The organism is Caulobacter sp. AVps18, assembly GCF_058681425.1.
The window spans coordinates 1,123,981-1,177,873 of sequence record NZ_CM178737.1; the positions used below are offsets into that span (position 1 = coordinate 1,123,981).

Genomic DNA, 53,893 nt, shown 5'->3' on the forward strand with positions numbered 1-53,893 from the left:
CTTTCCGGCCGTGGCGAGATCGAGGTCGACTATCGCGGCGAGACCTCGCTGCCCGGCGTGTTCGCGGCCGGCGACGCCACCACCACGCCCTACAAGCAGATCATCATCGCCATGGGCGAGGGCTCGAAAGCTTCGCTTTCGGCCTTCGATTACCTGATCCGGCTGGAGCCGGCGCTGCCTGCCGCGCAAGCCGCAGCCTAAGTCGTTCTGTAGACTGGAAAAGCCGTCGTGTTCGCCTCACCGGGGCCTGCGCGGCGGCTTTTGGCTGCCGCCACTGCGGCAATGCGCCCTCGCCGATCACGCGATCTTCGCCTCGACAGCAATCTTCGGCACACGCTATTCTATTAACGAATGGTAAATTGATTCTGCGTGGCCGCGAGGCCGAAACGGCGCGCCGGGCGCCGCGTGCGCGGATCAACAAAGGGTGGGCGAGATGAGGCTGCTGTCCAAGAACGTCCGTGACGACAAGTCCAAGGCCCCCAAGCCGGCCATGCTGGTCGAAGGCGTAGGTCGCTCCGAAAGCGCCGAGCGTCTGATCGAATCCACCCAGGCGATCGGCGTTCGCTACGAAACCATCCATGGCGGCCTCGACAGCATCGCCCGCGTCGTCGAGCACCTGCGCGCCATCGAACCGCTGCTGTCGGAAATCCGCCAGCCGGTCGCCGAAGAGTTTGAAGCCCGCCGCGCCGAGCACGCCGAGCTGATCGCCCTGCGGGCCAATTGCGAGCAGGCCCTGCGCCAGGCCGCCGCGGCCCAGGCCGAAGAACGCGAACTGGCCGCCCGTCTGGGCCAGACCGAAACCGCCCTGGGCGAGGCCGAGGCCCGCAACCAGGCCCAGGACACGGCCCTGGAAGACAACGCTCTCGAGATCGACCGCCTGCGCAACGGCCTGCTGCAATCGGACCTCAAGGTGGGCAGCCTTGACGCCTCGCTGCGCGACGCCACGGCCCGCATCGAGCATCTGGTCCAGGACGTCGACACCCTGCGCACCCAGAGCCAGGACATCGACTCGCGTCGCGGTGAGGCCGAGGCCTCGCTGGCCCGCGTGCAGCAGCAGAACGCCCTGCTGTCCGAAGAGGTCGCCACCCTGAAGAAGCGCCTGGACCAGTCCGGCCTCGACGTGGCCCGCCTGTCGCGGGTCGAGACCGACCTGGAAGCCCAGGTTGCCGCCGAACGCGCCCGTATCCAGGCCGCCGAAAACGCCCTGGCCGTCCACCAGACCGACAGCGCCCGCACCATTCGCGGCCTGGAAAGCCAGGTCGAGACCAGCCGCGCCGAGATCTCGGCCCTGCAGACCCGTCTGGAAACCGCCAGCGGCCGCGCCGACAAGCTGGAAGAGATGAACGGCCAGATCGCCGCGCGTCTCGCCGACTCCAGCGCCCAGCAACAGGCCGTCGAGCGCCGCGCCGGCGACCTGAACGTGGCTCTGGAACGTGCCCTGGAACGCATCCGCAGCCTGGAGGACGAGGCCGAGGGCCTGCGTCAGCGCCATGCCGGCGTCGACACCGCCCGCGCCGCCGCCATCGAACGGGCCGACCAGCTGGCCAAGGCTGCCGTGGCCCACGAAAAGACCCTCAAGCGTTCCGAAGAGCGCGCCACCCAGTTGCGCACCCGCCTGGACGCCGCCCAGGAAGTCCAGGACGATGCCCGTCGCCAGCACGAGGACAAGGTTGCCGAGCTCCAGGCCCAGATCGATCGCCTGACCTCGGAAGCCGCCCTGGCCGAAGGCGCCCTGGAAGCCGCCCGCCGCGACCGCTCGCGCCTACAAATGGCCCTGCTCGGCGCGACCGAGGACGATCTGGCCCAGGCGGGCTGATCTCGCCGGGCCAGAACCTGATGGAAAAGGCGATCCTTACGGGTCGCCTTTTTTGTATCTAACCCGCCTTCCCCGTCTCCACCTGCGCCTTCAGCCGCGCGACCTGCTGGCCCAGCACGCCGTCGACGGGCGCGGCGATCCTGTCGAGACCGCCCTTCATATAGCCGCCCACATCATAGGTGAGGGTCACGGTGGTCTTGCCGTCCTTTTCGGACAGCACGAAGGCCAGGTGGCCGGCCGCGCCGGTGCTCTGCAGCGGGCCGAGCGCGCCAAACAGGATCAGCTTGGCGTTTGGCGCGGCATGCATGGTGCTCAGGTGAACCACCGAACCGCCGCCCGGCAGGCGCTCGCAGAAACAACCGCCCGAGGCCGCCGCCAGCGACAGGTTGGCGGCCGAGCCTGACCAGGTATGGCTCGAGTCCCACCACAGGGCGGGCTGGACAAGACTGGCCCACACCCTGGACGCAGGCGCGGCGATCTCGACCGACTGACGCACCTGAAAGCCGCCAGGCGTGGCGTCAATGACCTCGGCCCTTGCTGCCGTGGTCAGGGTCATGGCCAGAACAGCGGCCGATAGCCAGATCTTCATGAGCAGTTCCCCCTTGATGATGATCTCTATTCCGGCGGCGAGGTCACGGTCGCGCCGCCGGCCTTCAGCCGGTCCAGCACGCCATTGCCCGGCAACAGGAAGGCCAGATCGACCACCGCCACCGTCACGCCGCCCCGGCCGAGCGCTTCCGACAGAGCCTGGGCCGACTGGCCGATCTGGTCGTCCAGCAGGGCACTGCCGCCCGGCGCGCGGGCCAGGCAACGCTGTGCGGCGCTGGCCGAATAGCGGGCGCGGACGCTGGCCAGGTCGCCCTGGGCCCAGTCGGTGCCGATGCTGGTGGGACGGGCGCCCTCATATTCCAGTTCGTCCAGGGCGTCGCGCAGGCAGGCCAGCTGGCCGTCGGCCGAAAGCTTGCCGACACTATTGAGCACCGGCCCCAGCCGGTACTGGCCCATGGCCTTGATCTTGACCTTCCTGGCCCTGGCCAGACGCTCGATGGTGCTGACGGGTTTGGCTTCAGACAGGCCCGCCGCCTGGCGGAAATCCGACAGCAGGATGAAGCCCGCCACGGCCGGCTTCCAGTTCTTGTAGGGCACATGGCTGCGATTGGCCCGCAGCCGGGCCGAGATGAAGCGAGCCTTCAGGTCGGGGGGCAGTTTGTCTTCCAGGCTTGAGCCAAAGCCCTGGCGCAGGCCCGCCCCGCCCTTCAGCACAAAGCCGGCGATCTGGCCTGGCCCCACTGAGGCTTCCGGCGGAGCCAGCAGAACGTCGGCCTGGTCCAGGGCCCGCTCGAGACGCGGACTGCGCCAGGCCATCTGGTGGGGCAGGGGCGCGGCCGAGCCGACCACATAGAGTTTCGCGCCGCCCTTCTCGACCAGCCACAGGGCCGGACCCGGCGGCCGGGCCACCACGGTCAGTTCCGAAACCACCGCGCTGCCAGGATCGGCAGGCGTCAGCTCGACGGTCTGGGCGTGGGGGGGCGTAGTCGTGAGAGCGAAGAGCGCGATCGCGGCCAAGGTGGTTTTCACAAACGTCATGACGCCTCCGGGTTTGATCCTCGCCTGAACCCACAGGTCCTCACGCCAACTTCTATCTTGTCATCCCGGCCGGACCCCGGCGAACGCCGGGGGGAGAGCCGGGACCCAGGGGCCAACGCCGTGCGGCTGCTCCTGGGTCCCGGATAGCCTCTGCGAGGCTTCCGGGATGACAAGTTTTTGAGCTTTAAGTCGTCTCTAGAGCAACGCGCGCGAAATCAAACTCGCTCGCCTTGCTCTAGCTTTTTGTTTTCGCATCGTTTTCGCGAAAAACCGGCGTCCACTTTTCCGCACGATGCTCTAAGCCCCCGGCGGAACCGGGAAGCCACGGTCGCGCATCAGGGCACCGATCTTGACGTCACGGCCGCGGAAGGCCCGGAACTGATCGACCGGATCGACCGAATTGCCCTTCGACATGATGGTGTCGATCAGGCGCTGGCCGGTCGGCTTGTCGTAGAAGCCGCCGGGGGCCTCCTTGAAGGCCTCGGCCACATCGGCGGTCAGGGTGTCGGCCCACAGATAGCTGTAATAGCCGGCCGAATAGCCGTCGCCCGAGAACACGTGCCCGAACTGCGGCGTGCGGTGCCGCATGACGATCTCCTTGGGCATGTTCAGCTTCGTCAGTTCCGTGCGCTCAAAGGCATCGGGATCGATATCAACGTCGCCGGCCAGATGCAGCTTCATGTCGATCAGGGCACTGGCCAGGTATTCGGTGGTGTCGAAGCCCTGGTTGAAGGTGCCCGCCGCCTTGATCTTGTCGACCAGGGCCTGGGGGATCGGCTCGCCGGTCTTGTAGTGGACGCAGAACTTGCTCAGCACTTCCTTGGTCGGCAGCCAGTGCTCGTTCAGCTGGCTGGGGAACTCCACATAGTCGCGGGCCACATTGGTGCCCGACACCGACGGATAGGTCGCGTTGGCGTTCAGGCCATGGATGGCGTGACCAAACTCGTGGAACAGGGTGGTGGCGTCATCCCACGAGATCAGCACCGGCTCGCCGGGCGCGCCCTTGATGAAGTTGGAGTTGTTGGAGACGATCGTGGTGATCTCGCCCTTGAAGCGCTCCTGGGTGCGATAGGCGTTCATCCAGGCGCCCGAGCGCTTGCCCTCGCGGGCATAGGGATCGAAGTACCACAGACCCACATGCTTGCCGGCCCGGGTCACCTCATAGACGGTGATGTCCTCGTGATAGACCGGCAGGCCTTCGACCTTCTTGTATTCAAAGCCGTAGACCTGGCCCGAGGCCCAGAACATGCCCTCGCGCAGCTTGTCCAGCTGCATGTACGGCTTCACCTCGTTCATATCGAGGTCGTACTTGGCCTTGCGAACCTTCTCGGCATAGAAGCGATAGTCCCAGGGCTCGATCTTGAAGCCGCCGCCTTCCTGGTCGACGATGCCCTGCATGGCCGCCACGTCGATGGCCACTTGGGCGATGGCCGGCTTCCACACCGCCTCCATCAGGGCCATGGCGCTTTCGGGCGTCTTGGCCATGGCGTTTTCGAGGCGCCAGTGGGCATGGGTCTTGTAGCCCAGCAGCTTGGCGCGCTCGACGCGCAGCTTCAGGATCTTGGCGATCAGGGCGTTGTTGTCAGTGGCCCCGCCGCCGTCGCCGCGATTGACGAAGGCCTTCCAGACCTTCTCGCGGGTGGCCCGCACCGGCGAATAGGTCAGGTAGGGGTCAACGCTGGAGCGGGTGTTGACGATGATGAACTTGCCGTCGAGCTTGCGCTGGGCGGCGCTGGAGGCGGCATTGGCCTTCAGCGAGTCGGGCAGGCCGACCAGGTCAGCCTCGCTCAGCTCGATATAGGTGTTCTCGTCAGCCAGCAGGTTTTGGCTGAACTTGGTGAAATAGCCGGCCATCTCGGTGTTGATCGCCGCGACCCGGGCCTTGGCCTTGGGGTCCAGCTTGGCGCCGGCCCGCACGAAGTTGGTGTAGTAGATCCACAGGACGCGCTGCTGCTCGGGCGTCAGCTTGGCCTTGTCGGGCGAGGTGTAGACCGCCTCGATGCGTTTGAAGAGGCCGGCGTTCTGGGTGATCTTGTCGCCGAGGCCGGCGAACTTTGTGTCCAGCTCCTCCTCGACCGTCTGAAACTCGGGCGAGCTCAGATTGCCGCCCCAGATGCCATAGTAGCAATAGAAGTCCGACAGGGCCCGGCCGCTGTCTTCCAGGGCGGCGATGGTGTTCTCGAAGGTCGGCGGCGCAGGATTGGCGACAATGGCGTCGATCTCGGCCAGGTTCTTGGCCATGGCCACCTCGGCGGCCGGCTTGAAGTCGGCGACCTTGACCTTGTCAAAGGCGGGCACGCCGCCATAGGGGCCGGTCCACTTGGCCAGCAGGGGATTGGTCTCGGCGGCCATGGTCAAGCTCGGATTGAGGGTCGCGGCAACGCCGGTAGCGGCGGCTGATGCGAGGAAGGTACGACGTTGCACGGATGATCTCCGGTGAAGGTGTTGACCGCGACCCTAGGCCCGTCGCCGCGCCGCGTCACATGACAGGACCGTAACCTTTGACTTCGGCCGTAAAGCGGCAACGCGGCGGCGTGGACGAAATGCGCGGGCAAGGCTAAACCCCCTTTCATGTCCATCGGTGTCTTTGACTCAGGGGTTGGCGGCCTGTCCGTCCACCGCGCGCTCGTGCAACGCCTGCCGCAGGCGGATTTCACCTATCTGGCCGACCAGGCCAACGCGCCCTATGGCGGCCGGACCGGCGAGGAGATCGTGGATCTCACCCGCGCCGGATGCGAGCGCCTGTTCGAGACCGGCGCAAACCTTGTGGTCCTGGCCTGCAACACCGCCAGCGCCATCGCCCTGCGCCGCCTGCAGCAGACCTGGCTGCCGGGCTATCGCAAGTCGCTGGGCCGCCCCGTCAACATCCTGGGCATCATCGTGCCGACCATCGAGGCCGCCACCGGCCTGCCCTGGGAGCACGAGGCCGAGCGACGCGGCGACAAGATCGAGCAGCTGGACGTGCTGGGCGTGTTCTCCACCCCCGGCACGGCTAAGTCGCGGGTCTATGAGATCGAGATCGACAAGCGCAAACAGGACCTGGCAGTGTTCTCCGAGCCTTGCCCTAACCTGGCCCGGATGATCGAGGCCGATGCCGGCGCGGTCGAGCTTGCCCAGGAAATCGACGGCCACGTTAAGGCCCTGAAGACCCGCATCGGCCGCTATCCCGACCGCGTGGTGCTGGGCTGCACCCACTACGAGATCGTCGCCGACATCTTCCGCGCCGCCCTGCCGGCCGGCACCCCGCTGATCCAGCAGCCCCAGGCCACCGCCGACGCTCTGGAGCTCTATCTGCAGCGCCATCCCGAGCTGGATCCCGGAACCGGCGGCTCGCGCACCTTCCTGACCACCGGCACGCCCGGCCCGCAGAACGGCCTGGTCGAAAGCTTCTGGGGCGGCCCGTTGCGGTTCGAAGCGGCGTAGAGCCGCGACGTTCTGAATCAGATCGTAACCAACGTCGTAAACGCCCCTTAACCCTCTTGCGGCACAACATGGCGGTTCGACCTGCTTAGGCGGGGCCGCAAGATGTTGAGTTCGGAGAGTTTCATGGCGCGAGCCGCGCAGCGTTCCACGGCGGAGCTCCTGATGGATGCGATCGCCTATGGCTGGGCCCAGCCCTGGTCGGCGCGGTTCCGGGGCGGCGTCGTCACGGTGATCGGCGCGGGCCTGCTGCTGGCCGTCGCCACCTATAACGCCACCGATCCCAGCCTGAACGCCGCCACCGCCACGCCGGCCACCAACGCTTTGGGCGGGGCCGGCGCAGCGCTGGCCGATATCGTCATCCAGTCGCTGGGCCTGGCGGGCTGGGGCGCCGCCCTGCTGATGCTGGTGTTTGGCGTCACCCGCGCCTCCCAGGCCGATCCACTGGCCGGGCGGCGCGACCTTCGCCAGCGCGCCGGCGTCGGGACCCTGGGCCTGCTGGCCCTGTCGGGGCTGCTGTCGGCTGCGCCGCGCCCGGCGGCCTGGCCGCTGGAAAAGAGCCTGGGCGGGTTCTGGGGCGATGGCCTGCTGGGGCTGATCGCCGGGATTCTCGACTTCGCCCACATCCCCGCCGCCCGCCCGATAGCGGCGGTGCTGCTGACCATCGCGGCGGCCATCGCCCTGGGCTACGCCATCGGCTTCCGCCGCTTTGACCCCGAGGCCATCGCCCATGCGGTGAGCGGCGCGCTGCAACCGCGCCAACGCCATGAGCCCGAACCCGCTCCGGCCCCCGCGCCCAAGCCGGCCCGCGCTCGCAAGGCCCCGGCCGAGACCCCGATCCCGCCGCGCCGCCCGGCCCGCCCGGACGTCGAACCGCCCGAACAGGCCTACACCCCGCCCGCGCCGCCGATCATCGCCGACGAAGACGACGACTTCCCGGACTCCGCGCACGCCCGCCCCCTGGCCATCGCCAAGCCTAAGGCCCTGCCCAAGGAATCCAGCCGCGAGCAGCGCGAACAGCAGAAGGCATTCGACTTCTCCGACGAGGGCGGTTTCCAGCTGCCCGAGCTGGCCATGCTGGCCAAGGCCAAGCCGCGCTCGTCCGACGTCGACGCCGCCGCCCTGCGCCAGAACGCCCGCCTGCTGGAAAGCGTGCTGGCCGAGTTCGGGGTCAAGGGCCAGATCGACCAGATCCGCCCCGGCCCGGTGGTCACCATGTACGAGCTGGTGCCCGCCCCTGGCGTCAAGACCGCCCGGGTCGTGGCCCTGGCCGACGACATCGCCCGCTCGATGAGCGTCATCTCGTGCCGGGTGGCCGTGGCCCAGGGCCGCAACGCCATCGGCATTGAAATGCCCAATTCGCGGCGCGAGACCGTCTATCTGCGCGACCTGCTGTCCAGCACCGACTACGACAAGGCCAGCTCGATCCTGCCCATGGCGCTCGGCGAAACCATCGGCGGCGAGCCCTATATCGCCGACCTGGCCAAGATGCCCCACCTGCTGATCGCCGGCACCACCGGCTCGGGCAAGTCGGTCGGCGTCAACGCCATGATCCTGTCGATCCTCTACAAGCTGCCGCCCGAGAAGTGCCGCTTCATCATGATCGACCCCAAGATGCTGGAACTGTCGGTCTATGACGGCATCCCGCACCTGCTGGCCCCGGTCGTGACCGATCCGAAAAAGGCCATCGTCGCCCTGAAATGGACCGTGCGCGAGATGGAGGACCGCTATCGGCGGATGTCCAAGATCGGCGTGCGCAATATCGGCGGCTTCAATGAGAAGGCCAATGAAGCCCTGGAAAAGGGCGAGCATTTCGAGCGTACCGTGCAGACGGGGTTCGACGACGCCGGCCGCCCGATCTACGAGACCGAGCAGATCCGCCCCGAGGCCATGCCCTATCTGGTCGTGGTCATCGACGAGGTCGCCGACCTGATGATGGTGGCCGGCAAGGACATCGAAGGCGCCGTGCAGCGCCTGGCCCAGATGGCCCGCGCCGCCGGCATCCACCTGATCATGGCCACCCAGCGCCCGTCGGTCGACGTCATCACCGGCACCATCAAGGCCAATTTCCCGACCCGGATCAGCTTCCAGGTCACCTCGAAGATCGACGCCCGCACCATCCTGGGCGAGCAGGGTGCCGAGCAGCTGCTGGGCCAGGGCGACATGCTCTACATGGCCGGCGGCGGGCGGGTGACGCGCCTGCACGGTCCGTTCGTCAGCGACGGCGAGGTCGAGGCCGTGGCCAAGTTCCTGCGCGACCAGGGCACGCCCAACTACCTCGAAGAAGTCACCGCCGGTGGCGACGAGGAGCAGGAAGAGGCCATCGAAGGCGCCTTCGCCGGCGAGGGCGGGGCCAACGACCTCTATGACCACGCCGTGGCCGTGGTCACCCGCGACCGCAAGGCCTCGACCAGCTACATCCAGCGCCGCCTGCAGATCGGCTACAACCGGGCCGCATCCTTGATGGAGCGGATGGAAAAGGAAGGCGTGGTCGGCGCGGCCAACCACGCGGGCAAGCGCGAGATCCTGGCGCCGCCGCCGCCGGCACTCTAGGCGGCGCTTGACCGCTTTCTCCAGCAACCCCAGCCGGTAAACGAGGGAAAGCTTTAGACTTCAACCCGCCAGGTCAAGCGTCAGAAACTGGTTGTAGGGACTGGCCTGATAGTCGGCAAATGGGCCGCAGGACATAAAGCCGGCGCTGCGGTAGAGCGAAACGGCGGGTTCATGCAGCTTTGCCGTGCCCGTTTCCAGACTCAGGCGCGCATAGCCCCGTTTCCGCGATTCCGCGATGATGTGGCTCAGCATCGCGCGCCCGACGCCGGAGCCGCGCGCAGCCGGCGCGACGCGCATGGACTTTACTTCTCCGTGAGCGCTGCCCAACGCCTTGAGAGCGCCAAATCCCAACAGCGTGTCGTCTTGCCAAGCCGTCCAGAACGTAACGCTGGCCGCCGAAAGCCCCGTAGCGTCAAGCGCGAACGAGAACTGGGCCATCTCGCCCTGCAACTCCTTGAGGTGATAGGCGAGCAAGTCGGCGACATGGTTCGCCGTCGGATCATCCTGTCTTATGTCCACGTGGAGCCTTTCTGCTGCGGCGAGCGCTTGGGCGCGCAGCGCCCACCTGACCTCTATCGAACTGCTGGAAGGTTTGGCAGGTCATTGCGCTGGATATTCTCGATCAGAACGCCGTCAGGGTCGACAAACACGGTGGCGAAACCGGGGGCTTGTTTACTCTCCGAGAATTTCGCATTCTGCGCCGGTTTACGTCCCGTGGGACGGAGCCATCCTTACATCTCACGGCGAGACAATCGCCGGACTGGACAGGTCTCTCAAGGACGACGCTCCGCGTCGCCGCGACGCGGCCGCCGGAGGCGGTGTCGGCGGACAGACCTGTCCAGTCCGGCACGCTGCAGCCTCCAAGAGATTTAAGGATCGGACCGACCCAGGTCGGTTTGCGGACGAATGGGAGACATTGGACCCGTGAAAATATCGGACTTGAGGGCGTGAAGGCTACGCATGGCAGCGAATAGCAAACCGACTGTGGTGCGGATCATAGCTGTTCCCAAAGGCGAGGCGCCTGATTGGGTCCGGGAAAAATGGGTGGGACTTGAGCTCCCGACCTTCGAGCATATCAAAGGTCCACACACCCTGACTGGATGGGGCGTCGTCACAGGGCCGCCGCCAACTTCCATTGAGCAATTCGACGCCGGCTATCGCGGACGGCTCCAGGTAATGAGCGGTTTCTGTGTGAAGACCACGGACGCGATCGCCATCCTAAATAGTGCAAGCCCAGACGCGGCGGCTTGGTGGCGTGAGAACTTCCTAAAGTCAGGTGCCTCCAACGACTTTCTGATGTTTGAAAAAGAATGCTGCCTAGCCCTGATATGATCGCTTGGGTCTATCTTCCCCATCTCAGACCCCCACGGGGCTCGCTCCCAAGCTAGCCGCGTGCAACGCCCCCCCTCCTCCCGCGTTCCCGTCACCCCCAACCTGAACGGCCCTTCATCCCGCCGCCGTCAAATGGCCCCGGATCAGCCTTTCGCTCGTCGCCTGGTCAGGGCAAAGGTTGCGGCCAAGGAGTTCGCATGACCCAGACCACTCGCCGTTCCCTGATCGCCGCCGGCGCCGCCGGACTGGCCGTCGCTGCGTTCAGCGCGCCGGTATTCGCCCAGTCCAAGGCCCCGACCGCCGCCGCCCTGACCCCCGACCAGCAGGCCCTGGTCGACAAGGCCACCGGCTATATCCAGGGCCTGGGCTCGGCCAAGGGCCGCTTTGTCCAGACCGATCAGCGCGGCACGGTCACGCAAGGCACGCTGTGGCTGCAACGCCCGGGCAAGGCGCGGTTCGCCTATGACGGCCCCAACGGCCTGCTGGTCGTGAGCAACGGCAATAACGTCAACATCTTCGACAGCCGCCTGAAGACCTTCGAGAGCTATCCGCTCAGCCGCACGCCCCTGGCCCTGCTGCTGGCGCGTGAGGTGCGGCTGGATCGTGGCGTGGCGATCACCGACGTGCGCAGGCTGGCTGACGGTTTCACCATCGTGGCCCAGGACGCCAAGCGCCAGACCCTGGGCCGGATCAGCCTGGACTTCAGCGAGGGCCCCACCACCCTGATGGGCTGGACGGTTAGTGACGTAAAGGGCGGCCAGATCCGGGTTCGGCTTGCAGACCTTGAAGAGACGGGTGCGCTTGACCCCAAGCTGTTCGTTTTGACCGATCCGCGCCGCCGCGTCGGCAAACCGTGAATGTGACATTCACACAACAGGCAAGAATCAACACGATCTACTCTTGACTATAAATTTCGCAGTGGCATATTTAACACGCATGGCGACGAGCGTCCGACCCGCTCTTCGCAAACCGTACCGGATCCTATCCCCTCCCGGTCGCGGCATGAGAGACAGACTTTTGCCCGGACGCGCATGCGTCCGGGCGTTTTTCGTTCTCGCGCCTAGAAATTCACGTTAGGGAACGGCATGCGCCTCCGTATCGCCACCTGGAACGTCAATTCCGTCCGCCTGCGCGCCGAGCAGGTCGCCCGCTTCGTCGACGAGCAGGCCCCCGATGTGCTGTGCCTGCAGGAGATCAAGTGCCAGGAGGGCGAGTTTCCGCGCGAGGCCTTCGAGGTCGCCGGTCTGCCGTACCTGAAGATCGCCGGGCAAAAGGGCTGGCACGGCGTGGCCATCGCCTCGCGCCTGCCGTTCGAGGATGTCTCCACCCTGATGACCTGCCGCGAAGGCCATGCCCGCTGCGTGGCGGTCAAGGTGGCCGGGGTCGATATCCAGAACTTCTATATCCCGGCCGGCGGCGACACGCCCGACCGGATCGGCAATCCGAAGTTCGATCACAAGCTGGACTTCTACGAGACCCTGACCGCCGCCCTGAAAAAGCGTGACCCGAAAGACCCGCTGATCGTGACCGGCGACCTCAATATCGCGCCCGGCGAGAACGACGTCTGGAGCCACCGCCAGATGTTGAAGGTGGTCAGCCACACACCGGTCGAGCTGGAGGCCTTCGACGCGATGATCAAGTCGATGGGCCTGCTGGACCTGCCGCGCCTGGCGGTACCGGAACCCGAAAAGCTGTTTTCCTGGTGGAGCTATCGCGCCGCCGACTTCCGCAAGTCCAATCGTGGCCTGCGCCTGGACCACATCCTGGCCAGCCCCGGCCTGCGCGACGCGGCCATCATCGACGGCAAGGTCTCATCGAAGGTGCATGACACCGTACGCGAATGGGAACGCCCCAGCGACCATGCGCCGGTGACGGCGGATCTGCGGGTTTAACGGAAGGCGTTGCGATCAGCTGGAGAGGTAGATCCGCCAGCGCCGCTGGCCCCCACCTGACCGGCTTTGCCGGTCGTCCGCCCCCAACGGGGGCGGATGAGATCATCTTCCCCCTCTGGGGGAAGACGGTCGCGAAGCGACCCGTAGGGGGCAAGTACGGGGATAGAGCCCCCTCCATCCCCTGCGTATCGCCGACAAACCCCAGCCACTTCAACGCCCTGCAAAAATCTCGCACCGCGCCATCAGACGCGCTCAAAACCACCCCCATAATCGTCGCTGTCCCCGTCGCAGGGGGAGGGCGCTTGGTACCGGCCCGAAGCGGCGATGGGGATGAAGCTGAGCGGGGCCGCGCGGTCACGCGGGCAAGACGGAAAGTGGCCTGTTCGTTGGATTGATCCGGGGCCACCGGAGGTCTTGCTTTCGAGACAGCGCGGAACGACAGGGCGGTGATCGTAAAGCCGTCTATCGCGACCCGTCGGACCCCTCACGGATGCACCGCAGGGGTTGGGCGCGCCCGTCCGGGGGACAATTGGGGGCCAGAGCTGAAACAGCGCTCGCGAGCTTGCCATCCTCACGGTCAGAACAGCTTCTGCGAAGCGGAAGAGACGAGCCGAAACGCACACACTACCCATCACGGTCCCCGGGTTCGCCCCGGCCGCTTCGCGCCTCCCCACGAAAACTCAGCGACTGTTCGCGTGAGGCGGAGAGCTCGTGCGCTGACCAAAAAGGCCTGACCTGAACCTAGCCCGAGATTTCCACCAGCCCCAGCTTCACCCAGACGGCCTTGTCCTTCAGCGTGGCGCTGATCCACTCGGCATGGACGGCGCGTTCGGCGTCGGTAGAGCGCGGGGCCAGGGGGCGGGGGCGTTGGCCATAGGCGCCGGCGGTCAGCTGGGCGGTCATGCTGGCGGTGACCACCGCCGTCAGTTCCAGCGCCCGCTCCTTGCCGCCCTGCAGTTCCAGATAGACCTCGGCCAGCAGGTGGGCGTCGATCAGGGCCCCGTGCTTGTCGCGGCTGTCGAGGCTGATCTTGTAGCGTTTGCACAGCGCGTCGAGCGAGTTGTACATGCCCGGGAAGCGCTTCTTGGCCATGGCCAGGGTATCGACCCAGCGGGCTTCGGGCAGGGGCGGGCGACCGCACTTTTCCAGCTCGAAATTGACGAAGCTGCGGTCAAAGGCCGCGTTGTGGGCCACGACCACACTGTCACCGACAAACTCCAGAAAACGGTCGGCAATGGCCTCGAAGCGGGGTTTGCCGGTCAGAAAAGCGCTGGAGAGGCCGTGAACCTTCTCGGCCTCGGCCGGCATGTCGCGCAGAGGGTCGCAATATTCGTGGAACGACTGGCCGGTCGGCATGAAGTCGACCACCTCGATGCAGCCGATTTCGACCAGGCGGTCGCCGGTCTTCGGATCAAAACCGGTGGTTTCGGTGTCGAGGATGATTTCCCGGGCCATGGCGATTCAATGGGCCGGTTCGGCGGCCCCTTCAAGTCATGCAGGTTGTCGCAGGGCCGCCAGGATCTGACGAACCTGTTGATGGGCAGATTCCAGGCCCTGGCTGGTGTCGATCACGAAGTCGGCGCGGGCCCGCTTTTCGGCGTCTGGCGTCTGGCGCGCCAGGATGGCCTCGAACTTGGCCGCGTCCATGCCCGGCCGGGCCAGGACCCGAACGCGCTGCACGTCGGCCGGGGCGGAGACCACCACCACCTTGTGGACCTTCTTGTCGCCGCCGGTCTCGTAGAGCAAGGGCACGTCCAGCACGACGATATCCTTGCCCTCGGCGGCCGCCTTTTCGAAGAAACCGATGCGGTCAGCGCCGACCAGGGGATGAACGATCGTCTCCAGCGCCTTCAGGGCCTCAGGCTTGCCGACCACCCGGGCGCTGAGCAAGGTGCGGTCGATGGCGCCGTCGACGACCACACCCGGAAACGCCGCCTCGACCGGGGCCACGGCTGCGCCGCCCACGGCGTAAAGCGCATGGACGGCGGCGTCGCTGTCGTAGACGGGAACACCCTCGGCCTCGAACATGGCCGAAGTCGTGGATTTGCCCATGCCGATGGAACCGGTCAGGCCCAGGATGATCATGGCTCAGGCCTCTCCCAGTTGGCGCAGGGCGATGGCCCGCACATCGACATCAGACGGCGGTGGCTGTCCATAGAAGGCCTGGAACGACGGAACCGCCTGACGCAGCAGCATTTCCAGCCCGTCCACCGTGCGCCGGCCAAGACCTTCAGCTCGTCGCAGGAATTGCGTCCGCAGCGGCTTGTAGACCATGTCCATCACCACCGCCGCGGCGGGCGTCCGGGCCAGGTCGGCGACCGGACCCTCGCCACCGCCGAGACCCAGCGCGGTGGCGTTGATCACCAGGCCCGCATCGGCCAGCAGATCGGGCAGGGCGGTCTCGTCGGCGGCGATGACGCGATCGCCCAGGGCCTGCGCCAGGGCCTGGGCCCGCGCCAGGGTGCGGTTGATGACCCGCACCTGCGGCGCGCCGGCCAGCAGCAGGGCCGCCACCGCGCCCCGCGCCGCGCCGCCCGCGCCCAGCACCACCACCGGGGCCGATGTGACATCGAAACCCTGAGCCTGGACAGCGACAGCGCCCAGCAGGCCGGGACCATCGGTATTGTCAGCGAAGATCGAGCCGTCTTCCGCAAAGATCAGCAGGTTGGCCGCTCCGGCCATCCTGGCCAGGTCACTGGCGTCATCGGCCAGGGCCAGGGCCCGCTCCTTGAACGGGATGGTGACGTTCAGGCCCCGGATCGCCCCGCCGCGCAGGCCGCCGATGAAGGTCTCGAACCGCTCTTCGCTTGGCGCGAAGGGCACATAGGCCGCGTCGAGGCCGGCGGCGGCGATCCAGGCATTGTGGATCAGGGGGCTCATCGAATGACGGATCGGCGCGCCGCAGACGCCGGCGACGATCGCCGCGCCGGTCAGGGTCGAACTCATGCCTGGAGCGCTCCATGCAGACGCAGGAAGTCCAGCAGTCCGATCATCGGCAGGCCCAGGACGGTGAAATAGTCGCCATGGACACCATCGAACAGTTGCACGCCCTCGCTCTCCAGCTCATAGCAGCCGACGCAGTGCAGGATGTGTTCCCCGCGCCGCTCCAGATAGCCGTCGAGCCAGGCCTCGCTGAACGGACGCACCGACAGCTTGGCGCTGTCGACCACCCGCCAGATCGGCCGACCGTCGCGGGCCACGACCACGGCCGAGTGCAGCTTGTGGGTCTGGCCACGCAGCTCCAGCAGCAGGGCGCGGGCCTCATCCAGGGTCGCGACCTTGTCGATCAGCCGGCCGGCGAAATCCAGGGTCTGGTCGGCACCGATCACCAGGCCGGGCCGCTTGGTCGAGACCTTGACGGCCTTCATCTCGGCCAGGGCGTCGGCCACCTCACGCGGCGAGGCCCCTTCGGCCAGCAGGCCAGCCTTGGTCGCGTCTTCATCGACGCCCGCCACCACCGCTTCAAAGACAACGCCGGCGTTCTTCAGGAGGCTCTGGCGGGCGCTGCTTTTCGACGCCAGGGTGACCGGTGTTAAGGTCTGCGACGTCATCCCAGAACCTCGACCTGCCCCCGGCCGCCCGACAGCAGGTTGATGATCGCCGCCGCTGTTTCTTCCACCGAACGGCGGGTGACGTCGATGATCGGCCAGCCCATCCTCTCGAACAGGCGGCGGGCGGCGATGATCTCGGCGCGCACGGCATCGGCGTCGATATAGTCGCTCTCGCGGCTTTCCTTCAGCGACAGCAGGCGGTTGCGGCGGATCGAGATCAGCCGGTCGGGCGAGGTCATCAGCCCGACGATCAGGGTGTTTTTCAGCTCGAACAGTTGGGCCGGTGGCGGCGAGGTCGGCACCAAAGGCACATTGGCGGCGCGCACCCCCCGATGGGCCAGATAGATGCAGGTCGGGGTCTTGGAGGTGCGCGACACGCCCACCAGGATCACGTCCGCCTTGCTCAGATCCTGGCCGCCCTGACCGTCATCATGGGCAATGGCGTAGTCCAGCGCGTCGATGCGGTCAAAATAGTCATTGTTCAGCGTGTGCTGCGCCCCGACCCGGGTGGAGATCCGCGCGCCCAGATAGCGCGACATGGCGCTGACCACGGGATCCAGCGCGGCGATGCAGGGCATCTCCAGCCGCCGGCAGCCTTCTTCCAGCGCCGTGCGCAGATTGGGATCGATGATGGTGTGCATCACCACGCCCGGAGCCCCGGCGATCTCTTCCAGTGCTCGGTCCAACTGCCGGGTGGACCGCACCAGGGCATAGATGTGTTCAATGGGCAGGATGTCGGTGAAGCGCGCGCAGACCGCGCGGGCCATGGCGTTGAGGGTCTCGCCGGTAGAGTCGGAAACGAGGTGGATATGGAAATAGGTCGCGAACCGGGGTGCCGGTCGCTCGCTTTCACCGGTGCTTGCCGAAACGTCCTGTGGATCATCCGTTAACGGTTGCTTAACCACTTGCCCTGCCTCTGGGGATGCGTGGGCGCCAAAGTCGCCCCGAACCGCCTTGTCATGTCGCCGCTGTGATCAACGGCCATACTGACCGCGTAACATCCCCAAGCTCGCCCTGCATCCCTGGAGTTCGGGATAGCGCTCGTCACATATCCGGGACGAAAAGGTTAACGCTTCGTTAGCGCCCAAGCCGGCGTTAAGAGTTCATTAAGGAATAGAAGGCCCTGTCCATCCATCCCCAAGATTAACAGGGCGCTGCCCACATGTGCGGAATCCCGGGCGCCGATTGGGACGGCCTGTGCATGAGGCGAGGAACAGCCGGGTTTTCCCCAGTTCCCACTTGCCCTTCTCCTCCTACTGTCAAACTTAAGATCTTATTAAGAAATGAAGATTGGCCTTCGGGCTTGAGCCCGGACGCGTGAAGGGATTTAACGCCCTGCATGACGCTCGTGACGCCCAAACTCCTTTCGGTCCTGTCGGGACAATCCTTTGAACGCCCTCCGGTCTGGTTCATGCGCCAGGCAGGACGGTACCTGCCGGAGTACCGCGCCGTGCGGGCCACGGCGCCTGACTTCATCGCCTTCTGCTTTGATCCGGAGAAGGCCGCCGAGGTCACGCTGCAGCCCATGCGGCGTTTTCCCTACGACGCGGCGATTGTCTTTGCCGATATCCTGCTGATCCCCGGAGCCCTAGGGCAGAAGGTCTGGTTCGAGGCCGGAGAGGGCCCCCGGCTGGGCGAGATGCCGTCGATTGAGAGCATGGCCGAAAAGGCCAGCGAGGCGGGCAAGGCCCTGTCGCTGATCGGCGAGACCCTGAGCCGGGTTCGCGCCGCGCTTGATCCGGAAAAGGCGCTGATCGGTTTTGCCGGCGCGCCCTGGACTGTGGCGACCTACATGATCGAGGGCGGGTCCAGCGACCGCACTGGTGCGCGGACCTATGCCTATCAGAACCCCGAAAAGCTGGACGCCCTGATCGCCATACTGGTCGAGGCGACCATCGACTATCTGGTCATGCAGGTGAACGCCGGCGCCCAGGCCGTGAAGCTGTTCGAGAGCTGGGCCGAGGGTCTGTCCGAACCCCAGTTCGAGCGTCTGGTGATCCGGCCGCACATCGCCATCGTCGAGGGCCTGCGGGCCCGGGGCGTGACCGTGCCGGTGATCGGCTTTCCGCGCGGCGCCGGAGCTTTGGTCGAAAACTACGCGGCAGTCGTTCCCGTCCAGGGCGTGGCGCTCGACACCCAGGTCAGCGCAGTCATGGGTCAGCGCATCCAGAAGACCAAGCCCATCCAGGGCGCGCTGGATCCCTTGCTGCTGCGGGCCGGCGGCGATGAACTGCTGCGCCGCGTCGACCAGATGCTGGAGCAGTGGGGGCAGGGCCCTTATATCTTCAATCTGGGCCACGGCATTCTGCCTGACACCCCCATCGCTCATGTCGAGCAGGTTCTGGCGCGGGTTACCGGCAAATGAGCGGGAAAAAGATCGCTGTCGTCCTGTTCAATCTGGGCGGCCCCGATGGTCCGGACGCGGTTCGGCCGTTCCTGTTCAACCTGTTTCGCGACAAGGCGATCATCGGTGCCCCGGCGATCATCCGTTATCCGATCGCGGCCCTGATCTCGACCACCCGCGAAAAGAGCGCCAAGGCCAACTATGCGATCATGGGCGGTGGCTCGCCGCTACTGCCGGAAACGCAAAAACAGGCCACGGCTCTGGAAGCCGATCTGGCTCAGCGCCTGCCCGGTGACGAGGTGCGTTGCTTCATCGCCATGCGCTACTGGAAGCCCCTGACCGACGAGACCGCCAGGGCCGTCAAGGCGTTTGCGCCTGACGAGGTGGTGCTGCTGCCGCTGTATCCGCAGTTCTCGACCACCACGACCGGCTCATCCGTCAAGGCATGGAGCAAGGCCTATAAGGGACCCGGTCGGGTCTCGACCGTGTGTTGCTATCCGACGGCCGACGGGCTGATCCAGGCCCATGCCGATCTGATCGCCAAGGCCTATGAGGCTGCCGGTCGTCCTGGTCCGGCGCGCCTGCTGTTCTCGGCCCACGGCTTGCCGGAAAAGGTCATTGAGGGCGGCGATCCCTACCAGACCCAGATCGAGGCCACGGCCGCCGCTGTCGCCGCCAGGCTGGGCGAGGGCTGGGACTGGCGAGTCACCTATCAAAGCCGGGTGGGTCCGCTGAAATGGATCGGACCCTCGACAGACGACGAGATCCGCGCCGCCAGTGAGGCGGGTCTGGCCTTGGTGGTTACGCCCATCGCCTTCGTTTCCGAACATATCGAGACCCTGGTCGAGTTGGATCATGAATACCGCGAACTGGCGGTCGAGCATGGCTGCCCGGCCTATGTAAGGGTTCCGGCCCTGGGCGTGACGCCGGGCTTCATCGCTGATCTGGGCGGCATGGTCACTGGAGCCCTCGCGGCGGCCGACAGGCTTACCACCGCCTGCGCCTGGCGTTGCGGCGGCGACCGCAGCCAATGCCCCAACAAGGCCGGAGCCCGGATGTGACCGACTTTCTGGTCCAGAACTTCAATCTGATCCGGGGCCTGCACATCCTGGCCGTGATCGCCTGGATGGCGGGGATGCTGATGCTGCCGCGCATCTTCGTCTATCACATGAGCGCCGAGCCAGGCTCGAAGATGGACGCCGTGTTCAAGTTGGCGGAACTGCGCATCCTGCGGATCATCATCAATCCAGCCATGATCCTGGCCCTGGTCTTTGGCCTGGCGCTGGTCATGGCCGACGGTGCCATTCGCGGCTGGGACTTCCTGCTCAAGCCCTGGATGCTCACCAAGATCACGGCGCTGGTGTTCCTGTTCGCCTGGCACGGGTTCATGGCCAGGGCGCGTCGCAAGTTCGCCAACGACCAGAACACCCGCCCGGAAAAGTTCTGGCGGATGACCAACGAACTGCCCTTCATTGCGGCCATCATCATCGTGATCTCGGTGACCACCAAGTTCCTGAACGGCTAGTTCTGGGGCTCGGGCCAGCGTTGCGCTTGACCCACTCCCCCGCATGTGGTTCCCATCCCACAGGGTCTGACGCCGCGCGTCTGGCCTGACCTCCTTCACGGACCGGCGCCCGTCCTGGCGCGCCCCCCGAGGCCAAGGCCTCGAAGGTCCGTTCCCCAAACGATCCGCGCCGTCGTTCCCTGGCGCGCTCGCCGTGTCTTCGATGCGGCGCGAGAATTGAAATCCTTCCGGCCGGATCTGCGTCTCGCGGTCCGCGCCCACCCTTGAGTCTGCTCATGACCGAAGACACCGAAAACGAAGTTTCCACCGACCTGGAAACCGTCATCGACACCACCACCCCTGCCGAGGCTCCCGGCGCTCGTGACGCCGAGGACAACGGCGACGCTGAAGACACCGGCATCGCCGACGCCGTCGCGGCCCTGGGCCTGAAGACCATGTCGCTGCAGGAGCTGAAGGAGAAATCCCCGGCTGACCTGCTGGCCTTCGCCGAGACCTTTGAGGTCGAGAACGCCAACTCCATGCGCAAGCAGGACATGATGTTCGCGATCCTCAAGACCCTCGCCGAAGAAGGCGTGGAGATCTCGGGCTCGGGCACCATGGAAGTGCTGCAGGACGGCTTTGGCTTCCTGCGCTCGCCGGAAGCCAACTATCTGCCGGGTCCGGACGATATCTATGTCTCGCCCTCGCAGATCCGCAAGTATGGCCTGCGCACCGGCGACACCGTGGACGGGGCTATCCGCTCACCGCGCGAAGGCGAGCGCTACTTCGCCCTGACCGGCGTGGCCAAGATCAATTTCGAGGCCCCCGACAACGTCAAGCACAAGATCCACTTCGACAACCTGACGCCGCTCTATCCCGAAGAGCGCCTGAACATGGAACTGCCCGATCCGACCGTGAAGGATCGCTCGGGCCGGATCATCGACATCGTCGCTCCGCTCGGCAAGGGCCAACGCTGCCTGATCGTCGCCCCGCCTCGCGTGGGTAAGACTGTCATGCTGCAGAACATTGCCAAGTCGATCGAGACCAACCATCCGGAAATCTACCTGATCGTCCTGCTGATCGACGAGCGTCCGGAAGAAGTCACCGACATGCAGCGCACCGTGAAGGGCGAGGTGATCGCCTCGACCTTCGACGAGCCCGCGACCCGCCACGTGCAGGTGGCCGAGATGGTCATCGAGAAGGCCAAGCGTCTGGTCGAGCACAAGCGCGACGTCGTCATCCTGCTGGACTCGGTCACCCGTCTGGGCCGCGCCTACAACACCACGGTCCCGTCGTCGGGCAAGGTGCTGACCGGCGGTGTCGACGCCAACGCCCTGCAGCGCCCCAAGCGCTTCTTCGGCGCGGCGCGCAATGTGGAGGAGGGCGGTTCGCTGACCATCATCGCCACTGCTCTGATCGATACCGGCAGCCGCATGGACGAAGTGATCTTCGAAGAGTTCAAGGGCACCGGTAACTCGGAAATCATCCTGGACCGCAAGGTTGCCGACAAGCGCATCTTCCCGGCCATCGACGTGCTGAAGTCCGGCACCCGCAAGGAAGAGCTGATCACCCCGCGCGACCAGCTGCAGAAGACCTATGTGCTGCGCCGTATCCTCAACCCGATGGGCGCTTCGGACGCCATCGAGTTCCTGCTCGAGAAGATGCGCCAGTCCAAGACCAACGGCGATTTCTTCCAGTCGATGAACACCTGAGTCTAGCCGGACTCACGGCCATACGGAAAAGCCCCGGGGATGACCCGGGGCTTTTTTGTAGGGTCTGGCCGGTACGGCTCCTACGGGATCAGCAAGGTGGCCCCGGTAGTCTGGCGACCCTCCAGAGCTTCATGCGCTGCCTTGGCTTCAGCCAGGGGGAAGGTCTGGCCTATGTCGATCTTGACCGCGCCGGACGCCAGCACCGCGAACAGGGCCTGGGCGCTTTCGTCCAGTTCCTGCGTTGTAACGATGTAGTCGAACAGGCGAGGGCGGGTGACAAACAGGGACTTGCCCGCCAGTTCGAGCGGCGAGAACGCTGGGACCGGCCCTGAAGCATTGCCGAAGGTGGCCAGAACGCCACGCCGGGCCAGGCTCTTGAGGCTGGCGACAAAGGTGTCCTTCCCGACCCCGTCATAGACCACGGCCACGCCCTGACCGTTTGTGATCTGGGCCACCCGCGCCGCGACATCTTCTGTGTCGTACAGGACCACATGATCTGCGCCGAGGTCGCGGGCTATGGCGGCCTTGGCCTCCGTCCCGACCGTGGCGATCACGGTGCCACCGAGCGCCTTGCACCACTGCACCAGGATCTGGCCCACGCCGCCGGCCGCTGCATGGACCAGAACGATGTCGCCAGGTTTCACGTGGAAACATCGCCGGACCAGGAACTCGGCCGTCATGCCCTTGAGCAGCACGGCCGCAGCCGTCTCCAGGCTGACGGCATCGGGAACCTTCACGGCGCGATCTGCCGGCACCACGGCCGCCTCCGCATAGGCCCCCATCGTGCCGTTATAGGCGACGCGGTCACCCAGGGCGAAACGGGTGACGCCCTCACCCAGGGCCTCGACAACGCCCGAGGCTTCCAGGCCCAGCACAGCCGGCATCTTCAGGGGATAAAGGCCGGAGCGGTGATAGGTGTCGATGAAGTTCAGGCCCACCGCGTGGTGCCGAACCAGAATCTGACCGGGACCCGGCGAGGGCAGGGGGATATCGACGACCTCGAGCACCTCGGGGCCGCCCGCCTTGACAGCTTGAATGGCCAGCATTGGGTCAGGCCAGATGGGTCTTGAAGAAGGCCAGGCTGCGGCCGTTGGCCTTGGCCGCGTCGGCGGCATCGAAATGTGCGCCGCCTTCCCGTGCAAACGCGTGGTCGCGGTCGGCATAGAGATGGATCGCGATCTGCGGATGATCCTTCAGGGCTGCCAGGATCACCTGCTGCGCCTCGGGCGGCACGAACTGGTCCTTTTCGGCGATATGCATCAGCAGGGGCCGCGCCAGCTTGTCGGCTTCGCCCACGTGCTTTTCCAGGCCCACGCCATAGTAGGAGATGCTGGCATCGGCGTCGGTCCGGGTGGCGGTGAGAAAGGCCAGCAGGCCGCCAAGGCAGTAACCCACGGCTCCGACCTTGCCTGACACGCCGTTTAGCTGACGCACGGCCGCGATGGTGGCGGCGATGTCGCTGACGCCGGCGTCAACGTCGAAGGCGTTGAACAGCTCGAAGGCCCGCTTCCATTCGGCTTCCGACTGGTCGGTGATGTCGATGCCGGGTTCGATCCGCCAGAACAGGTCTGGGCAGACAGCGACGAAGCCCTGGGCTGCCAGCCCGTCGCAGATGTCGCGCATCACCTTGTTGACGCCGAAGATTTCCTGGATCACGACCACGGCCGGGGCTTCGCCCGCTGCCTGAGGTCGCGCCACATAGGCTGAAAAGGCGCCGTCGGGCGTGGTGATGGTGAGGGTCTCGCTCATCGGGGGCTCTCCGTCTGTGCTGGTCGATGTGACTTTCGACCAAAGCGCTCTAACGTGCCGCGTCGGGCCTGGCCCATAACAATATCGTGCCCTGACCTGAGGGAACCGCCATGAAGATGACCATCGAGATCGACTGCACGCCTGTGGAGGCGCGCGCCTTCCTGGGCCTGCCCGACGTGACGCCGCTCAATGACCACCTGGTCAAGGAAATGCAGGCGCGCATGGACAACAATATCGCCATGCTGGCACCCGAAGAGCTGATGAAAAACTGGATGGCCTTTGGGGCAGGCGCCCAGGACCAGTTCCGCAAGCTGATGACGGCAGCGGCGGGCGCGGCCGTAGGCAAGCGCGACTGATGATCCCGACGATCTTCGCTCTGGCCACGGCGGCCGGGCGAGCCGCAGTGGCTGTCGTTCGGGTTTCGGGCCCTGGTACGCGCGAGGCTGTCGCCGCCTTGGCCGGTATGGTTCCGCCGCCGCGTATGGCCGGCCTGCGTCGCCTGCGGCATGACGGCGTAGAGCTGGACGAGGCGTTGGTGCTCTTCTTCCAGGGTCCTGCCAGCTATACCGGGGAAGACGCCGCCGAGTTCCACGTGCATGGCGGTCGAGCCGTGGTGGAGGCCTTGCTGCAAGCCCTGGCCGAACTGGGCCTGCGACTGGCCGAGCCCGGCGAGTTCACCCGGCGGGCCTTCGAGAACGGCAAGCTGGATCTGGCCCAGGCCGAAGGCGTGGGGGACCTGATCGACGCCGAAACCGAAGGGCAGCGGCGGCAGGCCCTGGGCCAACTGGGCGGCGCCCTGAGTGATCGCTACGATCGCTGGCGCGAGATCCTGGTCCATGCCCTGGCCATGCTGGAAGCGGCGGTCGATTTTCCCGATGAGGATCTACCCGAGGAGGTCGCCGCCCGTGCCCGGCCGGGGCTGGAGGTCCTGGCGTCCGAGATCGATGCGGCCCTGGCTGATGTGGCCCGCGGACGCCGCGTGCGCGATGGCTATCGTATCGCCTTGGTCGGCGTGCCCAACGCCGGCAAGAGCACCCTGCTCAACGCTCTGTCCGAGCGTGACGCGGCCATCGTCACCGATACACCGGGCACCACGCGCGACATCATTGAAGTGCCTCTGGTGCTGGGTGGCTATCGCGTGCTGCTCGCCGACACCGCCGGCCTGCGCGAGACGCTCGACGATATTGAGGCCGAGGGTGTCCGTCGTGCTCGTGCCTGGGCTCAGGACGCTGACCTGCGCCTCTGGGTCATCGACGGGTTTCACGTGAAACAGTCGGAGGATGCGGGTGGGGCTGTGGTTGCGCCCGGCGACTGGGCCATTATCAACAAAACCGATATCGGCGACGAGGCCGAGATCCGGGCGGTCACTGATCGTCTGGAGGGTCGTGGCCTGGCTGTGCAGAGGGTCACGGCGCGGTCTCCCGAAGCGGTCACCCAGCTGCGCCAGGCCCTGACGCTCCACGTGACTGCCGCCTTGTCGGGCTCGGAGTTTCCGGCGGCCACGCGGCTCCGCCACGCTGAACGATTGCGCGAGGCGAGGGGCTTTCTGGGGCGGGCGCTTTCCGATGTGGGCTTTGAGGTCGAGCTGGCGGCGGAGGATGTACGGCTGGCGGCGCGTGCCCTAGCCAAGATCACCGGGCGGATCGATCCGGAGGATGTGCTGGAGAAGGTCTTCTCGAGCTTCTGTATAGGGAAGTAGTGACGACGCAGGAGCCCCGTCACACAAGGTATGGCCTGTGTCGATCGCGGCTCACTTCAGTGGCGGATGTCGTTGAGTGACTCTGGGGCTCTCTTCTGGCTTATCCACATATTGATCACAGCACCGCTCACCGGTGTTTCACGTGAAACCTCCCGGAGTCACGTCGACCTTTTTAGTCGGACGGCGTATAGGAGAGGTCAGCGCCCCCGCCAGACCCGGGGGCGTTCGCATTGAGGCGCCTACCTTGTCCAAAATCTGGGATGTCATTGTCATCGGCGGCGGCCACGCCGGCTGCGAGGCGGCCAGCGCCGCTGCGCGTGCGGGTGGTCGCACCTTGCTGCTGACCCACAAGCTGGACACCATTGGCGAGATGTCCTGCAATCCGGCCATCGGCGGCCTGGGCAAGGGCCACCTGGTCCGCGAGATCGACGCGCTGGACGGGGTGATGGGCCGCATGGCCGACAAGGCCGGCATTCAGTACCGGATGCTGAACCGCTCCAAGGGCCCCGCCGTGCGCGGGCCGCGCTCGCAGATCGACCGCAAGCTCTATCGCGAGGCGATGCAGGCCGAGCTGAACGCCACGTGTAACCTCGACATCATCGCGGCGGCGGCCGAGGACCTGATCGTCGAAGATGGTGCGGTGGCCGGTGTAATCGATGGGGCAGGGATCTCGTACCGCGCCGGGCGAGTGGTTCTGACCACCGGCACCTTTCTGAAGGGCCTGATCCATCTGGGCGAGACCCGGACCCCGGCAGGCCGTGTTGGCGATGCACCGTCCATAGGCCTGTCTGATCGGCTCTATGGTCTCGACTTCCACATGGGGCGTCTGAAGACCGGCACGCCGGCCCGGCTGGATGGCGCGACCATCGCCTGGGACCGTCTGGAGATGCAGGCGGCCGACGAAGAACCCGTGCCGTTCTCGTTCCTGACCGACAAGATCGAGGTGCCGCAGATCCAGTGCGGCATCACCTATACGACCGCGCAGACCCACCAGATCATTGCTGATCGTCTCGGCGAGTCGGCCGTCTATGGCGGCCGCGCCACGGGGATCGGTCCGCGCTACTGCCCTTCGATCGAGGACAAGGTCGTGCGTTTCGCCGACAAGACCAGCCACCAGGTGTTCCTGGAGCCGGAAGGTCTGGACGACACCACCGTCTATCCGAACGGCATCTCGACCTCGGTCTCCGAAGAGACCCAGCTGATGTTCCTGCGTACCATTCCGGGGCTGGAGCAGGTCGAGGTCAAGCGCTTCGGTTACGCCATCGAATATGACTATGTCGATCCGCGGGAGCTCTATGCCACGCTGGAGACCAAGCGCCTGCCGGGTCTTTACCTGGCCGGCCAGATCAACGGCACCACCGGCTATGAAGAGGCTGGAGCCCAGGGCTTGGTGGCGGGTCTGAACGCCGCGCTGGCGGCGCAGGGTCGGGAGCCGGCGACGTTTGCGCGGGACGAGGCCTATATCGGGGTGATGATCGACGACCTCGTCACCCGTGGCGTCACCGAGCCCTATCGCATGTTCACCAGCCGGGCCGAGTTTCGCCTCACCCTGCGGGCCGACAATGCCGACCAGAGGCTGACGGATCGCGGCATCGTCCTGGGCGTTGTTGGGTCCGCTCGCGCCGAGGCCTGGGGCGCAAAGAAGGCCAGGCTGGATGAGGCGCGCGCCTTTGCCCGCTCGGTCAGCCTGACCCCGCCTGAAGCCATTCGCGCCGGGTTCAAGGTCAATGCTGACGGTCAGCGTCGCGACGTCTTCGCCATGCTGGCCTATCCCGACGTGACCCTGGATCGACTGGCTGAGGTGTGGCCCGAGGTTTCCACGTGGAACACTGCCGTGCGCGAGCAGATCGAGATCGAGGCCGCCTATGCCGGCTATCTGGATCGGCAGCGCGCCGATGCCGAATCCCTGCGCCGCGACGAGGATCTTCGTCTGCCGGCCGATCTGGATTATCGCGACATCGGCAGTCTTTCCAATGAGGTGCGTGAGAAGCTGATCCGCGTCCGGCCCCTGACCCTGGGCCAGGCGGCCCGCATCGAAGGCGTGACCCCGGGTGCCCTGACGGCTCTTCTTGCCCACGTGCGTCGCCATGCAGCCTGAACTGATGCTTGAAACCCCGACTTCCGCCGAACCCGTGCTCGACGCCGCCGGCTATCAGGCCCTGACTGGGGTCAGCGACAGCCAGTTGGCTGACCTGGCCCGCTATCAGGACCTGCTGGCCGAATGGAATGCGGTGATGAACCTGGTCGGCCCCGCCACCATCGCCACCTACTGGACGCGCCACGTGCTCGACAGCTCGCAGCTGCTGGCCTTGGCACCGGAGGCCAGGGTCTGGGCTGATCTGGGGGCAGGGGCCGGTCTGCCCGGCATCGTCCTGGCCATACTTCTGAAAGACACGCCGGGCGCCAAGGTTCACCTCGTTGAGAGCATGGCCAAGCGTTGTCGGTTCCTTTCGGCGGTGTGCTCGGCGCTGGCGTTGCCGGCCCAGGTTCACAATGCCCGGGCCGAAGAGCTGAATCTCAAGGTCGAGGTGGTCACCGCCAGGGCCTGCGCACCGATGACCAGGCTGCTGGGCTTTTCCGCGCCCTATCTGCAGCGCGGTGCTCTGGGCCTGTTCCTGAAGGGGCAGGATGTCGCAATCGAGCTTTCCGAAGCTCGCGACGCTTGGAAATTCGACGCCGAACTCCGACCTAGTCAGAGCGATCCCCGTGGTCGCATCGTTCAAGTCAAAGGGCTGTCCCGTGTCCGTTAAACCCGTTCAGCCGCTTCGCGTTCTCGCTGTCGCCAACCAGAAGGGCGGGGTGGGCAAGACCACGACCGCGATCAATCTGGGCACGGCCCTTGCCGCCTGCGGCGAGCGGGTTCTGCTTATCGACGCCGACCCGCAGGGCAACTGCTCCACCGGCCTGGGCATCACCCGCCAGCAGCGCCGCACCACGCTCTATGATGTGCTGATGGGCGAAGCCCCGGTCGCCGATGCCGCCGTGGCCACCAGCCTGCCGGGTCTGGACGTCATACCGGCCGACGCCGACCTGTCGGGTGTGGAGCTCGAACTGGGTCAGACCGCGCGCCGGTCCTACCGTCTGCAGGACGCTCTGGAGCCGCTGCGTACCAATGGCAGCTACACCTATGTGCTGATCGACTGCCCGCCGTCGCTGAACGTCCTGACCGTCAACGCCATGACCGCTGCAGACGCGGTGTTCGTGCCACTGCAGTGCGAGTTTTTTGCGCTGGAGGGCCTGACCCAGCTGATCCGCACCATCGAGCGGGTGCGCGGCAGCCTCAATCCGCGCCTGGAGATCCAGGGCGTGGTCCTGACCATGTACGACAAGCGCAACAGCCTGTCGGAGCAGGTGGCCAAGGACGTGCGGGCCCACTTCGGCGACAAGGTCTATGACGCGGTGATCCCGCGCAATGTGCGGGTGTCCGAGGCCCCGTCGTTCGGAAAGCCAGTGCTGCTTTATGACCTGAAATGCGCCGGCAGCCAGGCCTATCTGAAGCTGGCGCGCGAGGTGATCAGCCGCGAGCGCGCCCGTCTGGCCCAGGCTGCCTGACGTTCCTAAGCCAAACCAAGAAGTCGATACGCGTTGAAGATGGAGTCCGTTGTGGTGGGAGAGCCGGGTATGGCCGAAGGGCGTAGGGGTTTGGGTCGCGGTCTGTCCGCCCTGCTGGGCGAGGTCGAGTCCGCGCCGGCCCAGGCGCCGGGCGAACGCCTGGGCGGGGCCAATGAGGCGCCGATCGAGTTGCTGCGCCGCAATCCCGACCAGCCCCGCCGCACCTTCCGCGAGGAAGACCTTGTCGAGCTGTCAGACTCGATCCGCGAGAAGGGCATCCTGCAGCCCATCCTGGTGCGCCCTGCGCCCGGCGCGGCCGGTGAATATCAGATCGTCGCGGGCGAGCGGCGCTGGCGAGCAGCCCAGCGGGCGGGCCTGCGCAGCGTGCCGATCCTGGTACGTGAGTTGGACGACCTGGCGGTGCTGGAAATCGGCATCATCGAAAACGTCCAGCGATCAGACCTCAACATCCTGGAAGAGGCGCTGTCCTATCGCGTGCTGATGGACAAGTTTGATCGCACTCAGGACAACATCGCCCAGACCATCGGCAAGAGCCGCAGCCACGTGGCCAACACCCTGCGTCTGCTGGCCCTACCTGACGAGGTGCAGCAACACCTGGTCAGCGGCGAACTGACTGCCGGTCATGCCCGTGCCATTGCCGCCGCCCAGGATCCCGCCGCCCTGGCCCGCGAGATCATCGGCAAGGGTCTGTCGGTGCGCGACACCGAAGCCCTGGCCCGCAAAACCCCCGACGCTCGCCCGGCGCGCAACAAGGGTGGCCGTCCGGCTCGCGTCAAGGACACCGACACCCAGGCGCTGGAGTCCGACCTGTCGTCGGTGCTTGGCCTGGAGGTGACCATCGACCACCGCGGCAATGCGGGTCAGTTGACCATCAGCTATTCGACACTCGAGCAACTGGATGACCTCTGCAATCGCCTGACGCGCGGGGTCTGATCGAATGCACTGATTGCGGCTTTGGAAGGTGTGATTTCACGCTTTTTCAGCCTCGTCTGTCGCGCACAGAGCGGCGCCTCACCGTACTCCGGGAGGCGCCGTTTTCGTGAGGCGAGGTCAATTTTCGCGATTTCTGCTGCAAAGCGCTGTGCTGTAAGAGCTTTTCAAAAGCTGTCCACAGGCGAGCAAAGGGCTGATTTTGGGCCTACAGGCCCAACCGCCGCGCTCGGCCGGCGATCATCAGGGCCAGTCGCTCGGAGATCAGCTGGTCGGGCGACCCAGACGTCTTGCAGGCCCGGTCGGCGTTGAGAATCTCGCCCTGGATGTCGAGCAGGGTCTCCAGCGTCCAGGCCCGCGCCTGACGCAGGAACTCGCGCTCCTGTTTCCAGAACACGCCCGAGGCCTTGGCGGCCTGAGCCAGATCGATGCCGTTCTTGTGCAGGGTCAGTGTGCGGCGCAGGCGACCCAGATAATAGCCCATGGCCCGCACGGCAGCCGGTCCGCCTTCGCCTTCCGCCGCCGCGCGGCGCAGGCCGGCCTGGGCAGGACCCAGGCGACCCCCGAAGGCGTCGGCTGCGGCGTCGCTGAGCGAGGCCTCGGGCTCAACGCCCAGGAAGTCGGTCAGGTCGGCCGCTGTGGCGTTAACGCCGCTGCCCGGGCCCAGGAACAGGGCCAGGCGTTCGATCTCCATCCGCGCCACGCCGCGTTCCTTGGGCAGGCGTGAAACAAAGAGATCGAGGGCCTCGCTGTTGAGACTGACCTTGTCTCGGGCCAGGGTCTCGCGGGCCAGACGCGCCATGTCGCCGGCCTCGTCTTCGTAGCAGGGGATGACGGCGCAGCCGCCGGCCTTCTCGCCGACCTTGCGCAGGGTCGACTCGCGGCCCAGCGCCCCGGCCTCGACGATGAAGAAGGCGTCCGGATTGAGCTGGCCCTCGACATGACGGGTCAGGGCCTCGGCCGTGGCCTTGTCCGGCCCGGCCTTTTCGCCGGTCAGGCGCAGACGCACCAGGCGCCGGCCGCCCATCATCGACAGGGCCGAAAGCTCTTCTTCCAGCTTGCCGGGGCTGGACTCGACGTCACTCTCGGTCAGCTGGGCGGTGTCGAAGGGATCATCGGGCCTTGCAAACAGCTTCTTGGCCAGCTGGTCGGCCCGGTCGCGCACCACGCCGCGATCCTTGCCATAGATCACCACGGCCCGGATCTCCGGGGCCGGATCCTTCAGGAAGCGTTCGACATCCGGCCGCTTGGACAGGATCACGGGGTCAGGCCGGGGCCTTGCCCGCCAGCCAGGTGGCCAGATCGAGCTGGATCTTGCGGGCCACCTCGGTGGCGGCTCGCTCCTGGCCGTCGTTCTGGGCGGCGATGGCGGCATAGGGCTGGTCGGCCGAGTCGTAGGTCACTGCGGCTTCGGTCTCGCCCTTGCGGACCTCGGCGCCGGTGCGGGCGTCAGCCAGCTTCCATTTCACCTTCAGGCGCAGCTCATAGCGGTTGGCCACGTTGTCGACCCGCACGCCGCGGGCATAGCGCTTCTCGTCGACCGTCAGGGTCAGGCGATGCGAGGCCGCAACATTGACGTTGCGCGCCAGGGCGTCGTCCAGTTGCTCGCGCAGCAGGAAGCCGGCCCGACCGGCCGGAGCCACCGTCTCGATCGCCGCCAGGCCGGGCGTGACCCCGGAGGTCCCGTACAGGGGCGTGAACCCGCAGGCGGACACCGCCAGGGTGGTCAGGGCCAGAGCGCCGGTCAGGAGAATGCGGTTCATCGGTCAGTTGGCCACGATGTTGACGATACGGTCCTTGACCACGATCACCTTGCGGACCGTGACCCCCTCAAGGTGGGCCAGAACAGCGAGATCGGCTAGCGCGATCTTCTCGACCTCGGCTTCGGCGAGACCCGCCTTAACTTTGATCTCGCCGCGGCGCTTGCCGTTGATCTGGATCGGCAGCACGCGCTCGTCGTCGGCGGCCAGGGCAGGGTCAGCCTTGGGCCAGGGCGCGTCGACCACCATGCCTTCGCCGCCCAGGCTGGCCCAGGCCTCCTCGGCCAGGTGAGGCGTGAACGGGGCCACCAGGCGCGCCAGGATGTGCAGGGCCTCCTTGCGGGCCGCCAGGACGCCTTGCGAGGCTCCTTCAGCAGGCGCCGCCTTCAGGGCGTTCAGGAACTCGTACAGGCGCGCCACGCCGCTGTTGAAGCGGAAGCCCTCGATGCTGTCGGTAACGAAGCCGATCAGCTTGTGGGCCGACTTGCGCAGAGCCACGGCGGTTTCGTCAGCCTCGTCATGGGTGAAGTCGCCGGCCGGCTGGCTGTCGAACTCGTTCCACAGCCGGTGGGTGAAGCGCCAGGAGCCTTCAACGCCGCTGTTGGTCCACTGCACGTCGCGTTCGGGCGGGCTGTCGCTCATCACGAACAGGCGCGCGGCATCGACGCCATAGGCCTCGAAGATGTCCTCGGGGGCGACGACGTTCTTCTTCGACTTCGACATCTTCTCGATGTCGCCGATGGTGATCGGCTCACCGGTCGTCGCATGCTTTGCGGTGCGGCTATTGCCTTCGGCCGTGATGACGACGTCGGAGGGTTCGACCCACTCGCCGGCCATGGTCTTGTAGGCCTCGTGCGTGACCATGCCCTGGGTGAACAGGCCCGCGAACGGCTCTTCGACCGACAGCAGGCCCTCGTCCTTCAGCGCCTTCGTGATGAAGCGGGCATAGAGCAGGTGCAGGATCGCGTGCTCGACGCCGCCGATATACTGGTCCACCGGCATCCAGTGGTCGGCGGCGGCCTTATCGATGCATTCGGCCGCGTCGGGATTGGCGAAGCGGGCGAAGTACCAGCTGCTGTCCATGAAGGTGTCGAGCGTATCGGTTTCGCGCTCGGCAGCGCCGCCGCACGACGGGCAGGTGGTGTGCTTCCAGGTCGGGTGCCGCACCAGCGGATTGCCCGGCTTGTCGGCCTCGAAGGTGACGTCGTCGGGCAGCACCACCGGCAACTGGTCTTGCGGCACCGGCACAGGGCCGCACGAAGGGCAGTGGATGATCGGGATCGGGCAACCCCAGTAGCGCTGGCGCGAAACGCCCCAGTCGCGCAGGCGATAGACCGTTGCGCCCTGGCCCTGGTCCTGGGCTTCGATGCGGGCGATCGCCTCGGATTTGGCAGTCTCGATGTCCATCCCGTCCAGGAACTGGGATTTGAAGATAGAGCCGGGGCCGACATAAGCCTCCTTGCCGATCTCGAAGCTCGCCGGGTCCTCGCCGGGCGGCAAAACCACAGGCAGAACCGGCAGGTCGTACTTGCGGGCAAAGTCCAGGTCGCGCTGGTCATGGGCCGGGCAGGCGAAGATCGCGCCCGTGCCGTAGTCCATCAGGATGAAGTTGGCGATCCAGACGGGCAGGGTGATCGTGGGGTCCAGAGGGTGGACGACGCGCAGACCGGTGTCGCGACCCAGCTTCTCGGCGCCCTCGATATCGGCTTCCGAGGTGCCGCCCTTGCGGCATTCGGCGATGAAGGCCTGCAGCTCGGGATTGCCCGCCGCCAGCTGCTCGGCCAGCGGATGTTCGGGCGCGATCCCCACGAAACTGGCCCCGAACAGGGTGTCGGGACGGGTGGTGTAGACTTCCAAGCCAGCGTCATGGCCAGCGGGCGCGGCACCGTCAAACTTGAACGTGAAGCGCAGGCCCTTGGACCGGCCGATCCAGTTCTCCTGCATGATGCGGACTTTTTCAGGCCAGCGATCCAGGGTCTTGAGGCCATCGATCAGGGCGTCGGCATAGTCGGTGATGCGCAGGAACCACTGGGTCAGCTTGCGCTTCTCGACCGGGGCGCCCGAGCGCCAGCCCTTGCCGTCGATGACCTGCTCGTTGGCCAGGACGGTCATGTCGACCGGGTCCCAGTTGACCGAGGCTTCCTTGCGATAGACCAGACCGCGATCCAGCAGCTTCAGGAACCAGGCCTGCTGCTTGCCGTAATATTCCGGGTCACAGGTGGCGAACTCGCGCGACCAGTCGATCGACAGGCCCAGGGCCTTCAGCTGCTCGCGCATGGCGGCGATGTTGTCATAGGTCCAGCCCTTGGGGTGGACGCCGCGCTCCATGGCCGCGTTTTCGGCCGGCATGCCGAACGCGTCCCAGCCCATCGGGTGCAGCACCGAAAAGCCCTGGGCGCGCTTGTAGCGGGCCACGACGTCGCCCATGGCGTAGTTGCGCACATGGCCCATGTGGATGCGGCCCGACGGATACGGGAACATCTCGAGCACATAGTATTTTGGACGGCCGTCAGTGATCTCCGCCGTCTTGAAGACGTCGGCCTTGTCCCAGGCGCTGCGCCATTTGGGCTCGGTGTCTTTGGGATTGTAGCGGGCCATCGAAAAACCAGTGTCTTGATGTGCGAAAGCGCCCCGGAGGGCGCATCAGGCGAAAGTGCGTGCGGTCTCGCCGCCCGAACGCGCCCCAACTCGAAAACGTTTCGGGCGCGTCCGCCAGACAGTAAGCGGTTTCGCGGCCGGAGCGCGCAGAAAGTGCGAGGATCAGGGCCTTCGCCGACCAGCAGCGAAGGCTCTTGAGACGCCTATTTGATGTTGGAAAGCCGAAGCTGACGCGCGCGGGTCAGGATGGCGTTCTCGATGTCGGTCGCGGTCTGGTCGGCGGTGGCCGTGTCGGTCCAGGTTCCGCCCATGTTCACCTGCTTGAACACATTGACGTTCAGGCCGTCGGCGCGCAGGCGGGTGTCGAGGATGTAGACGGTCGCCTTGAAGCGCTCGTCGGGCTTTTCCGGGTTCACAAACCAGTCGGTGACGATCACGCCGCCGTAGGGATCGGCCGAGGCCAGGGGCATGAAGGCCAGCGTGTCCAGGGTCGCGCGCCACAGATAGCCGTTCACGCCGATCGAGCCCTCGCTGGCCGGCGCCTTTGCACCGCCACCGCCCAGGCCCTTGAAGGGATTGAAGCCGCCGCCGTCGTCCTCGACGGTGGAGAAAACCTTGGGACCCTTGGTGCTGCCGCAGGCGGACACGCCCAGAACTGACAGCGCCAGTACGCCAGCGGCGACGCCGCGCAACACCGACCCACGCTCAAACGCCATAGTAACTCGCTCCAATGTCTCGCCGGCGCGATCGCGCACCCTGGCGCGCCCCCGCAGCCGGGAGCCGGTCTATAGCATGGCCGCGCCGCCTCAAAACAGGAATCGCGTGACCGGTGCGCCACAGGCGCCGGTTGAATCGGGTCTGGCCATGCCGGCTGCGACCAAAGGTCGGTTGACCGCGTTCATTACAAGCCTTTAATCAGCAACAGGGTGCCAGTTCCTGTACGGAGCGGGCAGGGGTTTTGGGAATAGGTCACGAGTAGCGATGGTCGCGACGCGTTTCATGATGGCTGCGGCTTCGGCATTGATCCTTACGGGATCGGCCACGATTGCGCACGCCCAGACCAAGCCCCGTTCGGTGACGCCTGACTTCACCGTGAAGAACGACTTCACCAGCAACCCGCAGGGTGTGCAGTTTGGCCCGCAGTCGGCCAAGAAGACCCTGCAATGGGACACCGACAAGGGTCGCTGGGGCCTGAAGCTTGACCTCGACCAGCCTGTCGGCCGCGACTTGCAGCTCAAAGACGTCGAGGCTGGTGCCTACTACAAGGTCACCCCGTCGATCCGCGTCGGCGGCGCTGTGGCCCTGGGCGACAACAATCCTGCCCTGGCTGCCCGCAAGGCCGAGCCCCGCGAACCGGCGCCGCGCGTTCGGCTGGAAACCGCCTTCAAGTTCTAGGGTTCTCGCTCGCCAGCGCTTCGACGGCCGCGAGGCCGACGATTCCTGTGTTTTCCAAGCCTTGCACCGTTTCAGGCCGCAGTCCGCCCAGGGCGTAGACCGGCTTGTCTGTGGCCGTGACCAGCGCGCTCAGGCCTTCCAGCCCCAACGGCGCGCCCGCCGAGGGGCTGTTGCTGGCAAAAACCGGCGAGACGATCAGCGCATCCACGTCCAGAGCTTTAGCCGCCTCGACCGCCGCCGGGCTGTGGGCCGCCAGCGTGATCAGACGGTTGGGCTGCTTGAGACGCAGGGCCGCAGCCTGATCGCGCAGACGTTCGGGCAGGTGAACGCCGTCCGCCCCGATGATCTCGGCCAGGGCAATATCGGCGCCGACCAGCAGGATCAGCCCGCGTGCCGTCGTGATCGCCCGCAGCCTCAGCCCCTGTTCGACGGCGTCAACGGCGCCAAAGGCGCGAAACACCACCCCAGCCCCGCGTGGAAGGCGCATCGCCACCGCCTCGGGGTCGGCCACCCGCGCCGGATCGGTGAAGAAAAGCAGCGCCGGCAGCACGATTCCACGCACCGTCCTTGGCGCGCACAGGGCGGCCGTCCTAGACAGGACCTCCAGCGCCGTTTCAGCCGTCAAGAAAACCCCCGCATGTCAGACGCCCTCGCCAGGATCCGCGCCCGCATTGACGCCGCAACAGAGGCGGCGGGTCGCCCCGCCGGATCGGTCACCCTGGTGGCGGTGTCGAAGACCCAGCCCTGGGACCATATCGCCCCGGTTCTGGCCGCTGGCCAGAGCGTGTTTGGCGAAAACCGCGTGCAGGAGGCGATGGAGCGCTGGACCCCGCACCGCGCGGGCCTGGAACTGCGCCTGATCGGCCCCCTGCAGACCAACAAGGCCCGCGAGGCCGTCGGCTTTTTCGATGTGATCGAAACCCTCGACCGCGAAAAGCTGGCCCGTGTGCTGGCCGACGAGATCCAGCGCCAGGGGCGGACGGTGGGTCTCTATGTGCAGGTCAATATCGGCGAAGAACCCCAGAAGGCCGGGATCGCCCCCGCGCAGGCCGACGCCTTCATTGCCGCCTGTCGCGGCCCCTATGGCCTGTCGGTCGAGGGCTTGATGTGCATCCCGCCGGCCGAGGATGACCCCGCGCCGCATTTCGCCGCCTTGCGCGAGATTGCCGCGCGTAATGGCGTCGGGAAGCTGTCCATGGGCATGAGTGACGACTTCGAGATTGCCATCGCCCAGGGCGCGACCTCGGTGCGGGTGGGTTCGGCGATCTTTGGGGGACGGAGCGCCCCGGTCCTGGGCGTTTCCCCTCCTCAAGAGAAAAAATGACGCTAGGCTTCTGCGTCGCTGCCGGAAAACCTCGTGATGAACGTCTTTCCCCAAGGAACAGTCCACGAAGTCGCCGAAGATCTGCAGTCGGCGCTGCAATCGGATCCGGACATTCTCGGGCTCTGGGAACGTCTGACGCCGCTCGGGCGCAATGAATTCATCTGCTGGGTCGAGGACGCCAAACAGCCGACAACACGCGGGCGTCGTATCCAGAGAACCCTCGAAGAGTTGCTGGAAGGCAAGAAACGACCCTGTTGCTGGGCAGGCTGCATCCACCGCACCGACAAGGCCCCGAGCCGCTGGCAGCAGGCGGTCCTGATCGATGGGAAGGCCAAGAGCGGTCTATAGGCCGGGTCTAGGGCGCGATCCCCACCGCATCCCCCGGCTTGGCCACCGCCAGCAGCGCTTCCAGGTCCGCCCGCGCCAGGGCCACGCAGCCTTCGGTGCCGGAATAGTCCTCGCGGGCGAGATGCAGGAAGATCGCCGAGCCCATGCCCGGAACCGGCGGATCATCGTTGTGGGCCAGGATGCCGATCAGGTCATAGACGTGATCGTCGCGCCACAGGCGCTCGGCGCTGGCGGGGTAGGGCAGTTTGATGGGGCGGTTGTAGGCCGGGTCGCCCGGGGCGTCGCACCAGCCGTCGACGGGGGCGATGGGGCGAACGGGCAGGGCGGTGGTCGGGCCGTTGGGGTAGACGTCAGGCCTGTAGAGGATCTCGCGGATCATCCAGACGCCGACGGGGCTTTTGTTGTCGCCCTCGCGCTTGTCGGCGGCGGCGATGACGCCGGCCTTGCCCAGGGCGCAGCGCACAAGCCGGTCGCCCAGCGTGATATGGCCGTCAGCCTGAGCCCTGAAGATCATTGTCGGCTTCTCCGCGCCCGAGGGTTGTCGCAGGCCCCCGCAGCGGTGCATGTTCGCATCCATGGCGCAACGCAAGACCCTCCTGCTGATCGACGATGATGACGACCTGCGCGGCGCGCTGGCCGAGCAACTGGCGCTCCATGAGGAGTTCGCGGTGGCTGAGGCCGCCACGGCGGGCGAGGGCGTGCGCATGGCGCGCGAGATCAAGCCCGACCTTGTCCTGCTGGATGTTGATTTGCCCGACATGGACGGCCGCGAGGCCTGCCGGTTGATGCGCAAGAACGGGGTGATGTCTCCCGTCATCATGCTGACGGCGGCGGCCAGCGACTCCGACACCATCTTGGGCCTGGAATCGGGCGCCAATGACTATGTCACCAAGCCCTTCCGCTTCGGCGTGCTGCTGGCCCGCATCCGCGCCCAGCTGCGCAGCTATGAGGCCTCGGAAGACGCCCTGTTCCGCATCGGTCCGTATGAGTTCCGGCCGTCGGCCAAGCTGCTGGTCGACGAGAAGCAGAAGAAGGTGCGGTTGACCGAGAAGGAAACCAACATCCTCAAATACCTCTATCGCGCCGGCTCAAAGCCGGTGTCGCGCGAGGAGCTGCTGACCGAGGTCTGGGGCTATAACGCCGGGGTCACCACCCACACCCTGGAAACCCACGTCTATCGCTTGCGCCAGAAGATTGAACCCGACCCCACCGTGGCCAAGATTCTGATCACCGAAATGGGCGGCTATCGGCTGCAGCCTTAGTTCCTACAAACTGTCATCCCGGGCGTACCCCGGCGAAGGCCGGGGGAAGACCCGGGACCACGGCATGCGCCAGCGTTTCCGGCGGTACCGGCTCGGCGCGCTTCGCGCTTGGCCGGGATGACAGATTGAAACGCCAAAAAGAAAAACCCCGGCTGTTTCCAACCGGGGTTTCTCAAATCTCGAAAATCGACTGAACGCTTAAGCGTTGCCGATCACCTGGCCTTCGGCCTGGGCCTTGCGGGCCGCATAGACGCCGGCGAAGTCGATCGGGTCGATCAGGAAGGGCGGGAAGCCGCCTTCGCTGGTGATGTCGGCGATCAGGCGACGGGCGAAGGGGAACAGGAAGCGGGGGCACTCGATCAGCAGCACCGGCTCCAGGTCTTCTTCCGAAACCCCGCCGATGTGGAACAGGCCGCCATAGACCACTTCGACGTGGAAAACCGGCTGGTCTTCGCGCGTGGCGCGGGCCGACAGCTTCAGGTCCACCTCGAACAGGCCGTCAGTGCGACCGCGAGCGTTCATCTCAACGCCCATGTCGATGGCCGGCTGGGCCGCGCCGGCGCGCAGGCTGTCGGGAGCGTGCGGGCTCTCGAACGAGAAATCGCGCACGAACTGGGCGATGATGCGGATACCCGATTGCGCAGCCGCATTATCGTCGGCAATCCCTTCGGGGGCGGCGGTTGTGTCGGTCATTAGGACTAAATCCGTACTCGGCGTCTAAAAAAGCCGCCAGGAGAGAGCGGCGCTGCTAACACGGGGGCGGCTCGGGTGCAACGCCGGGGCGCCTGACGAACGCCCTTGCCTCGCCTATATAGACAAAGCGCCAGCCTGCCCAAGCAACCGCGGATAGCCACGTGTTCATACAAATTCTCGTTCTTGCGGTCATCGCCGCTGTCGTTCTCTACCAGCTCTATGCGACGCTGGGGCGTCGGGCGGGGCGTCAGCCTGAAGATGCGGCGCTTGCCGTCAAGCCCGCCGCGCCGGTCCTGGCACCGCTGGAAGCTGAGGCCGGTGCCCGCCTTGAAGGCGTCGCCGCCCTGCGGGCGCGCCAGCCCGACTTCGACACCGGCCACTTTCTGGGCGGTGCCCGGGCGGCCTACGAGATGATCGTCAAGGCCTTTGCGACGGGCGACCGCGAAACGCTTCAGTCCCTGCTGGCCCCTGAGGTCATGGCCAATTTCGAGGCGGCCATGGTCGCTCGCGAGGCCGAGGGGCGCACGGAAAAGATCGAGATCATGACGCCGCCGCGCGTCGACCTGGAGTCGGTCAATGTCGACGGTGACACCGCCCGGGCGGTGGTGCGCATCCTGGCCGAGGTTCGCGCCCGTTCGACCAGCGCCGAGGGCGAGGCGGTCGATGATCGCCGCACCGCCGAGCTGTGGACGTTCGAGCGCGACCTGACCTCGTCCAACCCCAACTGGGCCCTGGCCCACGTCGCTGCTGCGGAAGCCTGATGCGCCTTGGTCTGATCGCGGCGCTCGCCGCCCTGACCCTGGCGGGCTGCGCGACCCAGACACCGCCGGCGGCTCCCGTGCCAGTCGCCCCGAACGCGCCGCCGCCGCCGGTTTCGTCACTGCCGCCCGCTTCGACGGATGCCCCGACCCTGGGGTTTGCCACCTTGGCCGGTTGGCCTGACGAGGACCACCTGGCTGCGCTGGAGGCTTTCCGCGCGGGCTGCGGTGTGTCGCGAGACCCCGACCTGGCGCGTGTCTGCCAACTGGCGCGCAGCGGCACGCAGCGCGACGAGCCTGCCGCCCGTCTGTTTCTGGAGGCCAATTTCCGGCCCCAGGCTGTGGGCGACCAGGGCCTCCTGACCGCCTATTTCGCCCCGCAATATGATGCCCGCCTGTCTCGCTCGGCCGAGTTCAGCGCCCCGGTGCGCGGCCTGCCCGCCGATCTGGTGGTGCTGGATCTGGGGGCCTTCGAGGCCAGTCTCGCAGGCAAGAAGGTCACCGGCCGGGTCGCCGGCGGCAAGTTCGAGCCCTATCCCGACCGCGCTGCCATCGAGACCGCGCCGCTCGACAAGCCCCTGGCCTGGATGCGGCCCGAAGAGCTGTTCTTCCTGCAAATTCAGGGCTCTGGCATTCTGGTCCTGCCCGACGGCCGCCGCGTGCGGGCCGCCTTTGCGGGCTCAAATGGCAAACCCTTCGTCGGCATCGCCACCGCGATGCGCGACCGGGGTCTGCTGGCCGACAACAATACCTCGGGCGATGCCATCCGCGCCTGGCTGGCCGACAATCGCGGCCCAAAGGCCGATGAGGTCATGCGGCTGAACCCGCGCTATGTGTTCTTCAAGCTGTCGGAGGACGACGGCAAGGAAGCTGTTGGCGCGGCGGGCGTGCCGCTGCCGGCGGGCCGGGCCATCGCCGTGGATCCCAGCCGTCATGCGATGGGTGGTCTCTACTGGCTGGACGCCAGCGCGCCGAAGCTGGCAGGCGCCTTCCCGGCCTATCGCCGTCTGGCCGTCGCGCTGGACGTCGGCGGGGCGATCAAGGGCGAGGTTCGCGCCGATCTCTATACGGGCTCGGGTGCCGTCGCGGGGGCCGAGGCAGGCCGGGTGCGCCACGAGCTGCGCCTCTACCGCCTCGTACCGATCCCCAAGTCCTAGACCGATGAAGCGGCCGCCCCGTCCGGAAGAGCTGCGCCTGTGGGGCATGGTGGCCGATACCGTCCGGGCCAGTCCGGGCGACAAGCCGCTGAAACTGCGGGCCAAGGTCAAGATCAAGCCGATCAGGGCCCCCAAGGCCGAGAAGGTTCAGCCCACCTACCTGGCCTCGATCGCGCCGCTGCGGATCGATCCGTCGGAGATCAGGCCGGCGCCTGCGCGCACGCCCAAGTCCGCGCCCGAGCACATCGAACCCAATCGCCGTCGTCGGCTGATCAAGGAGCACGACCCGATCGGCGCGCGCCTCGACCTGCACGGCTTTGACCAGGATCAGGCCCGGCCAGCCCTGGAGGGCTTCATTCGTCGCGCCTATGCCGACGGCCACCGCGCCGTGCTGGTCATCACCGGCAAGGGCAAGGTCGGCCACGGGGTGCTGAAGAAACGCACGCCGGAATGGCTGGCGGCTCCGGCCCTGCGCGAGATGATCGCGGGGGTGTCACAGGCCGATCAGCGGCATGGCGGCGAGGGCGCGCTCTATGTGGCGCTGAAGCGGCGGGGCTAAACCTAGCGACCGCAGGTCGAGGCTATCCGCCTAAGCGGCTCTGCTTGGCCTACGAACCAAACGCCGTATTCCTGATCTGGCGCGACGATTTCGACCTCCGGATCAAGGTGCGTCACCTTGGTAAGGTTCCGCCGCATCGCTGACGTCATCCGCACACGGCCCACCAGCGATTTCCCGACAGTCTGTGTGTTGAACACGATACGCCTCCCGCCGATGTGCATCGCCAGGGGCTGTTTCCAGGCAGAGGCCGGCGCTTCGACATTTTCGCCCTGGAATTCCAGCAGAAGCTCGCCCGTTGTCGGAACGCAGGTGGCGCGAAAGAGAACCGACGCCTGATTCCAGCTCAAAAAAACAGCCGTCGCTCTTGAAGAGCCATCCCAGGTCTCTTGCCGAAGCACCCATTGATCGTCGCGTGACTGCGCCTGCGCGACGCCCGACGACAAAATCGATGCTGCGGCAAGGGCCGCGATCAGACAATGCATCCTGCACTCCAGCGTGGTGCCGGATTGGAACACGCGCAAAGCTCGCGTGGAAGCAGGTAACTTAGCCGCCGCGCGAAGCCTTCTCGGCGATCCCCGAAGTCCCCTCACGGGCCGCCAGCTTGTCGGCCACCGCGTCGAGCGAGACGTCCGAGGCCACCATCAGGACCAGCCAGTGATAGAGCAGGTCGGCGCTCTCGCCGGCGATCTCATCGGGCCCCTGGGCCACGGCGGCGATCACCGTCTCGACGGCTTCCTCGCCCAGCTTCTTGGCGGCCAGTTTCGGGTCGGCCAGCAGTTTGGCGGTATAGGACGCGGCCGGATCTCCGCCCTTGCGGGTCTCGATCGTGGCGGCCAGGCGCTCCAGCGTCGCAAACAGCTTGCTCATGCCGCGCCCTTCAGATCGTCCAGGCGCACGGGGATCCCGGCGTCAGCCATGGCCCGTTTGGCCTGCCCGATGCTGATTTCGCCGAAGTGGAAGATCGAGGCGGCCAGCACGGCGGCGGCGTGGCCGTCGCGGGCGGCTTCGACCAGGTGCTCGGTCTTGCCGGCCCCGCCCGAGGCGATCACCGGCACGGAAACCGCGCCGGTCACGGCCTTGAGCAGGGGAATGTCATAGCCGATCTTGGCGCCGTCGCGGTCCATCGAGGTCAGCAGGATCTCGCCCGCGCCGCGTTCCACCACCCTGGCCGCCCAGTCGACGACGTCGAGGCCGGTGTCTTTGCGACCGCCATAGGTCCAGACGTTCCAGCCCGAGCCGTCCTCGCGCAGCTTGGCGTCGATGGCCACGACGATGCACTGGGCGCCGAAAGCATCGGCCCCGGCGGCGATCAGGTCAGGGTTTTCGACAGCGGCCGTATTGGTCGAGACCTTGTCGGCCCCGGCCAGCAGCAGGCGGCGCATGTCGGCCACCTCGCGCACGCCGCCACCGACCGAGACCGGCATGAAACAGACCTCAGCGGTGCGGGAAATCACATCCAGCAGCAGGCCGCGCTTTTCGCTGGAGGCGGTGATGTCGAGGAACATCAGCTCGTCGGCCCCGGCCGCGTCATAGGCGCGGGCCTGCTCCACCGGATCGCCGGCGTCGCGCAGGGCCACGAAGTTGACGCCCTTGACCACCCGCCCGTCCTTCACGTCGAGGCAGGGAATGATCCGGGTCTTCAGCATCAGGCGGCCGCCACCGTCAGGGCCTGGGCCGGCTGGATGGTTCCGGCATAGAGCGATCGGCCCAGGATGGCTCCGGCGATCTTGACGCCCTGGCGAGCCTTCAGGCGTTCGATGTCGGCCACGGCCGCCACCCCGCCCGAGGCGATCACGGGGATCGAAACCGCGTCGGCCAGTTCGCCCACGCCCTCGACGTTCACGCCCGTAAGGGCACCGTCGCGGCTGATGTCGGTGATGATCAGGGCCGCCACGCCGGCGTCCTCGAAGCGGCGCGACAGGTCGATGGCGGAGAGTTCGGACAGACCGGTCCAGCCGTCGATCGCCACCTTGCCGTCGCGCACATCGACGGCCACGGCGATCTGCTCGGGCCACAGGCGGGCGGCCTTCTTGACCAGTTCGGGATCATGCACGGCGATGGTGCCCAGGATGACGCGGCTGACGCCGGCCTCGATCCAGGCCTCGATACCCTCCAGCGTGCGGATGCCGCCGCCCAGTTGTACGGGGATCGAGATCGATTCCAGGATCGACTGTACGGCGGCCGTATTGACCGACTTGCCCTCAATGGCGCCGTTCAGGTCAACGACGTGCAGCCATGAGAAGCCGTCCTTCACAAAGCGCTCGGCCTGGTCGGCGGGGCTGTTGTTGAAGACCGTGGCCTTGTCCATGTCGCCGTGCAGCAGGCGCACGCACTGGCCGTCCTTCAGGTCGATGGCGGGATAGAGGATCATGGGCGCCATTCCAGAAAGTTGGCGAGCAGGGAAAGACCTGCGGCTTGAGATTTCTCGGGGTGAAACTGTACGCCGGCCACGTTGTCCTTGACCACCGCCGCCGTGAACGGGCCGCCGTGGTCAGTGGTCGCCAGGACATCGGCCGGATCGGTCGGCGTCAGGGCGAAGGAGTTGGCGTAGTACATGTGGGCGCCGTCGGCGACGCCGGAAAACAATGGGTGATCACGTGTCAGTTTAATCGCATTCCAGCCCATGTGCGGAATGGTCAGGGCCGGGTCGCTGGGTGCAAGTTTCCTGACCTCTCCGGCGATCCAGTCCAGGCCCGGCGTAACGCCGAACTCCAGGCCGCGGGTGGCCAGAAGCTGGTGGCCGACGCAGATGCCCAGGAAGGGCGCGCCCTTGCCGTGGACAGCCTGGTTCATCGCCTCATAGACGCCCGAGGCGTCCAGGCCCGCTCGGCATGAGGCAAAGGCCCCGACGCCGGGCAGCACCACGCGGTCGGCGGCGGCCACGATGTCGGGCTGGGCCGTGACAACGATGTCAGCAGCGATCCCGTGGCGGCGGGCCGCCTCACGCAGGGCTTTCTCGGCCGAGCGCAGGTTGCCCGACCCGTAATCGATCAGGGCGACGGTCTGCATGAAATCAGCTTCCTACAGCACGCCCTTGGTGGAGGGGGCCTGGCCGCCGGTCTTGGGGTCGATCTCGACCGCCTGACGCAGCGCCCGGGCCAGGGCCTTGAACCCGCTCTCAGCGACGTGGTGGGTGTTGTCGCCGTACAGGGTCTCCAGATGGACGCAGGCCCCGCAGTTCATGGCGAAGGCGTGGTGGAACTCCTTGAAGAGCTCGGTGTCCATCTCGCCGACCTTGGGTCGCTTGAAATCGACCTTCCAGATCAGATAGGGCCGGTTCGAGAGATCGATGGCGCAGCGCGTCAGGGTCTCGTCCATCGGGATATAGGCGTGGCCGAAGCGCCGGATGCCCTTGAAGCCTTCCAGCGCCTTGTTAACGGCCAGGCCCAGCACGATTCCGGTGTCTTCCACCGTGTGGTGCATGTCGATGTGCAGGTCGCCCTTGGTCTCGACCTTCAGGTCGAAGCCGCCATGGCGCGCGAAGCTCTCCAGCATATGGTCGTAAAAACCAATGCCGGTGGAGATCGTCGAGACGCCGGTCCCGTCGAGATCGATCCAGACCCGGATCTGGGTCTCCTTCGTCTCGCGGACCACTTCAGCGGTGCGGGCCATGGTTGTTCCTTACAGGCCGTTTTGGGTCGCGAGATCCCGCAGATTGACCTGCGGACGCGGCCCGTAGTGGGCGATGACCTCGGCGGCGGCCAGGGAGCCCAGCTGGCCACAGACCGGCAGAGGGCGGCCCTGGGACAGGCCGTAGAGGAAACCCGCCGCGTATTGGTCGCCCGCGCCGGTCGTGTCCACGACTTTTTCGACAGGGTAGGCCGAGATTTCGTGGATCTGACCGCCTGCGACCACGACCGAGCCGTGTTCGCTGCGGGTGACGGCGGCGATGGTGACGCGCTCCGACAGGGCCTTCACGGCGGCATCGAAATCGTCGGTCTCGAACATCGCGCAGACTTCAGAAGCGTTGGCGAAGACGATGTCGCACTGGGTCTCGACGAAGCCCAGCAGGGCGGCGCGGTGACGCTCGACGACGAAGCTGTCGCTCAGGGTGATGGCGATCTGGCGGCCGGCACCGTGGGCCAGGGCGGCGGCCTTGGCGAAGGCGCGGCGGGCCTCGGGCGGATCGAACAGATAACCTTCCAGATAGGAATAGCGCGCCGCCTCGATGATCGCCGGATCGACGTCGGCGCTGGTCAGCTCCACGCAGGCACCCAGATAGGTGCTCATGGTGCGCTGGGCGTCGGCGGTGACATTGATCAGGCTCTGGGCCGTTGCCGGGCCTTCGGCCAGGGGCGGGGTGGTGAAGGTGGCGCCGATGGCGCGCATGTCGTGGGTGAAGACGCGGCCCAACTGGTCGTCGGCGACCTTGCCGATAAAGGCGGCTCGACCGCCGAAGCTGGCCACACCGGCGACGGTATTGCCCGCCGAACCGCCGGAGGCCTCGATACCCGAGGCCATCACGTCATACAGGGTGGAAGCGCGCGCTACGTCGATCAGGGCCATGGAGCCCTTCACCAGGCCTTCGCGAGCCAGGAAGGCGTCGTCGCACTGGGCGATCACGTCGACGATGGCGTTGCCGATGGCGGCGACGTCGTAGAGTGCGGTCATGGAGGTCTGCAAGCCTTTGAAAGAGCAGGGCGCGGAACAGGTTCGAAGGGCGGCAAGTAAAGGATGCGGGCGATCAAGGCAATGTGAGCCTTGCCGACCCGTGTGCGGCATTCTACCCCCAAGGCTATGACCGATATCCTTATTCTGGCCCCGGCGGCCGATGAGCCCAGGTTCGCCTCAAGCTGGGACCCTCTGTTTCAGCGGCTGGCCGGCCCCTTGCGGGCCCATGGCCTGACGGTTGAGGCCCAGGCCTGGACCAACGCCGTTGATCCAGGTTGCGCGGCCTTGGTCCTGCCGCTGATCGCCTGGGGCTATCACCTGCGTCAGACCGACTGGTTTGCCCAGCTGGACGCCTGGGAGACCGATGAGGTGCCGGTGCTCAATCCGGTCCCGACCCTGCGCTGGAACACCACCAAGACCTATCTGATCGAACTGGAAGGCAAGGGCGCGCCGGTGGTTCCCACCCACGCGCATGATTGTCTCACCGAAGAGGCCATCGCCGCCGCCTTCGACGCCTTCGGGGTCGACGAACTGGTGGTCAAGCCGCAGGTCTCGGGGGGCTCGCAGGACACGGTGCGGGTGAAACGTCACGGCGTGCTGCAGGGCGGGCCCGTGGGTCCGGCCCTGATCCAGCCCTTCCTGCCGGCGGTCGGCGAGGAGGGCGAGCTGTCGCTGTTCTATTTCGACGGGGCGTTCAGTCACGCCGTGGCCAAGGTGGCCAAGCCTGGTGATTTCCGGGTTCAGCCGCAGTTTGGCGGCCAGGTCAGCGGCGTTGCGCCCGAGCCTGAGGCCCTGCGCGCAGCCCAGATGGTTCTGGAGGCCGCTGACAAGCCGCTGACCTATGCCCGCATCGACCTGATCCGGGGCCTGGACCATACGCCGCAGCTGATGGAGCTGGAGGTGATCGAGCCAGACCTGTTCCTCGAACACGCCCACGACCACGGGGCGGCCTTTGCGGCGGCGATCAAGGCCCGGCTTTGAAGGCGGGGGTCTGGCGAACTGGCTCGGCCGTCCCATCTGTCATGTAACCGCAGGAGTTGCTGATGACTGACCTTTCCGCCTTCCCGATCACGACCCGCTGGCCTGCCAGCCATGCTGACCGCCTGCAGCTCTATTCGCTGCCCACGCCCAACGGCGTGAAGGTGTCGATCATGCTGGAGGAGATCGGCCTGCCGTATGAGCCGCATCTGATCAATATCGGCGCCAACGAGACCTGGATCCCGGAATATCTTGCCCTGAACCCCAACGGCAAGATCCCGGCGATCATTGATCCGCATGGGCCGGGCGGCCAGCCCCTGGGGCTGTGGGAGTCGGGTGCGATCCTGCTCTATCTGGCTGAAAAGACCGGCAAGCTGCTCCCGGTCGATCCGGTGGCGCGGATCGAGACCATACAATGGGTCTTTTTCCAGATGGCCGCAGTGGGCCCGATGTTCGGCCAGATGGGCTACTTCTACAAGTTTGCGGGCAAGGACATTGAGGACAAGCGCCCGCGTGACCGCTACGCCGCCGAAAGCAAGCGCCTGCTGGGCGTGCTCGAAGGCCGCTTGCAGGACCGTGACTTCCTCATGGGCGAGGATTTCACCATCGCCGATGTTTCGATGATCGGCTGGGTGCGTGCCGTGGTCAGCTTCTATGAGGCCGGCGAGCTGGTCGACTATGCCAGCCTGAAGGCCGTTCCGGCCTGGCTGGAACGCTGCCTGGCGCGACCGGCCGTACAGCGGGGCCTCAACATTCCCGCCAGACCTTAATCTCTGGTTTCGGGCGGCGGCTCCTCGCCGCCCGCAAAACCCGGGAGGCTCCAGCCCAGCTTGATGGCGCAGGCCCGCAGGCCGAACGCCGAAGCGAAACCCGCCAGCCCGGCCGGCCAGAAGGCCATGCCCAGCAGCTGCAGCACTGCAAATACCCCTGCGCCCAGCAGGGCGGCGGTGATGTAGATCTCGCGGCGCAGCAGCAGGTTGGGCTCTTCGGCCAGCACATCGCGGATCACGCCGCCAAAGGCGGTGGTCAGCACGCCCATCACGACGGCGGTAAAGGGATGCACGCCCAGGCTCAGGGCCTTGGCCGTGCCGACCACGGCGTAGGCGGCCATGCCCAGGGCGTCCAGCCACAGCAGGGCCCGGAAGCGCCAGCCGCGCTTGCCCAGCAGCCAGACCACGGTCGCGGCAGCCAGGCACGCCAGGATGTAGCCGGGCCGCTGGATCCAGAACACCGGCGCACCGATCAGCAGATCGCGCAGCGTGCCGCCCCCCACGCCGGTGATCGCCGCAAAGAAGCCGAAGGTGATGATGTCGTGCTTGCGCCGCGCCGCCGCCAGGGCTCCGGTGGCCCCGAATACGGCCACGGCGGCATAGTCCAGCCAGAACAGGGCGGTTGAAAGGGGGTTGGCCAGGGGGTCGGAAATCGCGTCCATCCGCGTTCATGCCACGACGTCGCGGAGCAGGGCAGCGGCTTGCACGGTAATATCTGATTTACACTTTCGCCCGTTCCCCTAAAGGAGCGCGGATGAGCGATACCCCCGAGCAGAAAAAGGGCTGGTTCCAGCGCCTGACCTCCGGCCTGGCCCGGTCGTCCAGGGCGGTGACCGAACAGGTCGCCGGGACCTTTACGCGCAAGCCGCTCGACCAGGAGCAGCTTGACGCCCTGGAGGAGATGCTGATCGAGGCCGATCTGGGCCCGCAGATCGCCGCCCGTATCGCCGACGCTTTCGGCAAGGCGCGTTTTGGCAAGTCGTCGACCGAGCGCGAGGTCAAGGAAGCTCTCGCCGAACTGGTCGCCGCCGAGCTGGCCGATCGCGAAGGCCGTTTCGACCCGCTGTCGGGGCCTCGCCCCTATGTGGTGCTGTTCATCGGCGTCAACGGCTCGGGCAAGACCACCACCCTGGGCAAGATCGCCGCCGACCTGACCGAAAAGGGCGCCCGCGTCCTGATCGCCGCCGGCGACACCTTCCGTGCCGCCGCCGTTGAGCAGCTGAAGGTCTGGGCCGACCGGGCAGGGGCCGACTTCATGTCCAAGCCCACGGGCTCCGACGCCGCCGCCCTGGCCTATGAGGCCGTCGAGCGGGCCAAGGAAGAGGGCTACGACGTCGTCCTGATCGACACTGCCGGCCGGCTGCAGAACAAGCAGGGCCTGATGGACGAGCTGCTCAAGGTCATCCGCGTGGTCAAGAAGGTCGATCCTGACTATCCGCATGAGACCCTGCTGGTGCTGGACGCCACGGTGGGTCGCAACGCCCTGGCGCAGGAAAAGATCTTCGGCAACCAGGTCGGGGTGTCCGGGATTGTCATGACCAAGCTGGACGGCACCGCGCGCGGCGGGGTGCTGGTGCCGGTGGCCCGCGCCAGTGACAGCCCGATCAAGCTGATCGGGGTGGGCGAGGGGGTCGAGGACCTGCAACCCTTCGACGCCCGCGCCTTCTCGCGCTCGCTGGTCGGGCTGGAGGACGAGGCGTGAGCCAGACACCGGTCAAGAAGAACGCGGCCTGGGTCCGCACCGCCGTCGATTATGGCGCGCCGATCGCCTTCGGTATCGCCTATTTCACCACCAAGAACTTCCAGACCGCCACCTGGGTGCTGGTCGCCGCCTCAGCCGTGGCCCTGGGCGTCGGTTATGCGGTCGAGCGACGGGTCGCTCTGCTGCCGCTGTTTTCGGGCGTGATGGCCCTGATCTTCGGCGCCCTGGGCCTGATCTTCCACAGCGACGTGTTCGTGAAGATCAAGGTCACGGTGGTCAATGGCGCTTTGGCGGCCGCCATGATCGGCGGTGTGCTGATGAAGCGCGCCCCGCTCAAGGTGCTGATGGGCGAGGCCATTCAGATGTCGGACGCGGCCTGGCGGACCCTGACCCTGCGCTATGGGGCCTATTTCGCGTCGGCCGCCGTGCTCAACGAGATCGTCCGCCTCACCCAGGACACCCCCACCTGGGTCAAGTTCCGGGTCGCCCTGTTGCCTTTGGCCATCATCTTCTCCCTGACCCAGCTGCCTTTCATGATGAAGCACATGGCCAAGGGTGAAGAGCCCCAGGCTCCGGAGCCGCCTGACGCGGGCTTCTGAGGCCCTGCCGGCGGGGCTTTGGCCGTCCACGGAACATTGTCGTCAAAACGACGCGTAACGATGATACTTCCCTCTCCGTCGGCGGACCAGACGAGGGTGGGACCATGGCCAAGACCAGGAACGACAAGGGCGGCCTTCTGGCGCGTTCGCCCAGCCACCTTTTGCACCGGGTGCTGCAACTGGCGCTCGACATCTATGCCGAGGAATGTGGCGCGGCAGGGGTCACCCAGCGCCAGTTCGCCGTGCTGTCAGCTGTCTCCGAGAACGAGGGCGTCACCCAGACGGCCCTGGTCAAGGCCACCGGCATCGACCGCTCCACCCTGGCCGACATGGTGGCTCGAATGATCGCCAAGGGCCATCTGGAGCGTCAGCGCTCCGACCATGACGCCCGCGCCAACAGCGTTCGCCTGTCGCCCTCAGGCCGGGCCATGCTGGAAGAGATCGCCCCTATGGTCACCATGGCCGATGCTCGCATCCTGGCCCTGCTCAAGCCTGGCAAGCGCGAAGGATTCCTGGACCTGCTGTCCGATATGGCCGGCGCGGATCTGCATCCGACCGAGGTCGAGCCGGCCAAGGTCAAGAAGCCGAAGGCCGACAAGCCCAAGAAAGACAAGAAGCCCAAGAAGGACAAGGCCGCCAAGAAGGCAGCCTGAATTGAAGTCCTTGGCCGCTAGAGCGGGTTGCGATCTGATGGAATCAGATCACCCGCTCTAGTCTTCTGTTTTCACGCGCATTTCATTCCGAAAACCGGTTCCCACTTTTCGGAACGCGCTCTAGAACGCGGTGCTGAAGATCGAGCTGTCCGGGGCGGCAACGCTGGCGATGGCTGCGGCGGCGCACGGGCCGGGCCATGAACACGGTCCCTACGAAGGTGAAACCGCTGAGCCGATGCAGCGTTTGGCGGCCCTGCCTCGGTTCACTGCGATAGGGTTCCGAACCTGACGGTCAGTGACAAGACGGCGGGCAACCCTGCTCTTGGCGCATCTCCCTAGTCCCCCTCCCCCTCCTCCTCGTCATAGCCCACCAGCCGCAGTGCTCGGGCGGTCAGGCCTTCCAGTTCACACCAGCGCAGCAAGGCCTCCTCGCGGCCATGCGTGATCCACACTTCGCCAGGATGCAACTCGCTCAGGGTACCGGTCAGTTCGTCCCAGTCGGCGTGGTCCGACAGGATCAGCGGCAGTTCGACACCGCGCTGGCGGGCCCTGGCCCGTACCCGCATCCAGCCGGACGCGAAGCAGTCGACGGGGTCAGCGAAGCGGCGCGACCAGCGGTCGGCGATGGCCGCGGGCGGGGCGATGACAACCTGGCCGGCGAAGGCCGACCTGGACTGCTCTGTGGTGGCGGGCAGCAGGGGGCCCAGATCGACGCCGTGATCCTCATAGAGGGCGTTCAGCCGCTCCAGCGCGCCATGCACATAGATCGGCTGCTCCCAGCCGCCCTTACGCAGAAGCTTGATCACCCGCTGGGCCTTGCCCAGGGCGTAGGCGCCGACAAGGTGAGTGCGGTCGGGAAACTGGGTGACGCTGGCCAGCAGGTTGCGGATTTCGCCCGCATCGTCGGGGTGGCGGAAGACCGGCAGGCCGAAGGTGGCCTCGGTGATGAACACGTCGCAGGGCACGGGTTCGAACAGGGCGCAGGTCGGGTCGCGGCGGCGCTTGTAGTCGCCCGACACCACCATGGTCAGGCCCTTCCAGCGCACCACCGCCTGGGCCGAGCCCAGTACGTGGCCGGCCGGGACCAGGGTGACCTCGACGCCATTGTGGGTGAAGGGCTGGCCATAGTGGGCGGCCTGCTGTCGGCCGGTGAAGTTCTCGCCATAGCGCGTGGCCATGATCGCCAGGGTTTCGGGCGTGGCGGCCACGGCACCGTGGCCGGCGCGGGCATGGTCGGCATGGCCATGGGTGATCACCGCCCGGTCCACCGGGCGGACCGGATCGACATAGAAGTCCCCTGGCGGGCAATACAGCCCGTCCGGGCGGGGACAGAGAAGGTCTTCGGGCTTGATCACGCTGGATATGACAATGCGCGGACTGCTAATCCTTTCCAATGAGCGAAACGAACGAACAGAGCCGACTGATCGCCACGGCGATGAACGAGGGCAGCCCGCAGGCGCGGGCCCTGGGCTTCACCACCCTGCAGATTGGTGACAGCGTGGCCCTTCTCAAGGTGCCCTACCGGCCCGAGATTGTCGGCGATCCCGAGACGGGCGTGATCGCCGGCGGCGTGATGACCACCCTGCTGGACCATGCCAGCGGCCAGGCGGTGCATGCGGCCATGGCGACCTGGACCTCCATCGCCACCCTGGACCTGCGGATCGACTATATGCGTCCTGCCATTCCGGGGCGCGACGTCCTGGCCAGAGCCCATTGCTACAAGATCACCCGCTCGGTCGCCTTCGTGCGAGCCGTGGCCTATGAGGACGATCCCGAAGACCCGGTGGCCACTGCCCAGGCCACCTTCATGCTCGACAGCAGCGCCGGCAAGAAGGCGGGCGCCAACCTGAAGCCTTCCAAGTCCGGTGTAACGGGCGCCAATCCGGGAGCCGCCCAATGAGCGAGGCCGACAACCGCCTGGTGGCCGTGCTGGGCTCGATTCCCTATGCCCGTTTCCTGGGGATCACCGCCGAACTGGCCGGCGACGAGATGACGGCCGTCCTGCCCTTCGCTGACCATATCGTCGGCAATCCGATGTTGCCGGCCATCCATGGCGGGGTGCTGGGTGCCTTTATGGAGATGACCGCCCTGGCCCAGCTGTCGGTGGCTGCGCCATTGAAACGCCAGCCGCGCACGGTGGACGTCTCCATCGAATATCTGCGCTCGGGCCGGCCCCTGACCACCTATGCCCGGGCCACGATCAAGAAGCTGGGCCGCCGGGTGGCCAATGTCCATGTCGAGGCCTGGCAGGAGACCCGCAGCGCGCCCATCGCCACCTTGCGCGGCATCTTCCTGGTCGCGCCGACCGAGGATTAGGGCGTGCCGCGCACCGGACACGGGAACGGCGGAAAGGCTGTCCGCAAGGGCGACCTGCCGTCCAAGCCCTGCCTGACCTGCGGGCGGCCCTTCACCTGGCGCAAGAAGTGGGAGAAGGTCTGGGACGAAGTGAAATATTGCTCAGACCGGTGCAGAAGCCAGAAAATTACACCGCCGTAATGCAGGTTATCAGCGTCAATGTTTCTTAAAAGCGCGTCATGAAGCAAGAGTAACGTGTTTTTCGAACTCGACGCTCCTATACCCCTTTTCACCGGACGCGGACATCGCGGCGGCCAACACAAAAGGGATCAAGACCATGACCATCAAGTCCAACAGCTTCGGCGGCTTCGCTACCCTCGTCCTCGCGGTTCTGCCGCTCGTCGTGATCGCCGGCTCGCTCGTTCCGAGCTTCTAAGTGATCGCCGCGTCGCTTCGCCGGGCGGCTGTCCCCGGGGCCTGAGGCCTCCGAGACTGCCCCGGCGGAGCCTGAGCGCGGCACCGAAAGTGGAAGCCGGTTTTGGCGGAAACGACGCTCTAAATTCCTGATTCAAGAGCTTTTTTGTCTCCCGGACCCGATTGCGGTTTCGAGAGAAAGGCTGCAGGCGCTCCTCCTCTCAGGCCGCCGCCGCCATCCGATGCAGGATCGCGTGACGGTCCGCCAGCCGGTTGATATCGGCGTCATAGCCACCCCCGATCACGCCGGCCACCGGCAGGTCGCGGGCTGCGCAGGTTCCCAAAACATAGGCCT

At 66.3% G+C, this 53,893-nt stretch carries 60 protein-coding genes and 1 pseudogene (2 of these 61 running past the window's edge); 33 read left to right on the plus strand and 28 right to left on the minus strand.

The genetic code is table 11. The annotated features are described in order from the left end of the window. Both ahpF and ACW179_RS05370 read left to right on the plus strand, forming a co-directional pair. Positions 1–201: the 3' portion of an alkyl hydroperoxide reductase subunit F gene (ahpF, locus tag ACW179_RS05365; protein WP_492063271.1), read on the plus strand. The gene continues 1,389 nt to the left of window position 1, outside the view; 201 of the gene's 1,590 nt are visible here — the last part of the coding sequence; its start codon lies off the left edge, out of view; the stop codon is at positions 199–201. 232 nt (positions 202–433) lie between these two features. Then, on the plus strand, positions 434–1,816 hold the full coding sequence (locus ACW179_RS05370) for an intermediate filament-like cell shape determinant CreS (RefSeq protein WP_492063272.1): 1,383 nt from the start codon (positions 434–436) through the stop codon (positions 1,814–1,816). Between the two features lie 58 nt (positions 1,817–1,874). On the opposite strand, the gene ACW179_RS05375 is transcribed toward ACW179_RS05370, so the two are convergent. The 3 genes from ACW179_RS05375 to ACW179_RS05385 all read right to left on the minus strand — a co-directional run bounded on the left by ACW179_RS05375 (position 1,875) and on the right by ACW179_RS05385 (position 5,827). Next, a complete protein-coding gene (locus ACW179_RS05375) occupies positions 1,875–2,405 on the minus strand; it encodes an SRPBCC family protein (RefSeq protein WP_492063273.1) in 531 nt (176 codons plus the stop codon). Between the two features lie 26 nt (positions 2,406–2,431). Further along, the gene (locus tag ACW179_RS05380; protein WP_492063274.1) at positions 2,432–3,403 is read right to left on the minus strand and encodes a TraB/GumN family protein; all 972 of its coding nucleotides are present in this window, start codon (positions 3,401–3,403) and stop codon (positions 2,432–2,434) included. Positions 3,404–3,700: 297 nt separating this feature from the next. After that, complete coding sequence (locus ACW179_RS05385) at positions 3,701–5,827, minus strand: M3 family metallopeptidase (protein ID WP_492063275.1); 2,127 nt, start codon at positions 5,825–5,827, stop codon at positions 3,701–3,703. A gap of 147 nt (positions 5,828–5,974) precedes the next feature. On the opposite strand from ACW179_RS05385, the gene ACW179_RS05390 reads away from it, so the two are divergent. Together ACW179_RS05390 and ACW179_RS05395 are read left to right on the plus strand one after the other, a co-directional pair. Then, positions 5,975–6,826 (plus strand): glutamate racemase, encoded by an 852-nt coding sequence (locus tag ACW179_RS05390; protein WP_492063276.1) that lies wholly within the window; start codon positions 5,975–5,977, stop codon positions 6,824–6,826. 105 nt (positions 6,827–6,931) lie between these two features. Continuing rightward, on the plus strand, positions 6,932–9,376 hold the full coding sequence (locus ACW179_RS05395; protein WP_492064257.1) for a DNA translocase FtsK: 2,445 nt from the start codon (positions 6,932–6,934) through the stop codon (positions 9,374–9,376). A 60-nt stretch (positions 9,377–9,436) separates the two neighbouring features. Here ACW179_RS05395 and ACW179_RS05400 read toward each other — a convergent pair whose 3' ends face one another. Then, positions 9,437–9,895 (minus strand): GNAT family N-acetyltransferase, encoded by a 459-nt coding sequence (locus ACW179_RS05400; protein WP_492063277.1) that lies wholly within the window; start codon positions 9,893–9,895, stop codon positions 9,437–9,439. Between the two features lie 441 nt (positions 9,896–10,336). Between ACW179_RS05400 and ACW179_RS05405 the strand changes: the two genes are divergently transcribed. The 3 genes from ACW179_RS05405 (at position 10,337) to xth (ending at position 12,600) form a co-directional block, all read left to right on the plus strand. After that, the gene (locus ACW179_RS05405) at positions 10,337–10,708 is read left to right on the plus strand and encodes a hypothetical protein (protein WP_492063278.1); all 372 of its coding nucleotides are present in this window, start codon (positions 10,337–10,339) and stop codon (positions 10,706–10,708) included. Between the two features lie 197 nt (positions 10,709–10,905). Next, complete coding sequence (locus ACW179_RS05410) at positions 10,906–11,565, plus strand: outer-membrane lipoprotein carrier protein LolA (protein WP_492063279.1); 660 nt, start codon at positions 10,906–10,908, stop codon at positions 11,563–11,565. Between the two features lie 228 nt (positions 11,566–11,793). Further along, positions 11,794–12,600, plus strand: a complete 807-nt coding sequence (gene xth / locus ACW179_RS05415; protein WP_492063280.1) for an exodeoxyribonuclease III — start codon at positions 11,794–11,796, stop codon at positions 12,598–12,600. A gap of 741 nt (positions 12,601–13,341) precedes the next feature. Here the strand turns inward: xth and dnaQ are convergent. Genes dnaQ through ACW179_RS05440 form a run of 5 tightly spaced genes read right to left on the minus strand, consistent with a single transcriptional unit; the run spans position 13,342 to position 17,056 of the window. Continuing rightward, complete coding sequence (dnaQ, locus tag ACW179_RS05420; RefSeq protein ID WP_492063281.1) at positions 13,342–14,055, minus strand: DNA polymerase III subunit epsilon; 714 nt, start codon at positions 14,053–14,055, stop codon at positions 13,342–13,344. A 36-nt stretch (positions 14,056–14,091) separates the two neighbouring features. Beyond that, positions 14,092–14,685, minus strand: coding sequence for a dephospho-CoA kinase (gene coaE, locus ACW179_RS05425; protein ID WP_492063282.1), 594 nt, complete (start codon positions 14,683–14,685; stop codon positions 14,092–14,094). A 3-nt stretch (positions 14,686–14,688) separates the two neighbouring features. Then, on the minus strand, positions 14,689–15,546 hold the full coding sequence (aroE, locus tag ACW179_RS05430) for a shikimate dehydrogenase (RefSeq protein WP_492063283.1): 858 nt from the start codon (positions 15,544–15,546) through the stop codon (positions 14,689–14,691). Next, positions 15,543–16,151, minus strand: a complete 609-nt coding sequence (locus ACW179_RS05435) for a Maf family protein (protein WP_492063284.1) — start codon at positions 16,149–16,151, stop codon at positions 15,543–15,545. The genes aroE and ACW179_RS05435 overlap by 4 nt, the downstream gene beginning before the upstream one ends. Then, positions 16,148–17,056, minus strand: a complete 909-nt coding sequence (locus ACW179_RS05440; RefSeq protein WP_492063285.1) for a pyruvate, water dikinase regulatory protein — start codon at positions 17,054–17,056, stop codon at positions 16,148–16,150. Before ACW179_RS05440 ends, ACW179_RS05435 begins: the two co-directional genes overlap by 4 nt. A 434-nt stretch (positions 17,057–17,490) precedes the next feature. Here ACW179_RS05440 and hemE point away from each other — a divergent pair, with 434 nt between their 5' ends. The 4 genes from hemE to rho all read left to right on the plus strand — a co-directional run bounded on the left by hemE (position 17,491) and on the right by rho (position 21,711). Next, positions 17,491–18,516 (plus strand): uroporphyrinogen decarboxylase, encoded by a 1,026-nt coding sequence (gene hemE, locus ACW179_RS05445; protein ID WP_492063286.1) that lies wholly within the window; start codon positions 17,491–17,493, stop codon positions 18,514–18,516. After that, complete coding sequence (gene hemH, locus ACW179_RS05450; RefSeq protein WP_492063287.1) at positions 18,513–19,556, plus strand: ferrochelatase; 1,044 nt, start codon at positions 18,513–18,515, stop codon at positions 19,554–19,556. The genes hemE and hemH overlap by 4 nt, the downstream gene beginning before the upstream one ends. Then, a complete protein-coding gene (locus ACW179_RS05455; RefSeq protein WP_492063288.1) occupies positions 19,553–20,020 on the plus strand; it encodes a CopD family protein in 468 nt (155 codons plus the stop codon). Before hemH ends, ACW179_RS05455 begins: the two co-directional genes overlap by 4 nt. A 275-nt stretch (positions 20,021–20,295) precedes the next feature. Beyond that, on the plus strand, positions 20,296–21,711 hold the full coding sequence (gene rho / locus ACW179_RS05460) for a transcription termination factor Rho (RefSeq protein WP_492063289.1): 1,416 nt from the start codon (positions 20,296–20,298) through the stop codon (positions 21,709–21,711). An 80-nt stretch (positions 21,712–21,791) separates the two neighbouring features. Here rho and ACW179_RS05465 read toward each other — a convergent pair whose 3' ends face one another. Next, positions 21,792–22,757, minus strand: a complete 966-nt coding sequence (locus ACW179_RS05465; RefSeq protein ID WP_492063290.1) for a quinone oxidoreductase family protein — start codon at positions 22,755–22,757, stop codon at positions 21,792–21,794. A gap of 4 nt (positions 22,758–22,761) precedes the next feature. Continuing rightward, positions 22,762–23,460: a dienelactone hydrolase family protein gene (locus tag ACW179_RS05470; protein ID WP_492063291.1), complete on the minus strand. Its 699-nt coding sequence runs from the start codon at positions 23,458–23,460 to the stop codon at positions 22,762–22,764. A 110-nt stretch (positions 23,461–23,570) separates the two neighbouring features. Here ACW179_RS05470 and ACW179_RS05475 point away from each other — a divergent pair, with 110 nt between their 5' ends. The 6 genes from ACW179_RS05475 (at position 23,571) to ACW179_RS05500 (ending at position 29,665) form a co-directional block, all read left to right on the plus strand. Beyond that, positions 23,571–23,816 carry a DUF6489 family protein gene (locus ACW179_RS05475; RefSeq protein ID WP_492063292.1) on the plus strand — a complete coding sequence of 82 codons (246 nt, stop codon included), beginning with the start codon at positions 23,571–23,573 and terminating at the stop codon, positions 23,814–23,816. Next, on the plus strand, positions 23,816–25,159 hold the full coding sequence (gene mnmE / locus ACW179_RS05480; protein ID WP_492063293.1) for a tRNA uridine-5-carboxymethylaminomethyl(34) synthesis GTPase MnmE: 1,344 nt from the start codon (positions 23,816–23,818) through the stop codon (positions 25,157–25,159). Before ACW179_RS05475 ends, mnmE begins: the two co-directional genes overlap by 1 nt. A 244-nt stretch (positions 25,160–25,403) precedes the next feature. Next, positions 25,404–27,257 carry a tRNA uridine-5-carboxymethylaminomethyl(34) synthesis enzyme MnmG gene (gene mnmG, locus ACW179_RS05485; RefSeq protein ID WP_492063294.1) on the plus strand — a complete coding sequence of 618 codons (1,854 nt, stop codon included), beginning with the start codon at positions 25,404–25,406 and terminating at the stop codon, positions 27,255–27,257. Continuing rightward, entirely contained in the window at positions 27,247–27,909 is a 663-nt protein-coding gene (gene rsmG, locus ACW179_RS05490; protein ID WP_492063295.1) for a 16S rRNA (guanine(527)-N(7))-methyltransferase RsmG, read from the plus strand. Before mnmG ends, rsmG begins: the two co-directional genes overlap by 11 nt. Beyond that, a complete protein-coding gene (locus tag ACW179_RS05495) occupies positions 27,899–28,711 on the plus strand; it encodes a ParA family protein (RefSeq protein ID WP_492063296.1) in 813 nt (270 codons plus the stop codon). The genes rsmG and ACW179_RS05495 overlap by 11 nt, the downstream gene beginning before the upstream one ends. Positions 28,712–28,750: 39 nt before the next feature. After that, positions 28,751–29,665, plus strand: a complete 915-nt coding sequence (locus ACW179_RS05500) for a ParB/RepB/Spo0J family partition protein (protein ID WP_492064258.1) — start codon at positions 28,751–28,753, stop codon at positions 29,663–29,665. Positions 29,666–29,870: 205 nt separating this feature from the next. Here ACW179_RS05500 and holA read toward each other — a convergent pair whose 3' ends face one another. The 4 genes from holA to ACW179_RS05520 all read right to left on the minus strand — a co-directional run bounded on the left by holA (position 29,871) and on the right by ACW179_RS05520 (position 34,751). Then, a complete protein-coding gene (gene holA / locus ACW179_RS05505; RefSeq protein ID WP_492063297.1) occupies positions 29,871–30,923 on the minus strand; it encodes a DNA polymerase III subunit delta in 1,053 nt (350 codons plus the stop codon). A gap of 4 nt (positions 30,924–30,927) precedes the next feature. Continuing rightward, on the minus strand, positions 30,928–31,425 hold the full coding sequence (gene lptE, locus ACW179_RS05510) for an LPS assembly lipoprotein LptE (RefSeq protein ID WP_492063298.1): 498 nt from the start codon (positions 31,423–31,425) through the stop codon (positions 30,928–30,930). 3 nt (positions 31,426–31,428) lie between these two features. Next, positions 31,429–34,020 carry a leucine--tRNA ligase gene (leuS, locus tag ACW179_RS05515; RefSeq protein ID WP_492063299.1) on the minus strand — a complete coding sequence of 864 codons (2,592 nt, stop codon included), beginning with the start codon at positions 34,018–34,020 and terminating at the stop codon, positions 31,429–31,431. A 203-nt stretch (positions 34,021–34,223) separates the two neighbouring features. Further along, a complete protein-coding gene (locus tag ACW179_RS05520) occupies positions 34,224–34,751 on the minus strand; it encodes a DUF3576 domain-containing protein (protein WP_492063300.1) in 528 nt (175 codons plus the stop codon). 250 nt (positions 34,752–35,001) lie between these two features. Between ACW179_RS05520 and ACW179_RS05525 the strand changes: the two genes are divergently transcribed. Next, on the plus strand, positions 35,002–35,415 hold the full coding sequence (locus ACW179_RS05525) for an NtrZ family periplasmic regulatory protein (protein WP_492063301.1): 414 nt from the start codon (positions 35,002–35,004) through the stop codon (positions 35,413–35,415). Here ACW179_RS05525 and ACW179_RS05530 read toward each other — a convergent pair. After that, a complete protein-coding gene (locus ACW179_RS05530; RefSeq protein WP_492063302.1) occupies positions 35,405–36,040 on the minus strand; it encodes a thiamine phosphate synthase in 636 nt (211 codons plus the stop codon). The two genes, ACW179_RS05525 and ACW179_RS05530, sit on opposite strands and share 11 nt — an antisense overlap. A gap of 12 nt (positions 36,041–36,052) precedes the next feature. Here ACW179_RS05530 and ACW179_RS05535 point away from each other — a divergent pair, with 12 nt between their 5' ends. Then, positions 36,053–36,739, plus strand: coding sequence for a YggS family pyridoxal phosphate-dependent enzyme (locus ACW179_RS05535; RefSeq protein WP_492063303.1), 687 nt, complete (start codon positions 36,053–36,055; stop codon positions 36,737–36,739). A 36-nt stretch (positions 36,740–36,775) separates the two neighbouring features. Then, positions 36,776–37,087, plus strand: coding sequence for a YdeI/OmpD-associated family protein (locus ACW179_RS05540; RefSeq protein WP_492063304.1), 312 nt, complete (start codon positions 36,776–36,778; stop codon positions 37,085–37,087). Positions 37,088–37,094: 7 nt separating this feature from the next. On the opposite strand, the gene ACW179_RS05545 is transcribed toward ACW179_RS05540, so the two are convergent. Continuing rightward, positions 37,095–37,601, minus strand: coding sequence for a L,D-transpeptidase family protein (locus ACW179_RS05545; protein WP_492063305.1), 507 nt, complete (start codon positions 37,599–37,601; stop codon positions 37,095–37,097). 61 nt (positions 37,602–37,662) lie between these two features. Between ACW179_RS05545 and ACW179_RS05550 the strand changes: the two genes are divergently transcribed. After that, entirely contained in the window at positions 37,663–38,349 is a 687-nt protein-coding gene (locus ACW179_RS05550; RefSeq protein ID WP_492064259.1) for a response regulator transcription factor, read from the plus strand. Positions 38,350–38,547: 198 nt separating this feature from the next. Here ACW179_RS05550 and secB read toward each other — a convergent pair whose 3' ends face one another. Beyond that, entirely contained in the window at positions 38,548–39,042 is a 495-nt protein-coding gene (gene secB / locus ACW179_RS05555; RefSeq protein WP_492063306.1) for a protein-export chaperone SecB, read from the minus strand. Positions 39,043–39,203: 161 nt separating this feature from the next. Between secB and timA the strand changes: the two genes are divergently transcribed. From timA to ACW179_RS05570, 3 genes are read left to right on the plus strand one after another with little or no spacing between them, the layout of a single operon-like run. Continuing rightward, the gene (gene timA / locus ACW179_RS05560) at positions 39,204–39,803 is read left to right on the plus strand and encodes a TIM44-related membrane protein TimA (protein WP_492063307.1); all 600 of its coding nucleotides are present in this window, start codon (positions 39,204–39,206) and stop codon (positions 39,801–39,803) included. Beyond that, positions 39,803–40,957: a murein transglycosylase A gene (gene mltA, locus ACW179_RS05565; RefSeq protein ID WP_492063308.1), complete on the plus strand. Its 1,155-nt coding sequence runs from the start codon at positions 39,803–39,805 to the stop codon at positions 40,955–40,957. The genes timA and mltA overlap by 1 nt, the downstream gene beginning before the upstream one ends. A gap of 4 nt (positions 40,958–40,961) precedes the next feature. Further along, a complete protein-coding gene (locus ACW179_RS05570) occupies positions 40,962–41,516 on the plus strand; it encodes a Smr/MutS family protein (protein ID WP_492063309.1) in 555 nt (184 codons plus the stop codon). Between the two features lie 2 nt (positions 41,517–41,518). Here ACW179_RS05570 and ACW179_RS05575 read toward each other — a convergent pair whose 3' ends face one another. The 7 genes from ACW179_RS05575 to ACW179_RS05605 all read right to left on the minus strand — a co-directional run bounded on the left by ACW179_RS05575 (position 41,519) and on the right by ACW179_RS05605 (position 46,127). Next, on the minus strand, positions 41,519–41,998 hold the full coding sequence (locus tag ACW179_RS05575; RefSeq protein ID WP_492063310.1) for a hypothetical protein: 480 nt from the start codon (positions 41,996–41,998) through the stop codon (positions 41,519–41,521). 61 nt (positions 41,999–42,059) lie between these two features. Next, positions 42,060–42,383, minus strand: a complete 324-nt coding sequence (locus ACW179_RS05580) for a phosphoribosyl-ATP diphosphatase (protein ID WP_492063311.1) — start codon at positions 42,381–42,383, stop codon at positions 42,060–42,062. After that, the gene (gene hisF, locus ACW179_RS05585) at positions 42,380–43,162 is read right to left on the minus strand and encodes an imidazole glycerol phosphate synthase subunit HisF (RefSeq protein ID WP_492063312.1); all 783 of its coding nucleotides are present in this window, start codon (positions 43,160–43,162) and stop codon (positions 42,380–42,382) included. The genes ACW179_RS05580 and hisF overlap by 4 nt, the downstream gene beginning before the upstream one ends. Next, complete coding sequence (gene hisA / locus ACW179_RS05590; RefSeq protein WP_492063313.1) at positions 43,162–43,896, minus strand: 1-(5-phosphoribosyl)-5-[(5-phosphoribosylamino)methylideneamino]imidazole-4-carboxamide isomerase; 735 nt, start codon at positions 43,894–43,896, stop codon at positions 43,162–43,164. The genes hisF and hisA overlap by 1 nt, the downstream gene beginning before the upstream one ends. Continuing rightward, positions 43,884–44,525, minus strand: a complete 642-nt coding sequence (gene hisH, locus ACW179_RS05595) for an imidazole glycerol phosphate synthase subunit HisH (RefSeq protein WP_492063314.1) — start codon at positions 44,523–44,525, stop codon at positions 43,884–43,886. The genes hisA and hisH overlap by 13 nt, the downstream gene beginning before the upstream one ends. 12 nt (positions 44,526–44,537) lie before the next feature. Further along, positions 44,538–45,128, minus strand: a complete 591-nt coding sequence (gene hisB, locus ACW179_RS05600; protein ID WP_419253510.1) for an imidazoleglycerol-phosphate dehydratase HisB — start codon at positions 45,126–45,128, stop codon at positions 44,538–44,540. A gap of 9 nt (positions 45,129–45,137) precedes the next feature. Continuing rightward, positions 45,138–46,127 (minus strand): adenosine kinase, encoded by a 990-nt coding sequence (locus tag ACW179_RS05605; protein WP_492063315.1) that lies wholly within the window; start codon positions 46,125–46,127, stop codon positions 45,138–45,140. A 126-nt stretch (positions 46,128–46,253) separates the two neighbouring features. Here ACW179_RS05605 and ACW179_RS05610 point away from each other — a divergent pair, with 126 nt between their 5' ends. Together ACW179_RS05610 and ACW179_RS05615 are read left to right on the plus strand one after the other, a co-directional pair. After that, positions 46,254–47,108, plus strand: a complete 855-nt coding sequence (locus ACW179_RS05610) for an ATP-grasp domain-containing protein (RefSeq protein WP_492063316.1) — start codon at positions 46,254–46,256, stop codon at positions 47,106–47,108. 62 nt (positions 47,109–47,170) lie between these two features. Further along, a complete protein-coding gene (locus ACW179_RS05615; protein ID WP_492063317.1) occupies positions 47,171–47,875 on the plus strand; it encodes a glutathione S-transferase N-terminal domain-containing protein in 705 nt (234 codons plus the stop codon). Here the strand turns inward: ACW179_RS05615 and ACW179_RS05620 are convergent. Beyond that, positions 47,872–48,537 carry a trimeric intracellular cation channel family protein gene (locus tag ACW179_RS05620; protein WP_492063318.1) on the minus strand — a complete coding sequence of 222 codons (666 nt, stop codon included), beginning with the start codon at positions 48,535–48,537 and terminating at the stop codon, positions 47,872–47,874. The genes ACW179_RS05615 and ACW179_RS05620 overlap by 4 nt on opposite strands. A gap of 92 nt (positions 48,538–48,629) precedes the next feature. Here ACW179_RS05620 and ftsY point away from each other — a divergent pair, with 92 nt between their 5' ends. The 3 genes from ftsY to ACW179_RS05635 all read left to right on the plus strand — a co-directional run bounded on the left by ftsY (position 48,630) and on the right by ACW179_RS05635 (position 50,829). Next, on the plus strand, positions 48,630–49,577 hold the full coding sequence (gene ftsY / locus ACW179_RS05625) for a signal recognition particle-docking protein FtsY (RefSeq protein ID WP_492063319.1): 948 nt from the start codon (positions 48,630–48,632) through the stop codon (positions 49,575–49,577). Further along, positions 49,574–50,176 carry an inner membrane-spanning protein YciB gene (locus ACW179_RS05630; protein ID WP_492063320.1) on the plus strand — a complete coding sequence of 201 codons (603 nt, stop codon included), beginning with the start codon at positions 49,574–49,576 and terminating at the stop codon, positions 50,174–50,176. The genes ftsY and ACW179_RS05630 overlap by 4 nt, the downstream gene beginning before the upstream one ends. Before the next feature lie 104 nt (positions 50,177–50,280). Then, entirely contained in the window at positions 50,281–50,829 is a 549-nt protein-coding gene (locus ACW179_RS05635; RefSeq protein ID WP_492063321.1) for a MarR family winged helix-turn-helix transcriptional regulator, read from the plus strand. A gap of 335 nt (positions 50,830–51,164) precedes the next feature. Here ACW179_RS05635 and ACW179_RS05640 read toward each other — a convergent pair. Beyond that, positions 51,165–52,198 (minus strand): annotated as a pseudogene (locus ACW179_RS05640) (ligase-associated DNA damage response exonuclease). A 24-nt stretch (positions 52,199–52,222) separates the two neighbouring features. On the opposite strand from ACW179_RS05640, the gene ACW179_RS05645 reads away from it, so the two are divergent. From ACW179_RS05645 to ACW179_RS05660, 4 genes are all read left to right on the plus strand, one after another. Next, complete coding sequence (locus ACW179_RS05645; protein ID WP_492063322.1) at positions 52,223–52,729, plus strand: PaaI family thioesterase; 507 nt, start codon at positions 52,223–52,225, stop codon at positions 52,727–52,729. Beyond that, positions 52,726–53,145 (plus strand): PaaI family thioesterase, encoded by a 420-nt coding sequence (locus ACW179_RS05650; RefSeq protein ID WP_492063323.1) that lies wholly within the window; start codon positions 52,726–52,728, stop codon positions 53,143–53,145. Before ACW179_RS05645 ends, ACW179_RS05650 begins: the two co-directional genes overlap by 4 nt. 3 nt (positions 53,146–53,148) lie before the next feature. Further along, positions 53,149–53,325: a DUF2256 domain-containing protein gene (locus tag ACW179_RS05655; protein WP_492063324.1), complete on the plus strand. Its 177-nt coding sequence runs from the start codon at positions 53,149–53,151 to the stop codon at positions 53,323–53,325. Positions 53,326–53,461: 136 nt separating this feature from the next. Beyond that, the gene (locus ACW179_RS05660; RefSeq protein WP_492063325.1) at positions 53,462–53,560 is read left to right on the plus strand and encodes a hypothetical protein; all 99 of its coding nucleotides are present in this window, start codon (positions 53,462–53,464) and stop codon (positions 53,558–53,560) included. Positions 53,561–53,759: 199 nt separating this feature from the next. Here ACW179_RS05660 and ACW179_RS05665 read toward each other — a convergent pair whose 3' ends face one another. Continuing rightward, positions 53,760–53,893 carry the 3' end of a histone deacetylase family protein gene (locus tag ACW179_RS05665; protein ID WP_492063326.1) on the minus strand. It continues 772 nt past the right edge of the window, so only the last 134 of its 906 coding nucleotides appear in the window; its start codon lies off the right edge, out of view; its stop codon occupies positions 53,760–53,762.

Bases quoted from the DNA above. Each gene is read 5' to 3' on its own strand.
- secB (WP_492063306.1), bottom strand. From the start codon at position 39,042: ATGACCGACACAACCGCCGCCCCCGAAGGGATTGCCGACGATAATGCG.
- ACW179_RS05550 (WP_492064259.1), top strand. From the start codon at position 37,663: ATGGCGCAACGCAAGACCCTCCTGCTGATCGACGATGATGACGACCTG.
- mltA (WP_492063308.1), top strand. From the start codon at position 39,803: ATGCGCCTTGGTCTGATCGCGGCGCTCGCCGCCCTGACCCTGGCGGGC.
- coaE (WP_492063282.1), bottom strand. From the start codon at position 14,685: ATGATCATCCTGGGCCTGACCGGTTCCATCGGCATGGGCAAATCCACG.
- ACW179_RS05410 (WP_492063279.1), top strand. From the start codon at position 10,906: ATGACCCAGACCACTCGCCGTTCCCTGATCGCCGCCGGCGCCGCCGGA.
- ACW179_RS05470 (WP_492063291.1), bottom strand. From the start codon at position 23,460: ATGAGCGAGACCCTCACCATCACCACGCCCGACGGCGCCTTTTCAGCC.
- hisA (WP_492063313.1), bottom strand. From the start codon at position 43,896: ATGGCGCCCATGATCCTCTATCCCGCCATCGACCTGAAGGACGGCCAG.
- hisH (WP_492063314.1), bottom strand. From the start codon at position 44,525: ATGCAGACCGTCGCCCTGATCGATTACGGGTCGGGCAACCTGCGCTCG.
- ACW179_RS05465 (WP_492063290.1), bottom strand. From the start codon at position 22,757: ATGCTGGCCATTCAAGCTGTCAAGGCGGGCGGCCCCGAGGTGCTCGAG.
- ACW179_RS05620 (WP_492063318.1), bottom strand. From the start codon at position 48,537: ATGGACGCGATTTCCGACCCCCTGGCCAACCCCCTTTCAACCGCCCTG.
- ACW179_RS05540 (WP_492063304.1), top strand. From the start codon at position 36,776: ATGAACGTCTTTCCCCAAGGAACAGTCCACGAAGTCGCCGAAGATCTG.
- rsmG (WP_492063295.1), top strand. From the start codon at position 27,247: ATGCAGCCTGAACTGATGCTTGAAACCCCGACTTCCGCCGAACCCGTG.
- ACW179_RS05605 (WP_492063315.1), bottom strand. From the start codon at position 46,127: ATGACCGCACTCTACGACGTCGCCGCCATCGGCAACGCCATCGTCGAC.
- ACW179_RS05635 (WP_492063321.1), top strand. From the start codon at position 50,281: ATGGCCAAGACCAGGAACGACAAGGGCGGCCTTCTGGCGCGTTCGCCC.
- mnmE (WP_492063293.1), top strand. From the start codon at position 23,816: ATGATCCCGACGATCTTCGCTCTGGCCACGGCGGCCGGGCGAGCCGCA.
- ACW179_RS05570 (WP_492063309.1), top strand. From the start codon at position 40,962: ATGAAGCGGCCGCCCCGTCCGGAAGAGCTGCGCCTGTGGGGCATGGTG.
- hisB (WP_419253510.1), bottom strand. From the start codon at position 45,128: ATGGCCCGCACCGCTGAAGTGGTCCGCGAGACGAAGGAGACCCAGATC.
- ACW179_RS05475 (WP_492063292.1), top strand. From the start codon at position 23,571: ATGAAGATGACCATCGAGATCGACTGCACGCCTGTGGAGGCGCGCGCC.
- hemE (WP_492063286.1), top strand. From the start codon at position 17,491: ATGACGCTCGTGACGCCCAAACTCCTTTCGGTCCTGTCGGGACAATCC.
- ACW179_RS05660 (WP_492063325.1), top strand. From the start codon at position 53,462: ATGACCATCAAGTCCAACAGCTTCGGCGGCTTCGCTACCCTCGTCCTC.
- ACW179_RS05645 (WP_492063322.1), top strand. From the start codon at position 52,223: ATGAGCGAAACGAACGAACAGAGCCGACTGATCGCCACGGCGATGAAC.
- ACW179_RS05535 (WP_492063303.1), top strand. From the start codon at position 36,053: ATGTCAGACGCCCTCGCCAGGATCCGCGCCCGCATTGACGCCGCAACA.
- ftsY (WP_492063319.1), top strand. From the start codon at position 48,630: ATGAGCGATACCCCCGAGCAGAAAAAGGGCTGGTTCCAGCGCCTGACC.
- lptE (WP_492063298.1), bottom strand. From the start codon at position 31,425: ATGAACCGCATTCTCCTGACCGGCGCTCTGGCCCTGACCACCCTGGCG.
- xth (WP_492063280.1), top strand. From the start codon at position 11,794: ATGCGCCTCCGTATCGCCACCTGGAACGTCAATTCCGTCCGCCTGCGC.
- leuS (WP_492063299.1), bottom strand. From the start codon at position 34,020: ATGGCCCGCTACAATCCCAAAGACACCGAGCCCAAATGGCGCAGCGCC.
- aroE (WP_492063283.1), bottom strand. From the start codon at position 15,546: ATGAGTTCGACCCTGACCGGCGCGGCGATCGTCGCCGGCGTCTGCGGC.
- dnaQ (WP_492063281.1), bottom strand. From the start codon at position 14,055: ATGGCCCGGGAAATCATCCTCGACACCGAAACCACCGGTTTTGATCCG.
- ACW179_RS05650 (WP_492063323.1), top strand. From the start codon at position 52,726: ATGAGCGAGGCCGACAACCGCCTGGTGGCCGTGCTGGGCTCGATTCCC.
- ACW179_RS05575 (WP_492063310.1), bottom strand. From the start codon at position 41,998: ATGCATTGTCTGATCGCGGCCCTTGCCGCAGCATCGATTTTGTCGTCG.
- ACW179_RS05390 (WP_492063276.1), top strand. From the start codon at position 5,975: ATGTCCATCGGTGTCTTTGACTCAGGGGTTGGCGGCCTGTCCGTCCAC.
- ACW179_RS05525 (WP_492063301.1), top strand. From the start codon at position 35,002: ATGGTCGCGACGCGTTTCATGATGGCTGCGGCTTCGGCATTGATCCTT.
- hisF (WP_492063312.1), bottom strand. From the start codon at position 43,162: ATGCTGAAGACCCGGATCATTCCCTGCCTCGACGTGAAGGACGGGCGG.
- ACW179_RS05405 (WP_492063278.1), top strand. From the start codon at position 10,337: ATGGCAGCGAATAGCAAACCGACTGTGGTGCGGATCATAGCTGTTCCC.
- ACW179_RS05380 (WP_492063274.1), bottom strand. From the start codon at position 3,403: ATGACGTTTGTGAAAACCACCTTGGCCGCGATCGCGCTCTTCGCTCTC.
- ACW179_RS05435 (WP_492063284.1), bottom strand. From the start codon at position 16,151: ATGACGTCGCAGACCTTAACACCGGTCACCCTGGCGTCGAAAAGCAGC.
- ACW179_RS05370 (WP_492063272.1), top strand. From the start codon at position 434: ATGAGGCTGCTGTCCAAGAACGTCCGTGACGACAAGTCCAAGGCCCCC.
- ACW179_RS05615 (WP_492063317.1), top strand. From the start codon at position 47,171: ATGACTGACCTTTCCGCCTTCCCGATCACGACCCGCTGGCCTGCCAGC.
- rho (WP_492063289.1), top strand. From the start codon at position 20,296: ATGACCGAAGACACCGAAAACGAAGTTTCCACCGACCTGGAAACCGTC.
- ACW179_RS05375 (WP_492063273.1), bottom strand. From the start codon at position 2,405: ATGAAGATCTGGCTATCGGCCGCTGTTCTGGCCATGACCCTGACCACG.
- ACW179_RS05545 (WP_492063305.1), bottom strand. From the start codon at position 37,601: ATGATCTTCAGGGCTCAGGCTGACGGCCATATCACGCTGGGCGACCGG.
- hemH (WP_492063287.1), top strand. From the start codon at position 18,513: ATGAGCGGGAAAAAGATCGCTGTCGTCCTGTTCAATCTGGGCGGCCCC.
- ACW179_RS05580 (WP_492063311.1), bottom strand. From the start codon at position 42,383: ATGAGCAAGCTGTTTGCGACGCTGGAGCGCCTGGCCGCCACGATCGAG.
- ACW179_RS05500 (WP_492064258.1), top strand. From the start codon at position 28,751: ATGGAGTCCGTTGTGGTGGGAGAGCCGGGTATGGCCGAAGGGCGTAGG.
- ACW179_RS05610 (WP_492063316.1), top strand. From the start codon at position 46,254: ATGACCGATATCCTTATTCTGGCCCCGGCGGCCGATGAGCCCAGGTTC.